The 54869-nt window shown below is 70.2% G+C and carries 56 protein-coding genes, 4 tRNA genes and 2 pseudogenes (2 of these 62 running past the window's edge); 26 read left to right on the top strand and 36 right to left on the bottom strand.

Going from position 1 to position 54869, the window contains the following annotated elements; all coding sequences use genetic code 11:
• From ACIA47_RS04720 to ACIA47_RS04700, 5 genes are all read right to left on the bottom strand, one after another.
• Positions 1 to 1073, bottom strand: partial view of a polysaccharide biosynthesis C-terminal domain-containing protein gene (locus tag ACIA47_RS04720; RefSeq protein ID WP_203117909.1) — the 5' portion only. Its footprint begins 289 nt before the window's first position; 1073 of the gene's 1362 nt are visible here — the first part of the coding sequence; its start codon is at positions 1071 to 1073; its stop codon lies beyond the left edge, outside the window.
• Positions 1070 to 2137: a glycosyltransferase gene (locus ACIA47_RS04715; RefSeq protein ID WP_203117911.1), complete on the bottom strand. Its 1068-nt coding sequence runs from the start codon at positions 2135 to 2137 to the stop codon at positions 1070 to 1072. The genes ACIA47_RS04720 and ACIA47_RS04715 overlap by 4 nt, the downstream gene beginning before the upstream one ends.
• A complete protein-coding gene (locus tag ACIA47_RS04710; RefSeq protein ID WP_396705520.1) occupies positions 2137 to 3102 on the bottom strand; it encodes a glycosyltransferase family 2 protein in 966 nt (321 codons plus the stop codon). Before ACIA47_RS04710 ends, ACIA47_RS04715 begins: the two co-directional genes overlap by 1 nt.
• 91 nt (positions 3103 to 3193) lie before the next feature.
• Entirely contained in the window at positions 3194 to 4591 is a 1398-nt protein-coding gene (locus tag ACIA47_RS04705; protein ID WP_396705518.1) for a sugar transferase, read from the bottom strand.
• A 375-nt stretch (positions 4592 to 4966) separates the two neighbouring features.
• Positions 4967 to 5869: an LCP family protein gene (locus ACIA47_RS04700; protein ID WP_238410400.1), complete on the bottom strand. Its 903-nt coding sequence runs from the start codon at positions 5867 to 5869 to the stop codon at positions 4967 to 4969.
• Between the two features lie 410 nt (positions 5870 to 6279).
• On the opposite strand from ACIA47_RS04700, the gene ACIA47_RS04695 reads away from it, so the two are divergent.
• The 3 genes from ACIA47_RS04695 (at position 6280) to ACIA47_RS04685 (ending at position 9037) form a co-directional block, all read left to right on the top strand.
• Positions 6280 to 7113, top strand: coding sequence for an O-methyltransferase (locus ACIA47_RS04695; RefSeq protein WP_396705515.1), 834 nt, complete (start codon positions 6280 to 6282; stop codon positions 7111 to 7113).
• A gap of 4 nt (positions 7114 to 7117) precedes the next feature.
• A complete protein-coding gene (locus tag ACIA47_RS04690; RefSeq protein WP_396705512.1) occupies positions 7118 to 7936 on the top strand; it encodes an MOSC domain-containing protein in 819 nt (272 codons plus the stop codon).
• A 111-nt stretch (positions 7937 to 8047) separates the two neighbouring features.
• Entirely contained in the window at positions 8048 to 9037 is a 990-nt protein-coding gene (locus ACIA47_RS04685) for an expansin EXLX1 family cellulose-binding protein (RefSeq protein ID WP_396705510.1), read from the top strand.
• Between the two features lie 4 nt (positions 9038 to 9041).
• Here ACIA47_RS04685 and ACIA47_RS04680 read toward each other — a convergent pair whose 3' ends face one another.
• The 4 genes from ACIA47_RS04680 to bcp form a co-directional block, all read right to left on the bottom strand.
• Positions 9042 to 9569, bottom strand: a complete 528-nt coding sequence (locus ACIA47_RS04680; protein WP_396705509.1) for a GNAT family N-acetyltransferase — start codon at positions 9567 to 9569, stop codon at positions 9042 to 9044.
• A gap of 109 nt (positions 9570 to 9678) precedes the next feature.
• Positions 9679 to 9752, bottom strand: a tRNA-Leu gene (locus ACIA47_RS04675).
• On the bottom strand, positions 9743 to 10339 hold the full coding sequence (locus ACIA47_RS04670) for an HNH endonuclease (RefSeq protein ID WP_203117921.1): 597 nt from the start codon (positions 10337 to 10339) through the stop codon (positions 9743 to 9745). Before ACIA47_RS04670 ends, ACIA47_RS04675 begins: the two co-directional genes overlap by 10 nt.
• A 29-nt stretch (positions 10340 to 10368) precedes the next feature.
• Positions 10369 to 10845, bottom strand: a complete 477-nt coding sequence (gene bcp / locus ACIA47_RS04665; RefSeq protein ID WP_203117924.1) for a thioredoxin-dependent thiol peroxidase — start codon at positions 10843 to 10845, stop codon at positions 10369 to 10371.
• A gap of 288 nt (positions 10846 to 11133) precedes the next feature.
• On the opposite strand from bcp, the gene ACIA47_RS04660 reads away from it, so the two are divergent.
• Genes ACIA47_RS04660 through ACIA47_RS04645 form a run of 4 tightly spaced genes read left to right on the top strand, consistent with a single transcriptional unit; the run spans position 11134 to position 13812 of the window.
• On the top strand, positions 11134 to 11850 hold the full coding sequence (locus ACIA47_RS04660; RefSeq protein ID WP_396705506.1) for an energy-coupling factor ABC transporter permease: 717 nt from the start codon (positions 11134 to 11136) through the stop codon (positions 11848 to 11850).
• Entirely contained in the window at positions 11847 to 12272 is a 426-nt protein-coding gene (locus ACIA47_RS04655) for a PDGLE domain-containing protein (RefSeq protein ID WP_203117927.1), read from the top strand. Before ACIA47_RS04660 ends, ACIA47_RS04655 begins: the two co-directional genes overlap by 4 nt.
• 14 nt (positions 12273 to 12286) lie before the next feature.
• The gene (cbiQ, locus tag ACIA47_RS04650; protein ID WP_396705504.1) at positions 12287 to 13057 is read left to right on the top strand and encodes a cobalt ECF transporter T component CbiQ; all 771 of its coding nucleotides are present in this window, start codon (positions 12287 to 12289) and stop codon (positions 13055 to 13057) included.
• Positions 13054 to 13812: an energy-coupling factor ABC transporter ATP-binding protein gene (locus ACIA47_RS04645; protein ID WP_396705502.1), complete on the top strand. Its 759-nt coding sequence runs from the start codon at positions 13054 to 13056 to the stop codon at positions 13810 to 13812. The genes cbiQ and ACIA47_RS04645 overlap by 4 nt, the downstream gene beginning before the upstream one ends.
• On the opposite strand, the gene ACIA47_RS04640 is transcribed toward ACIA47_RS04645, so the two are convergent.
• The 4 genes from ACIA47_RS04640 to ACIA47_RS04625 are packed head-to-tail and all read right to left on the bottom strand — an operon-like array spanning position 13796 to position 16761.
• Positions 13796 to 14908 (bottom strand): hypothetical protein, encoded by a 1113-nt coding sequence (locus ACIA47_RS04640; RefSeq protein WP_396705500.1) that lies wholly within the window; start codon positions 14906 to 14908, stop codon positions 13796 to 13798. The two genes, ACIA47_RS04645 and ACIA47_RS04640, sit on opposite strands and share 17 nt — an antisense overlap.
• On the bottom strand, positions 14905 to 15621 hold the full coding sequence (locus tag ACIA47_RS04635; RefSeq protein WP_396705498.1) for a DsbA family protein: 717 nt from the start codon (positions 15619 to 15621) through the stop codon (positions 14905 to 14907). The genes ACIA47_RS04640 and ACIA47_RS04635 overlap by 4 nt, the downstream gene beginning before the upstream one ends.
• Positions 15614 to 16138: a MauE/DoxX family redox-associated membrane protein gene (locus ACIA47_RS04630; protein WP_203117937.1), complete on the bottom strand. Its 525-nt coding sequence runs from the start codon at positions 16136 to 16138 to the stop codon at positions 15614 to 15616. Before ACIA47_RS04630 ends, ACIA47_RS04635 begins: the two co-directional genes overlap by 8 nt.
• A 32-nt stretch (positions 16139 to 16170) precedes the next feature.
• Positions 16171 to 16761, bottom strand: a complete 591-nt coding sequence (locus ACIA47_RS04625) for a sigma-70 family RNA polymerase sigma factor (RefSeq protein WP_396705496.1) — start codon at positions 16759 to 16761, stop codon at positions 16171 to 16173.
• A gap of 172 nt (positions 16762 to 16933) precedes the next feature.
• On the opposite strand from ACIA47_RS04625, the gene ACIA47_RS04620 reads away from it, so the two are divergent.
• From ACIA47_RS04620 to ACIA47_RS04610, 3 genes are all read left to right on the top strand, one after another.
• Positions 16934 to 18601, top strand: coding sequence for a copper resistance protein CopC (locus ACIA47_RS04620; protein ID WP_203117966.1), 1668 nt, complete (start codon positions 16934 to 16936; stop codon positions 18599 to 18601).
• A gap of 17 nt (positions 18602 to 18618) precedes the next feature.
• Positions 18619 to 19353, top strand: coding sequence for a YcnI family protein (locus ACIA47_RS04615; RefSeq protein WP_203117942.1), 735 nt, complete (start codon positions 18619 to 18621; stop codon positions 19351 to 19353).
• Between the two features lie 150 nt (positions 19354 to 19503).
• A complete protein-coding gene (locus ACIA47_RS04610) occupies positions 19504 to 20547 on the top strand; it encodes a hypothetical protein (RefSeq protein WP_396706366.1) in 1044 nt (347 codons plus the stop codon).
• Between the two features lie 95 nt (positions 20548 to 20642).
• Here the strand turns inward: ACIA47_RS04610 and ACIA47_RS04605 are convergent, their stop codons facing one another.
• Positions 20643 to 21926: a glycosyltransferase 87 family protein gene (locus tag ACIA47_RS04605; RefSeq protein WP_396705494.1), complete on the bottom strand. Its 1284-nt coding sequence runs from the start codon at positions 21924 to 21926 to the stop codon at positions 20643 to 20645.
• 72 nt (positions 21927 to 21998) lie between these two features.
• Between ACIA47_RS04605 and orn the strand changes: the two genes are divergently transcribed.
• Together orn and ACIA47_RS04595 are read left to right on the top strand one after the other, a co-directional pair.
• Positions 21999 to 22589 (top strand): oligoribonuclease, encoded by a 591-nt coding sequence (orn, locus tag ACIA47_RS04600; RefSeq protein WP_203117944.1) that lies wholly within the window; start codon positions 21999 to 22001, stop codon positions 22587 to 22589.
• A gap of 112 nt (positions 22590 to 22701) precedes the next feature.
• Positions 22702 to 22777, top strand: a tRNA-His gene (locus ACIA47_RS04595).
• 110 nt (positions 22778 to 22887) lie between these two features.
• Here ACIA47_RS04595 and ACIA47_RS04590 read toward each other — a convergent pair.
• Together ACIA47_RS04590 and ACIA47_RS04585 are read right to left on the bottom strand one after the other, a co-directional pair.
• On the bottom strand, positions 22888 to 24180 hold the full coding sequence (locus ACIA47_RS04590) for an Ig-like domain-containing protein (RefSeq protein ID WP_396705492.1): 1293 nt from the start codon (positions 24178 to 24180) through the stop codon (positions 22888 to 22890).
• 248 nt (positions 24181 to 24428) lie between these two features.
• Positions 24429 to 25691 (bottom strand): Ig-like domain-containing protein, encoded by a 1263-nt coding sequence (locus tag ACIA47_RS04585; RefSeq protein WP_203117946.1) that lies wholly within the window; start codon positions 25689 to 25691, stop codon positions 24429 to 24431.
• A 187-nt stretch (positions 25692 to 25878) separates the two neighbouring features.
• On the opposite strand from ACIA47_RS04585, the gene ACIA47_RS04580 reads away from it, so the two are divergent.
• A tRNA-Lys gene (locus ACIA47_RS04580) sits at positions 25879 to 25954 on the top strand.
• Between the two features lie 103 nt (positions 25955 to 26057).
• On the opposite strand, the gene ACIA47_RS04575 is transcribed toward ACIA47_RS04580, so the two are convergent.
• A complete protein-coding gene (locus tag ACIA47_RS04575) occupies positions 26058 to 26528 on the bottom strand; it encodes a TspO/MBR family protein (RefSeq protein WP_396705489.1) in 471 nt (156 codons plus the stop codon).
• 109 nt (positions 26529 to 26637) lie between these two features.
• On the opposite strand from ACIA47_RS04575, the gene ACIA47_RS04570 reads away from it, so the two are divergent.
• From ACIA47_RS04570 to ACIA47_RS04560, 3 genes are all read left to right on the top strand, one after another.
• Positions 26638 to 26946, top strand: a complete 309-nt coding sequence (locus ACIA47_RS04570) for a hypothetical protein (protein WP_396705487.1) — start codon at positions 26638 to 26640, stop codon at positions 26944 to 26946.
• Positions 26946 to 29606, top strand: a complete 2661-nt coding sequence (locus tag ACIA47_RS04565) for a DUF4132 domain-containing protein (protein WP_396705485.1) — start codon at positions 26946 to 26948, stop codon at positions 29604 to 29606. Before ACIA47_RS04570 ends, ACIA47_RS04565 begins: the two co-directional genes overlap by 1 nt.
• Positions 29607 to 29768: 162 nt before the next feature.
• Positions 29769 to 29844: transfer RNA gene (locus ACIA47_RS04560), tRNA-Lys, on the top strand.
• Between the two features lie 103 nt (positions 29845 to 29947).
• On the opposite strand, the gene ACIA47_RS04555 is transcribed toward ACIA47_RS04560, so the two are convergent.
• From ACIA47_RS04555 to ACIA47_RS04530, 6 genes are all read right to left on the bottom strand, one after another.
• Complete coding sequence (locus tag ACIA47_RS04555) at positions 29948 to 30292, bottom strand: YnfA family protein (RefSeq protein WP_396705483.1); 345 nt, start codon at positions 30290 to 30292, stop codon at positions 29948 to 29950.
• 34 nt (positions 30293 to 30326) lie between these two features.
• Positions 30327 to 30605: a hypothetical protein gene (locus ACIA47_RS04550; protein ID WP_203117950.1), complete on the bottom strand. Its 279-nt coding sequence runs from the start codon at positions 30603 to 30605 to the stop codon at positions 30327 to 30329.
• Complete coding sequence (locus ACIA47_RS04545) at positions 30589 to 31035, bottom strand: MerR family transcriptional regulator (protein ID WP_396705481.1); 447 nt, start codon at positions 31033 to 31035, stop codon at positions 30589 to 30591. Before ACIA47_RS04545 ends, ACIA47_RS04550 begins: the two co-directional genes overlap by 17 nt.
• On the bottom strand, positions 31032 to 31364 hold the full coding sequence (locus tag ACIA47_RS04540) for a hypothetical protein (protein ID WP_396705479.1): 333 nt from the start codon (positions 31362 to 31364) through the stop codon (positions 31032 to 31034). Before ACIA47_RS04540 ends, ACIA47_RS04545 begins: the two co-directional genes overlap by 4 nt.
• A 153-nt stretch (positions 31365 to 31517) precedes the next feature.
• Positions 31518 to 31988, bottom strand: coding sequence for a hypothetical protein (locus ACIA47_RS04535; RefSeq protein WP_396705477.1), 471 nt, complete (start codon positions 31986 to 31988; stop codon positions 31518 to 31520).
• Positions 31989 to 32030: 42 nt separating this feature from the next.
• Positions 32031 to 32633, bottom strand: coding sequence for a hypothetical protein (locus tag ACIA47_RS04530; protein ID WP_396705475.1), 603 nt, complete (start codon positions 32631 to 32633; stop codon positions 32031 to 32033).
• Here ACIA47_RS04530 and ACIA47_RS04525 point away from each other — a divergent pair.
• From ACIA47_RS04525 to ACIA47_RS04515, 3 genes and pseudogenes are all read left to right on the top strand, one after another.
• Positions 32620 to 32937 carry a DoxX family protein gene (locus ACIA47_RS04525; RefSeq protein ID WP_396705473.1) on the top strand — a complete coding sequence of 106 codons (318 nt, stop codon included), beginning with the start codon at positions 32620 to 32622 and terminating at the stop codon, positions 32935 to 32937. The genes ACIA47_RS04530 and ACIA47_RS04525 overlap by 14 nt on opposite strands.
• A 43-nt stretch (positions 32938 to 32980) precedes the next feature.
• Positions 32981 to 33079, top strand: a pseudogene (locus ACIA47_RS04520) (kinase); the annotation flags it as partial.
• Between the two features lie 255 nt (positions 33080 to 33334).
• Entirely contained in the window at positions 33335 to 36319 is a 2985-nt protein-coding gene (locus ACIA47_RS04515; RefSeq protein ID WP_396705471.1) for a glycoside hydrolase family 3 C-terminal domain-containing protein, read from the top strand.
• Between the two features lie 53 nt (positions 36320 to 36372).
• Here ACIA47_RS04515 and ACIA47_RS04510 read toward each other — a convergent pair whose 3' ends face one another.
• The 3 genes from ACIA47_RS04510 to ACIA47_RS04500 are packed head-to-tail and all read right to left on the bottom strand — an operon-like array spanning position 36373 to position 39886.
• Positions 36373 to 38469, bottom strand: coding sequence for a CotH kinase family protein (locus tag ACIA47_RS04510; protein ID WP_396706364.1), 2097 nt, complete (start codon positions 38467 to 38469; stop codon positions 36373 to 36375).
• Entirely contained in the window at positions 38466 to 39287 is an 822-nt protein-coding gene (locus ACIA47_RS04505; RefSeq protein WP_203122247.1) for a polyphosphate polymerase domain-containing protein, read from the bottom strand. The genes ACIA47_RS04510 and ACIA47_RS04505 overlap by 4 nt, the downstream gene beginning before the upstream one ends.
• Entirely contained in the window at positions 39284 to 39886 is a 603-nt protein-coding gene (locus ACIA47_RS04500) for a DUF4956 domain-containing protein (protein ID WP_091393400.1), read from the bottom strand. The genes ACIA47_RS04505 and ACIA47_RS04500 overlap by 4 nt, the downstream gene beginning before the upstream one ends.
• A gap of 757 nt (positions 39887 to 40643) precedes the next feature.
• Between ACIA47_RS04500 and ACIA47_RS04495 the strand changes: the two genes are divergently transcribed.
• The gene (locus tag ACIA47_RS04495) at positions 40644 to 43319 is read left to right on the top strand and encodes an RICIN domain-containing protein (protein ID WP_396705468.1); all 2676 of its coding nucleotides are present in this window, start codon (positions 40644 to 40646) and stop codon (positions 43317 to 43319) included.
• 128 nt (positions 43320 to 43447) lie between these two features.
• On the opposite strand, the gene ACIA47_RS04490 is transcribed toward ACIA47_RS04495, so the two are convergent.
• Positions 43448 to 43759: an amphi-Trp domain-containing protein gene (locus ACIA47_RS04490; RefSeq protein ID WP_396705466.1), complete on the bottom strand. Its 312-nt coding sequence runs from the start codon at positions 43757 to 43759 to the stop codon at positions 43448 to 43450.
• A 144-nt stretch (positions 43760 to 43903) separates the two neighbouring features.
• Here ACIA47_RS04490 and ACIA47_RS04485 point away from each other — a divergent pair, with 144 nt between their 5' ends.
• Positions 43904 to 44200, top strand: a complete 297-nt coding sequence (locus ACIA47_RS04485; RefSeq protein ID WP_203122254.1) for a DUF6582 domain-containing protein — start codon at positions 43904 to 43906, stop codon at positions 44198 to 44200.
• Positions 44201 to 44302: 102 nt separating this feature from the next.
• Here the strand turns inward: ACIA47_RS04485 and ACIA47_RS04480 are convergent, their stop codons facing one another.
• Complete coding sequence (locus tag ACIA47_RS04480) at positions 44303 to 44728, bottom strand: VOC family protein (protein ID WP_203122256.1); 426 nt, start codon at positions 44726 to 44728, stop codon at positions 44303 to 44305.
• Between the two features lie 165 nt (positions 44729 to 44893).
• Here ACIA47_RS04480 and ACIA47_RS04475 point away from each other — a divergent pair.
• Positions 44894 to 45070 (top strand): annotated as a pseudogene (locus ACIA47_RS04475) (trehalase-like domain-containing protein); the annotation flags it as partial.
• Between the two features lie 8 nt (positions 45071 to 45078).
• Here the strand turns inward: ACIA47_RS04475 and ACIA47_RS04470 are convergent.
• Positions 45079 to 45894 carry a DUF72 domain-containing protein gene (locus tag ACIA47_RS04470; RefSeq protein ID WP_396706362.1) on the bottom strand — a complete coding sequence of 272 codons (816 nt, stop codon included), beginning with the start codon at positions 45892 to 45894 and terminating at the stop codon, positions 45079 to 45081.
• Between the two features lie 123 nt (positions 45895 to 46017).
• Between ACIA47_RS04470 and ACIA47_RS04465 the strand changes: the two genes are divergently transcribed.
• Together ACIA47_RS04465 and ACIA47_RS04460 are read left to right on the top strand one after the other, a co-directional pair.
• Entirely contained in the window at positions 46018 to 47028 is a 1011-nt protein-coding gene (locus ACIA47_RS04465) for a glycosyltransferase (protein ID WP_396705464.1), read from the top strand.
• Positions 47029 to 47089: 61 nt separating this feature from the next.
• Entirely contained in the window at positions 47090 to 47818 is a 729-nt protein-coding gene (locus tag ACIA47_RS04460) for a Clp protease N-terminal domain-containing protein (protein ID WP_396705462.1), read from the top strand.
• 10 nt (positions 47819 to 47828) lie between these two features.
• Here the strand turns inward: ACIA47_RS04460 and ACIA47_RS04455 are convergent, their stop codons facing one another.
• Positions 47829 to 48347 carry a hypothetical protein gene (locus tag ACIA47_RS04455; protein WP_203122260.1) on the bottom strand — a complete coding sequence of 173 codons (519 nt, stop codon included), beginning with the start codon at positions 48345 to 48347 and terminating at the stop codon, positions 47829 to 47831.
• 145 nt (positions 48348 to 48492) lie between these two features.
• Entirely contained in the window at positions 48493 to 48687 is a 195-nt protein-coding gene (locus tag ACIA47_RS04450; RefSeq protein WP_112638482.1) for a DNA repair protein, read from the bottom strand.
• Positions 48688 to 48857: 170 nt separating this feature from the next.
• On the opposite strand from ACIA47_RS04450, the gene ACIA47_RS04445 reads away from it, so the two are divergent.
• On the top strand, positions 48858 to 49520 hold the full coding sequence (locus tag ACIA47_RS04445) for a GNAT family N-acetyltransferase (protein ID WP_396705459.1): 663 nt from the start codon (positions 48858 to 48860) through the stop codon (positions 49518 to 49520).
• A gap of 222 nt (positions 49521 to 49742) precedes the next feature.
• Here ACIA47_RS04445 and ACIA47_RS04440 read toward each other — a convergent pair whose 3' ends face one another.
• The 4 genes from ACIA47_RS04440 to ACIA47_RS04425 all read right to left on the bottom strand — a co-directional run bounded on the left by ACIA47_RS04440 (position 49743) and on the right by ACIA47_RS04425 (position 53040).
• A complete protein-coding gene (locus tag ACIA47_RS04440; RefSeq protein ID WP_112582130.1) occupies positions 49743 to 50441 on the bottom strand; it encodes a TetR/AcrR family transcriptional regulator in 699 nt (232 codons plus the stop codon).
• Entirely contained in the window at positions 50404 to 50898 is a 495-nt protein-coding gene (locus tag ACIA47_RS04435; protein ID WP_396705457.1) for a thiol-disulfide oxidoreductase DCC family protein, read from the bottom strand. The genes ACIA47_RS04440 and ACIA47_RS04435 overlap by 38 nt, the downstream gene beginning before the upstream one ends.
• Complete coding sequence (locus tag ACIA47_RS04430; RefSeq protein ID WP_396705455.1) at positions 50895 to 51449, bottom strand: hypothetical protein; 555 nt, start codon at positions 51447 to 51449, stop codon at positions 50895 to 50897. The genes ACIA47_RS04435 and ACIA47_RS04430 overlap by 4 nt, the downstream gene beginning before the upstream one ends.
• A gap of 136 nt (positions 51450 to 51585) precedes the next feature.
• On the bottom strand, positions 51586 to 53040 hold the full coding sequence (locus ACIA47_RS04425; protein WP_396705453.1) for a glycoside hydrolase family 3 N-terminal domain-containing protein: 1455 nt from the start codon (positions 53038 to 53040) through the stop codon (positions 51586 to 51588).
• Between the two features lie 169 nt (positions 53041 to 53209).
• Between ACIA47_RS04425 and ACIA47_RS04420 the strand changes: the two genes are divergently transcribed.
• A complete protein-coding gene (locus tag ACIA47_RS04420; protein ID WP_396705451.1) occupies positions 53210 to 54385 on the top strand; it encodes an ROK family protein in 1176 nt (391 codons plus the stop codon).
• Between the two features lie 126 nt (positions 54386 to 54511).
• Here the strand turns inward: ACIA47_RS04420 and ACIA47_RS04415 are convergent, their stop codons facing one another.
• Positions 54512 to 54869 carry the final stretch of an ABC transporter permease subunit gene (locus tag ACIA47_RS04415; RefSeq protein WP_396705449.1) on the bottom strand. 653 nt of this gene lie beyond the right edge of the window, so the window shows 358 of its 1011 coding nt (coding positions 654–1011); its start codon lies beyond the right edge, outside the window; the stop codon is at positions 54512 to 54514.

Below are 54869 nucleotides of genomic sequence, written 5' to 3'. Positions count from 1 at the left end.
GCGCTCAGGCCCTGCAGGGCAAGGGTCGCGGCCTCGTATTCGGGACCGAAGACCACTGGCATCATCCAGGCGAACGCGACGAGAAGGAGGGATGCCGGCACGCTGAACGCCAGGTAGCGCGGCAGCAGCTTGCGCGTGAGCCGCAGTGCGGCTCGAGGGCCGTTTCGCCCGGCCTCGAAGAAGTTGGGGTACGCGACAGCCGCCATCGACCGGGCGGGCGTGTACGCGAAGTCGACAACGCGGTACGCCGCGGCGTAGATGGCCGCGCTCTCCGTGGTCCCCAGCTTGGAGAGCATCACCTTGTCGAGATCGTTGTACACGGTCTGAGCGGACAGACCCACGGCGAACAGCATGCCGGTTCGCGCCTGCGCCAACGATCCCCGGACTTCCAGCGGAGTCCGACCTGCCCCTCGTAGGCCACCCAGAACCACTGCCACGCACACCACCGTTGACAGCAGCACCGAGGTCACGGCCCAGGCGTGCAGGGTGACCGGTCCGGCCGCCGCGGCCAGCGCGATGACCCCGACCAACCGGGCGACCTGCAGCAACGCGGGAATGACGGAGGCGAGCAGGATCCGGCCCCGGGCCTGGACGGAGGCGGCCACGGCCTCGATGAGGCGCCAGGCCACCAGATCGGCGAAGGCCAGACAGAAGAGGTCGATCAGGCTCGCCTGGGCACCCCAGATCAGCGCGCCCGCCGCAGCGACAAGCACTGTCGCACCAGCCCCGAAGACCACCGACAGCAGCAGCCCTCGGGCCAGGTGTCGGGCCCACTCGGCGGGCGCGTCGGCGTGACTCTGGAAGATCAGGCTCGGTGCCCCGGCCGACGCGAACGGCGAGATGACCGCCACCAAGGCCGTGATGCCGACGAAGAGGCCGTACGTGTCGATGGGCATTTCCCGCGCCAGCAGCACGAAGAGTGCTCCCTGGGCGAGAGTCCGCAGCAGGGTTCCCACGAAGAATCTGCCGGACTTGCGCAGGAAGGCGTCACCCCGGCGAGGCGCCCGGTGACGTGGTGATGCGCTGCGGTCCGGCTCGCCCACGAGGTCGACCGCTCCTTGGGCGAGGGTCATCGTCGTACCGCCTGCACCCATTGTCGGCTGATCCCGGCCGGATCGAAGGCGACCGAGCGGGCGTGCCAGGCCTTCTCGAACTCGACGGGCCCGGGCCGCCCGAAACCCGTCAGGTGCCTGATCGCCTCGGCGAGGGCGGTCGAGGTCGGGGCCGTCGTCAGCACGCCCGGTACCAGGTCCGGCACCATCTCGTCGACGGCGGACACCGGCATCGCGGCGACGGGCAGTCCCACTTCGGCCGCCTCCACGAGGCTGAAACCGAAGGTCTCCGCCAGCGACGGGTGAACGAGCAGGTCGGCGTCGGCCAGCAACCCGCGGACGTCGGGGATCCGGCCGAGGAAGGTCACCCGATCCGCCAGGCCGCGCTCGCGCGCCCGGGTCTCCAGCAGTGTCCGCTCCTCGCCGTCTCCGGCAAGCGTCAGGTGGTAGGCGGTGGGTAGTTCCGCGAGGGCGTCGATCGCGCACAGGTGGTTCTTCAGGGGGCGGAGTGCGCCGGTGGTGACCAGCCGGATCCGCGCCGGGTCGGCGATCGGCCGGGGCGGGACGAACGGCGCGGTCGGCACCGGATTGGGGATCGTGACGACGCGTGACCCGGAGTGGAGATTGCGCACCGTCCGGGCCACCCCGTCGGACACGGCCACGACGAGCCGTGGCCGGAGAGCACCGAACCCGGACGCGCGGGCGAGCATCCGCACCCGACGGTCGGCCCTCATTCGCTCGGGCAGCAGCGAGTGCTCCCAGGCGATGAACGTCCGAGATGAGCCAGCCAGAGCCGCCCCGACGGGCACGCTGCCCCACAAACCGCTGGCGACGACCTCCACGTCCGGCGGCAGGCTCCGCAACCGGCGGCGCAGCGGGGGGACAGCTTCCACCAGGCGGGTGAGCCGCGACCCGAGGTCCAGGGTGTCGACACGGAGATCGTCGAGCCCCTGCGGGACTCCCCGGGACAGTACGGTCGCGGACACCTCCACGCCGTGACGTGCGAGCCCACGCATCACCAGGACTGCGGCGCGCTCCATGCCGTAGTACGGCTCGAGCTGCGGCAGTACGAAGTGCAGACGCATCAGTGTGGCCGTTCGGTATCAAGCGGTCGAGTGGGGCTGCTGGGGGCCTTCGACTTGCGCATGGCGACCCGCTCCAGGGTCGACCGGGGTACGAGCCCGAGCGCCGCCAGCACCGCGTTCCGGGCGGACGGAGGTGAGTTGCGACGGATCGCCCGCACCATCTCCCGCACGCCCTCCCGGTCCCGGGCCTGGAGAGCGTAGCGGAGGGTCTGGGCCGCGATGAAGTCCGAGAAGGTCCCCGGCGCCCACACTCCCTCCCAGCGCTGCGCCCAGTGCCACGAGGTACGCCAGTCGGCGCCGGCCGAGATCGACCCGGGGCTGCCCACCGTGTAGACGGCCGTCGCCTCCTCCACCTGGACGATCTTCACCCGAGGCAGCCGGGCGACCCTGACCAGCCAGTCCCAGTCCTGGTGTCGGGGGAGCGTCTCGTCCCAGCGGCACTCGGTCGCCAACTCGTACGTGGTCAGGAGCGTCGACGTGGGCAGCGACTGCCGGCCGATGCCGAGGTGACGGCGGCGGAACAGGTAGTCCTCGGGCAGCATGCCGTCGGGGATCACCTCGGCGGGGGCCGGTGCCGGCAGCGGCTCGGCGCCGTCCTTGCGTTGCAGGATCCGGGATGACACGACGGGGCGGAACCCGGCCGCCGCGACCCGCTCGAGCGCGGGCACCTGTGCCGCCAGCTTCGTCGGCAGCCAGGTGTCGTCGTCGTCGAGGAACGCGACGTGGCTGCCCGGGATGGCGTGGGTGACTCCGAGGTTGCGGGCGTACGACCCGCGCCGGCCGCCGCCGGTGCAGACCACCCGGTCGATGTGCTGTCCCAGGTTCCGCACCGTCTGCGGCACCTCCGGGGTGTCGCAGACGACCACGATGTGCACGGATGCGCCCCGCTGGGAGCGGGCGGACAGCACCGCGTCGGCGATGCTGGGGCGGCCCGTGGTGGGGATCACGACGGATACGTTCGGCATTGCGTTCTCCATGCGTTGGGGGTACGACCGGCACACGGCCGCCGGGCACGGCCGTTGGCCGTACCCGGCGGTGTGCCGGTGCGTGGGCGGATCAGCGACCGCCGGCGCGGAACACCTCGGTCACCGTACGGAGCACCACTTTGACGTCGAGCCAGAGGGACCAGTTCTCGATGTAGAAGTTGTCGAAGCGGGCCCGGTCGGAGATCGGGGTGTCGCCGCGCAACCCGCTGACCTGCGCCAAGCCGGTGAGCCCGACCGGGACGCGGTGGCGCATCGCGTACTGGGGGTATTCGGCCGAGAACTTCTCGACGAAGTAGGGACGCTCGGGTCGGGGGCCGACCACGCTCATGTCGCCACGGAGGATGTTCCAGAGCTGCGGGAGCTCGTCGAGGGAGGTCCGGCGCATGATCCGACCGATCGGCCCCACCCGCCGGTCGTTGGCGATGGACCAGTTGGTCTGCGACTCGTGCTCGTCGACGGGGCGCATGGACCGGAACTTGATGATGTTGAAAGGTCGGCCGTGCCGACCGATGCGCTCCTGGTAGAAGAAGATGCCGGGGCCGCCGTCAATGAGCGTGGCGACCGCGCAGATGAGGAGCACCGGGCTCAGTAGGAGCAGCGCCACCGAGGCGAAGGCGATGTCCGAGGCGCGCTTGAGCGCGGACTGCGGGCCGGAGAGGGTGATGTCGCCGATGCTGACGACCGGGACCGCGCCGATGTGGTCGCCGTGCGAACGGGACCCCCAGAGAGGGGTGGCCGCCCACAGGTCGCACTCTGCCGTGCGTGGCCGTGCCAGGATCTCCATGAGGGAGGTCTCGGAGCAGTTCGCGTCCGCGACGATCACCACGTCGCACTCGCGCAGCCGTACGAGGCTGTCGAGGTCGTCGAGGGATCCGATCAGCGGCAGCGCCGACAGGCCGTCCGGGGTGTCGACACAACCCACGAAGCGCAGGCCGTACTGGGGGTAGCGGCGCAGGAGCCGGGCGAGTTCCACGGCGGTGGGGCCACTGCCGACGATGATGGTGTTGTGCTCGACCCACCGACGCTTGCGGGCGAGGATGGCGAATTCGCGGGTGACAGCCCGCCCGAGGATGACCAGCCCTGCCGACGCGGCGACACCGCGGGTGAAGCTGAAGACGTACTCGGCGGATTCGTGGCGCATCGCCGCGACGATGGCGACCGCGGACGCCGCGGCCAACAGACGCCCGCAGAGGCTCGGCACCTCGTCGAGGAAGCTCACGTGCCGTCGTGCCCGGTAGAGGCCGCCGCTGGCGAAGACGATCACGGTCAGGACCGTCATGGCCAGGGTGCCGCGCCAGTACTGTTGAGTGACCAGCAGCGGCGTCAGCAGTGCCAGGACGTCGACCGGCGCGGTCATCATCCAGGCCCGCAGCCACCGGGTCCGGGTCGAGGCGCGCGAGCCGGCGTAGGGCAGGACAGCGGTCGTGTCCAGGCCGGCGCGAGGCTCGTGCTTTTCAGGCGCAGCCACAGGCGCAGGCGCAGGCGCCGGCGGGGCCGAGCGCCGGTCGGCGGGCGACGGCAAGGCCGGAGTCTGGTGACCGGAAGTCTGGTGACCGGGAGGCTGGTAGCCGGATGTCTGATAACCGGGAGGCTGGTAGCCGGCCGGCTGGTAACCGGGGAACTGGTAGGCGGGAGGGCGACTCCCGCCAAGGCTCCCCTCGTCGTCCCCCTCACCGTCGCCCTGGGCATCGGTGGCGTTGCCGTCGCGGTCATCGGGCGGTGCCGGCCGGTGCCACATGGCGGGCTGATTGGACATTGTGGACCTCCCCGTGAGGGCCGGCTGACCTGGCCGGTCCGTAACTCGAGACAAGGCGGCGGCTGGCAACAGCCACCGGCCCGGGTGTTACTTGGCGCTGGCGAGAATCTCGGTGACGGAGTCCCGGCGCACGGCATCGTAGAAGGTCTTTGCCTTCTCGGTGTTCGCGAAGACGACGCTCTCGCTGCCCACTCGACCGGTGCCCTTCGTCGGGCTGGTGACGAAGGTGAGGTTACGGCCGCGAAGGCTCCGCAGGTCTGTCGCCATGCTGACGAGCGACATGTTCTCGTCCACCGACACGGCGCTCGACGTCGCCTTGACGAAGGAGTTGAGCCGCCCGGGATTGGTGACGATGCCGCCGGACACGGCCTTGTCGAGGATGGCCTTGATGACCTGCTGCTGGTGACGGATGCGGGCGAAGTCACCGTCGGCGAACTGTTTGCGCTGGCGGGAGTAGTCCAGGGCCGTCTCACCGTCCATCCGCTGCACTCCCTGTTCGAACTTCCGGAACGGCGGGTGGATCGACGTGAACGACTTCTCGGCGTTGATGTCGACGCCGTCCAAGGCGTCGATGATTTCCTTGAAGCCAGCGAAGTCGACAATCATAACGTGGTCGATTCGCACCGTGGTGAACGATTCGACTGTTTGCACCATCAGCGGAATGCCACCCCAGGCGTACGCTGCGTTGATCTTCGCGTCGCGGCCGCCGTGCCCCCCGTTCTTCGCCTTCGGCACGTTCACCCAGGTGTCTCGAGGGATCGAGACGAGTTGCGCGCTGGACCGGTCCTTCGGGATGTGCGCGACGATGATGGTGTCGGTGCGCGAGCCACCCGTGCTCTCCGGGTCGCGGGAATCGCTCCCCAGGATCAGGATGTTCATCGCGCCGTTGGCCAACGCCTGCGGCCGCCCCTCCTCGGGAACGTCGGCGAAGGCATCCACCCGGTCGATGTCCTTCTCGACGGAGCGGAGATAGAGGGCGCCACCGATCATGCTGCCGCCGCCCAGGATCGCCGCGACTACCAGGCAGATGACGAGGACGCGACGCCAGCGAGGGCCACGACGTCGCCGCTTGCCCCCGGCCGGGACATCCTCCTGCGGATCGACTGCGTGTGGGTCGAAGAATTCGGTGTCGGCATCGGTGTACCGCTGAGCACCAGACATGCCGGCGATGCTACTGATTGCGAGTGCCTGTCGTGCACCCTCGTCCTTTCGGGCATCGCATGCCTGCCGACCGGTGCGGCGAACCCGGCCCTGCGTTCGGACGGACTGCCGGTAACGCCGGCCCGGGAGCGCTTTCCAGGCCCTATTCTGCTGCCCCGGCGGGAGGACGGAAACAACGTGGCCATCGGCTTTCGCGATGACCCTCCCGCTGCCGCCCGAACCCTGCTACAACGGCACCCGTGGATCGAATCAAGCTCCGACGGGCCGTCGCGCGTACCCCACTCGCCCCGATTGCCGCCTTTCCCAAGAGGCTTCGCACGATCGCGCGGCACGACGCGAAGGTGCTGCGCCGCTCGGCGCGCTGGCTGCTGACCTCCCGCGAGCACCACAACTACACGTACGACCTCACCTCGTTGAGCCGCAACCACCTCGCCTGGTTCGTCAGCGTGGTCTGCGACATCCCGATCAAACAGGTACGGGCGTACCTCGGCGAGATCGAGTCGGACGACGGCCTGCGCCAGCACCTCCTGGCGGCGATCGCCGCCTCCGACCGGCGCGGCCTCGCCGACAAGGAGATCCGCTACGCCCGACGGATCGGCTGGTACGCCATCGTCCGTGCCACCCGCCCCACCCACGTCGTCGAAACCGGTGTCGACAAGGGACTCGGCAGCGTCGTCCTGGCGTCCGCCCTGCTGCGCAACGCGCAGGAGGGGCACCCGGGCCGGGTCACCTCCCTGGACATCAACCCCGAGGCCGGCTACCTCGCCCGGGTCGCGCCGTGGTCGGAGGTCGTCGACCTGGTGATCGGCGACTCGATCGCCTCGATCGGCGCGCTGGACCGCCCGGTCGACCTGTTCCTGCACGACAGCGACCACAGCCGCGCCCACGAGAAGCGTGAGTTCGACGCCGTGGAGCCCAAGCTCGCCCCCGGCGCGATCCTGCTCACCGACAACGTCACCAGCACCAACGTGCTCGCCGAACACGCCGAACGCACCGGCCGGCGGTTCCTCGCCTACCGGGAGAGCCCGGCCAACCACTGGTACCCGGGCGACGGCATCGGCGTGGCATGGTAGCCGGGTGCGGCTGACCTCGATTCACACGTACCCCATCAAGGGTTGTCACCGGCTCGACCACGACGGCGCGTTCGTGCACCCCTGGGGCTTGGCCGGCGATCGGCGCTGGATGGTCGTGGACGCCGACGGAGTCGGCGTCACCCAGCGGGAAACGACCCGGCTCGTCGCCCTGCGCGCCGCCGTGCGCCCCGGGGGTCTGTCGCTGCGCGCCGACGGGCAACCCGACCTCGACGTGCCCGAGCCGACCGGCGGCGAACCGGTCGCGGTCCGTACCTTTCGCAGCCGCACCTTCCCGGTCCCCGCGCTGCCGGCCGGCCAAGCAGCCGACGACTGGCTCGGCGCCCTGCTCGGCCGACCGGTCCGACTGGTCTGGCTGGCCCAGCCGACCCGCCACCTGGCCGCCGGGACCCGCGAACACGACACCGGTGACCAGGTCAGTTTCGCCGACGTCTATCCGGTGCTGCTGGCGAACGCCGCCTCCCTCGGCGCCCTCAACGACTGGCTGGCCGAGGCGGGCAAGGAACCGGTGCCGATGACCCGGTTCCGACCCAACCTGGTCGTGGGCGGTGCGCCGGCCTGGGCCGAGGACGACTGGGTGGGTCGGCCGCTGCGCATCGGCGACCGGATGTTCCAGGCCGCCGGGCCGTGCGACCGCTGCGTGGTGACCACCACCGACCAGGAGACCGGGGTACGCACCAAGGAGCCGCTGCGCACCCTCGGGCGGCACCGCAACGTCAAGCAGAAACTCCTCTTCGGACTGAGCCTGGTGCCGCTCGACAGCGGACCCCTGGCGGTGGACGCCCCGATCGTCATCGCACCCTGACCGGACCGCCGATCAGCAATCGGCACCCCGCGGTCACCGTCCGTCGATGCTGTCTTAGCTTTGGCTTAGCCCGCTTGTCGGTACCCGACCGGGTCCGGCAGCATCGCCGTCGTGACGGACGGAAGCGCTGTCGACATCAACATCGACCTGGACCATCCTCCAGAGGACCGGCCCGCGCCGTCGTCCGGTGCGAAGCCCTGGCTGGTCGCCACCGGCGTCACTGTCCTCGCGGCGACGCTCGGGCTCACCCTCACCCTGCGCTCCGGCTCCACCCCGGCCTGCGCCGCCGGCCGGCCGGCGGCCGCCGCGCCGCCCACCGGCAACGCCACGCACACCGGCAAGGCCACCTTCTACGACTCCAAGGGTGCCGGCGGCAACTGCTCGAACCCGGCCGCCCCGGCCAACCGGCTCTACGTCGCGCTCGGTCCGACGGAATACTCCGCCGGTGCCGCCTGCGGCGGATTCCTCGACGTCGTCGGCCCCAAGGGCACCGTCCGGGTGCTCATCATGGACCAGTGCCCGGAGTGCGAGCCCGGCCACCTCGACCTGTCCCGCGAGGCGTTCGCCCGGATCGCCGACCCGGTCCAGGGCCTCGTTCCGGTCACCTACCGCGCGGTGGTCAACCCGCCGCTGCCCGGACCACTCACCTTCCGGATCAAGGAGGGAGCGTCGCAGTGGTGGTTCGCCGTCCGGGTCGGCAACCACGGCAACCCGCTGCGGTCAGTCGAGGTCCGGCAGCGTGACAGCGACCCCTGGCAGTCGGCCGCCCGGCAGGACTACAACTACTGGCTGATCGCCTCCGGCGCCGGGCCGGGCCCGTTCAACGTCCGGGTCACCGACGTGTACGGCAACCGGGTCACCGTCGGCGGCATTCGGATGGCCCCGGGCCAGGTGCAGAACAGCACGGTCCGGATGTACGCACCCGGTACCGGGGCCGCCACACGCCGTCCGTCCGCGTCGACCCGACCGCCGAGCAGCCGACCCGCCGTCACGCCGACGCCGACTCGTCGCTCGGTCGAGGTGGCGAGGGCGAGCGCTGCGGCCACCGACGCGCCGACCACCAGCTCGGCCCGGGCCAACGCCCGGTGGTGCGAGGGCTGACCGCTCAGTCGGCCACCGTCAGATCGAGCCACATCAGAATCTCGTCCCGGTCGTCATCCGGGGCTACCCGCAACGCGCCCGGCAGCCGGCCGATCTCCCGGTAGCCGAGGCGACCGTAGAACTTGTCCAACCCCAGCCCGTCGCGCACCGTGACGTGCAGCGCCTCGTGGCCCAAGGCCCTGCCCAGCCGGGCGGCCTCCATCATCAGCGCCGAGCCGTAGCCGGCGCCCTGGGTGTCCGGATGGACCATCACCCGCTTCACCACACACCAGTGCGCAGTGAGCGGAAAACGGTTGTCACTGAAGATCAGCATTGCCGCCAGCCGGTCCCCGGAGTAGCCGACCAGCAGCCGGTCCGGTCCGTCCGCGATGCCGGCGAAAGTCGGATCGGCGGTGACGTGCACGTCGGTGGCGGTGACCGGTGGCACGAAGCCGACCGCCCCGCCGGCGTTGCTGACGTCCACCCAGAGGTCGACGATCTCGGCACGCAGCCGCGGGGTCAGGTCAGGATCAAGGACGAAGCGCAGACTCACGCTCGCCATCCTGACCCAACGACCAGGGCCACGACCCGCCACAGTGACGCGCCCGACAACCGATCCTGGCTCCGACCGAGCCAGGATCCGTCGCCACTCAATGGCGATGTGGGGCCGACGGGATTCGAACCCGCACTGGTGCGGACCTAAACCGCATGCCTCCTGCCGTTGGGCTACGGCCCCTTGAAGCTGTACTCCACCAGCGTCCACGGCCACTCCAGCCGACGCGGCAGTCGCCTGCCTATCGGGAAGCCGGTCGGAGTAACCGCATCAGGATCGTAGACCACCTCGGGCTCCACAAGTGCAGGCCGTCGCTGACCAGCGTATGTGGAGGTCTGGCTGTGGCAATTAGGGCAGAGTAGGCGAAGGTTGCGCGGCCGGTTGTCGAGGAAATCGCCATTGATGTGGTCCACGTGCAGGGTCAATCTCGCACCTTGCCACGTTGACCCAATGCCGCACACCTCGCACGTCTCGGGCAGACCGATGGTCGCCAGGGCGCGTTTGAGGCGGACCCCTGGGATTCGGCGGGAACCGGCCGGCAGCACTACCAGCAACTCTGTGGGGGACATGCGCCGCCAACGCACGCCTCGATTGTGTGCCTGGCCAGTGAAGTGCGACGTGTCGATGCCGAACCGTTTGAGCTGCCGGCTGATGTGCGCGTGTGAGCCACCGCTGACGCGTACGCCGAGCAACCGCATCACCTCGGTGATGTTGCGGGCGACGGCGGCAGCGGCGGCCAGCGCTTCGGGCGTGTACTTGTATCGAGCCACTGACGGACCGTAGCGATCCGGTATGACAGTCAGTCCAGGCCGAGGTCGCGGCGGAGCTTGGCGACGTGCCCGGTGGCCTTGACGTTGTAGAGCGCCCGCTCGACCTTGCCGTCGGCGTCGATCACGAACGTCGAGCGGATCACGCCGGTGACGGTCTTGCCGTAGAGCTGCTTCTCGCCGTACGCGCCGTAGGCGGTCAGCACCGACTTGTCCGGGTCAGACACCAGAGCGAAGGTGATGGCGTCGCGCTCGCGGAACTTCGCCAGCTTCTCCGGCTTGTCCGGGGAGATGCCGACGACCTCGTAGCCGGCGGCCTGGAGTGAGGCGAGCGAGTCGCGGAAGTCGCAGGCCTGCTTGGTGCAGCCGGGGGTCATCGCGGCCGGGTAGGCGTACAGGACGACCTTGCGACCTCGCAGGTCGGCGAGGGAGAGCTGGTCGCCGGTGTCGGTGCGGAGGGTGAACTCGGGCGCGGGGTCACCGGGGGAGAGGCGGTCGGGCGAGGTCATGGCCCCGACCCTACCGCCGTGCCGGCGAGCGCCGCCGCCGGCGCGACGCGTCGGCGTGTGGGGGTACGGCGCGTCAAGGTCAACTCGTGGCTCTGCAACCGCAGCATCCGCGAGCTGCGGACACCCCGGTATCAAGGAAACCGAGTCGATCACCAGAAGAGGGCCGGCGGGGCCTGACCTGGAGTGATCAAGCCCATGCGTTGTTGCCAGAGTCTGGCAACAACGATGGTTGGGAAATAGGCTGACCCACGCCGGCCCGGTCGGGCCCGCTGACGCGTGGGAGGTCGCGTGGAGACACTGGCGATGCACATCTCGAACGGGATCATCGACGGTCCCGTGGCAGCGATCTTCGCTGCGCTCGCTCTTGCCGCGCTCACCGCCTGCGTTCTGCGCGGCCGGCGCGACCTGGACGACCGGCTGGCCCCGATGGCCGGCCTGGTGGCGGCGTTCATCTTCGCCGTCCAGATGCTCAACTTCCCGATCTTCACGGCCGGTGTCAGTGGTCACCTGCTCGGCGGCGCGCTCGCCGCCATGCTGGTCGGCCCGTGGGTCGGCGCGCTCTGCGTGGCCGTGGTGCTGGTCGTACAGGCACTGATCTTCGGCGACGGCGGCGTGGCCATGCTCGGCCTCAACATCACGAACATGGCGTTGCTGGGCACCGCCGCGGCGTACGCGCTGATCGCGCTGCTGTTGCGGGTGTTGCCCCGCACGCGGGCCGGTCTGGCCGTTACCGCGTTCGTCGCCGCGACGATCAGCGTGGTGGTGGCGTCGCAGGGCTTCGTCCTGGAGTACTGGCTGGGTGGCACCACCGACCTGGGCAACAACCTGGGTGGCCTGGCCGGCACGATGGCCGGCGTCCACCTGCTGATCGGCATCGGTGAGGGCCTGATCACCGCGACCACCGTGCTCACCGTCGCGAAGGTACGCCCCGACCTGGTGTACGCGCTGCGTTCCCTGCGCGCGCCCGCCACCCCCGCCGTCCCGGTTTCCGGAGGTGTCCGATGAAAAACCGCTCCTGGGCCTTCCTGGCCGGTGGCCTGCTGGTCGCCCTGCTGCTCGCCGGCGTGGTGAGCAACTACGCCTCCTCACACCCGGATGGGCTGGACTCGTCCCTGCTCAAGGGCTGCACCGTCGACGCCGACGACAACATCGTCGGGGGGAGCTGCCCGGCCCAGCAGGCCCGTGACCACGAGTTGGCCGACAGCCCGCTCGCCGACTACGGCGTACGGGGTGTGCGCAACAGCTTCGTCTCCACCGGCCTCTCCGGGGTTCTCGGGGTGCTGGTCACCTTCGCGATCGGGGCCGGCGGGTTCTGGCTGCTGCGCCGTCGAGGAGGCACGCCGACCGACGGTGACGCGGCGACGCCCACCGAGGGCGACTCCGCGACGTCCGGCGACGTCCGGCGCCGCGCCGACGCGGCCAGCTGAGCGGGGGTCCGCGGATGGGGGCCGGTCACGGGCACGTGCTGTACCGCGAGTCCGACTCGCCGGTGCACCGGCTCCCGCCCGAGGTCAAGATCGTGGCGATGGTGGTCTTCACCCTCGCCGTGGTGGCCACCCCGCGCGAGGCGTTCTGGGCCTTCGGCGCGTACGTAGTGCTGGTGGCGGCGGTGGCGGCGCTGGCCCGGGTGGGGCCACGGTGGTTGCTCAGCCGAGCGTTGATCGAGCTGCCGTTCGTGGTGTTCGCCGTCGCCCTGCCGTTCCTGGGCAGCGGCGAGCGGGTCGAGGTGCTGGGCCTGCGGCTGTCCGAGGACGGGCTGCACGGCGCGTGGAACATCCTGGCGAAGGGCACCCTGGGGGTGCTCGTGTCGCTGCTGCTTGCCGCGACCACCACCACCCGGGACCTGATCGTGGGGTTGGACCGGCTGCACTGCCCGCAGGTGCTCACCCAGATCGCCACCTTCATGCTGCGCTACCTCGACGTGCTGGTCGGTGAGGCGCGGCGGATGCGGGTGGCCCGGATCTCCCGGGGCGACGACCCGCGCTTCCTGTGGCAGCTGCGCGGCTTCGCCGCCGGGATCGGGGCGTTGTTCCTGCGCGCCTTCGAGCGTGGCGAGCGGGTCTATCTGGCGATGCTGTCCCGGGGTTACACCGGGCGGATGCCCGCCGTGTGGCAGGGCGAGGGTGCGGCGAGCGCCGGTCAGTGGCTGGTCGCGGCGACCGTGCCGGTGTTGGCGGCCTCCATCGCCGCCACCGCCGTCGTGCTGTCATGATCGGTGTCGTGCAGACCGCTGTCTCGCTGGACGTTCGGGGCGTTCGTTACGCGTACCCGGACGGGCACGTCGCCCTTCAGGGGGTCGACCTGAACGTGCCGCGGGGCGACCGGGTGGCGCTGCTCGGGCCCAACGGCGCCGGCAAGACCACGCTGGTGCTGCACCTCAACGGCATCCTCACCCCGACCGAGGGCAGCGTGAGCGTCGGCGGGCTGACTGTCACCCCGGATCGGGCCACCCTGGCCGAGGTGCGCCGCCGGGTGGGCATCGTCTTCCAGGACCCGGACGATCAGTTGTTCCTGCCCACGGTGGCGGAGGACGTGGCGTTCGGGCCGGCGAACCTGGGTCTGCGGGGGGCCGGGTTGGCCGCCCGGGTGGACGAGGCGCTCGCCGCGGTGGGGATGAGTGAGCACCGGGAACGGGCCCCGCAGCACCTGTCGTTCGGGCAGCGCCGCCGGGTGGCGGTGGCCACAGTGCTCGCCATGCACCCGGAGATCCTGGTGCTCGACGAGCCGTCGTCGAACCTGGACCCGGCGGCCCGACGGGAGCTCGCTGAGATCCTGCGCGGCCTGCCGGTGACCCTGCTGATGGTCACGCACGACCTGCCGTACGCGGCGGAGCTGTGCGAGCGCTCGGTGATCCTGGACAACGGCCGGATCGTCGCTGACGCCCCCACCAACACGCTGCTCAACGATGCTTCCCTGCTGGCAAGGCACCGCTTGGAGCTTCCCTACGGGTTCACCCCGCGGCCGTAGACCCACTCTCGGCGGTCTCGACCCGTGGTGCCGCGGCGGCGGTGCGGGAGGTGGCGTGCAGGCGCAGGATGCCGGCGGCTGTCGCGCCGGCGCCGGTGATCAGGAAGAGCGCCACCATCACCCGGGCGGCCGTGGCTGACCAGGGCACCGGGGCGATGGCGCTGGCGAACACGGCGGCGTTCGACGCTCCGGCGAAGAGCGCCAGGCAGGCCCCGGCCAGCGCGACCACGAAGTCGGCGGCCGGGCGGCGGCTCAGCGCGTACCAACCGGCGGCGATCGCGCCGAGGCCGGTGAACAGGGACCAGATCTGCCCGGAGAGCAGCCCGACCAGCACCCCGCCCACACCCTGGGCGCCGGCGTCCAACTCCCGTCCCACCGGGTATCCGACGGCCAGCACGCCGCCGACGATCAGCAACACGCCGAGCGCGGACAGCGCGCGACCGCCGGCCGGGGCGGCGGCGGTGAACAGGCCGAGCGCGCCCACCGCGAGCAGCCCAACGATGGTCGCGGCCCACCAGGTGTACGCGTCCGGCGGCGGCACCCAGTCCAGCGTGCCGCCGATCACCATTGGGTCGGTGCCGTCGCGCAGCGGGATGGTCCAGTCCCGGACCCGATGCTCGCGGTCCGGTGCGGCGCGTACCGCGGCCGGTGGTGCCGACTCCTGCCACAGCGCGCGCTGGTCGTGCCAGCGGGCGGTGGTGCCGTCGTCGATCCGTTGCCAGGAGGGTGCGGCGGCCGGGTCCGCCTCGGGCGGGAGCGCGGTGTTCCCGGCGATGGTGCGGTTCAGGTACGTGGCGGGGGAGTGGCTGTTCTCGAAGACCCCGTCCGGGCCGACGCGCAGGTACGGCTCGCCGGAGTAGCCGATCACCTCGATGGTGCGGCCGGTGCGGTTGGTCAGTTCCAGTCGGGCGCCCGCCTCGATGACGCGTACCTCAAGCCCTGGCCGCGCCGGTGCGACCCCGGTGGTCCGGGTGCGGTAGTCGGTGCCGTCCGGTGCGTCCGCGCCGTGCGCGGCGGCGGGCGCCGCGCTGATCACTGTCATCAGGCCGGCTGCGGCGGCGACCAGGCCGGCGCGGCCCAGCAGGGTACGGCTCACTTGCCGGCCGCCGACACGGCTGCGGTGAGAGCGTCCGGGGTGGGGTTCTCGACGGGTTGACCGTTGACCTTGACGGTTGGCGTGCCGGTGACGTTGCTCTGGCTGGCGTCCTCGGTGACGTGTTCGGTCCAACTCTTGTACGTGCCGTCCTTGACGCAGCTGCCGAAGGAGCCCCGGTCGAGGCCCACGCTGGTGCCGATGTCGATGAGCTGGTCGTCGGTGAGCCCGGCGCTGCCCTCCGGCGGCTGCTGGGCGAAGAGCGCCTTGGCGTACTCGTGGTACTTGCCGCCCGCCGCCGCGCAGCCGGAGGCGGCCGAGGAGCGGGTGGAGTAGTCGGTGGTGGAGAAACGGTTGAGGTACGCGACCGGGTGGTAGACCACCTTTGCCTTGTTCTCGGCCGCCAACTGTTCGAGCGTGGACCCGCTGGTCTGCTCGAACTGCTTGCAGGCCGGGCAGAGGAAGTCCTCGTAGACGTCGACGGTGACCGGGCCGCCGCCGGTGACGATGCCGGTGCCCTCCGCGTTGGCGCCGGGTGGGGTGGTGAAGGTGTCGGAGCGCTGGTTGGACCAGACGGCCCAGCCGATGACGCCGGCGATGACCAGGACGACGACCGCGGCGGCGGAGACCCAGATCGTGCGGCGGCGGCGCCGCTCGCGGGCCAACTGCTCGCGGACCACCCGGGCGGCGTCCCGCTGCCCCTTGCGACTACTCATCCTCGTCCTCCACAACGGGTTCGCCGGACACCCACCCGTCCACCGATACCGGCGTACGTGGCCAGATCAGCAGAAATCCGGCCAGAACCAAGAATCCCAGGTCCCGGAGGATCTCCGGGAGGTAACTGGGTGCCTGCCCCGCGGCCAGCTGCCCGCCGCTGCCGAAGCAGCCGCAGTCGATGGCCAGCCCACGCGCCCAGGCCGAGGCGATCCCCGCGATGAAGACCACCAGCAGCGCGGCGGACACCCCGGCGACGAGCCGGGTGGCCAGCCCGAGCAGCAGCAGCACGCCCAACGCCAGCTCGACGAAGGGCAGCGCCGCGCCGATCACGGTTGCCACGTCGTACGGCATCACCTGGTACGCGTTGACCGCCCGCCCGGAGGCGGCGAGATCGCTGACCTTCGACGCGCCGGCGACCAGCCAGACGGCGGCGAGGCCGAGTCGGGCCGCGACGCCGAGCCACGGGCGGACCACTGGCCAACGGTGGCCCCGGGTGGAAGGTGCTGTCACGCTCATTTGTCGTCCCGTCCGCGCCGGAAGTTCCGCGTTCAGCCGGCCAGGGCGTCGCCGACCGCCTCGACCAGGTCGTCTCGGGCCCGGGCGACCCGGGACCGGATGGTGCCCACCGGCACCCCTTCGACGGCGGCGGCCTCGGCGTACGACAGGCCGAGCAGTTGGGTGAGCACGAACGCGGAGCGCCGCTCGGGGCCGAGGCGACGGACCAGGTCGGCGGCGCCGAACTGGCCGGCCGGGTCCGGGTGCGGTCGGTCGGTGTACGCGTTCGCCGCCAGGCGCTCGTCGAGCCGCCGCCGCCTGACGACAGTGCGCAGGTGGTCGGCGCAGGCCCGCCGGGCGATGCCGAGCAGCCAGGTGCGGGCGCTGGAGCGACCCTCGAAGGCGGGCAGTGCCCGGAAAGCCCGCAGGTAGGTCTCCTGGGCCAGGTCGTCGGCGCTGTCCGGGTCGACCAGGGCGGCGGCGAACCGCCAGACCTCGGCCTGGGTCAGCCGGACGAACGCCGCCTGGGCGGTGGGGTCACCGTCGCGGGCGGTCAGCGCCCACTCGGTTGCCGGGTCCCGGGCGACCTCCTCGACCGGCTCTGCCGGACCGGCGGCACCGGAGTCACGCGGGACAGGGATCACGACACACAAGGTTACGCGGCAGCCGGCGGCGCGTCAGGGTCGTTCGGCCCCTGGATGGTCTGCGCCACGTCGGGAACTATTCCCCGACCCGGGCCGACTACCAGTTCATGACGTGCGACCACAGAAGCGACCACTCCCCTCGGGTCGCCGAATGGGACACCCATCGGCGACCATGGCCGGCATGACTGTCGCCCCCCGCCGCTGGGCCGCTCGGCTGGCCGCAGCCGCCGGCCTCCTGGTCACCGTCGTCGCCCTGTTGATCGCGCCAGCCACCTCCGCGAGCGCCCACGCGGTGCTGGAGAGCAGCAGTCCGGCCGCCGCATCCATCGTGCCGAGCGGGCCGTCCGAGGTGGTCCTCACGTTCAGTGAGTCGGTACGCAAGGTGCCCGGCAAGATCCGCGTGATCGCGCCGGACGGTTCTCGGGCCGACCGGGGTGAACCGTCGTTCAGCGGTGGTGTGGTGACCATTCCGGTGGACCCGGGCGGCGCTCGCGGCACCTATCTGGTCAGCTTCCGGGTGATCTCCGCCGACAGTCACCCGGTCTCCGGGGCGTTCACCTACTCGGTCGGCGCACCCTCGACCCCACCCGTCGACTCCGGCACGGACAGTCGCGCCAACCCGGTGGTGGGCACGGCGGTGAAGGTGGCCCGGTTCCTCGGCTACGCGGGCCTGGTGCTGCTGGTCGGGCCGGCGCTGGTGCTCGCCGCGCTCTGGCCGCGACGGCTCTCCCGGCGGGGGCCGACCCGGCTGGCCTGGACCGGCCTCGGTCTGGTTGCCTTCGCCACCCTCGCCGACCTGTGGTTGCAGGTGCCCTACACGGCCGGCGGTGGTCTCCTCGACGTCACCGGCGAGGGGTTCGGCAGCGTGTTCGGCAGCGCCTTCGGCGCCGCCCACCTGGTCCGACTCGGCCTGCTGGCGGCGTCCGTCTTCCTGCTCCGTCCGCTGCTGGCCCGGCCCGCCGGCCGCGCGGACGCGATCATCCTGGCCGTGCTCGGCGGCGCCGCCCTGCTGACCTGGCCACTGGCCGGGCACCCGGCGGCCTCCCCGGCGCCGGCGGTCTCCGTGGTGGTCGACGCGGTGCACCTGGGCAGCATGGCGGTCTGGCTGGGCGGTCTGCTCATGCTCGCCGTCTTCCTGCTGCGCCAGGCCGACGAGCGGGAGTTGGGCGCGATCCTGCCGATCTGGTCTCGCTGGGCGGCGCTCGCCGTCTCGGCGCTGCTGCTGGCCGGCACCGTCCAGGCGCTGATCGAGGTGGCCACCCCGCAGGCGCTCGTCGACACCACGTACGGGCGCTTGCTGCTCGCCAAGATCGGCTTGTTCGCGCTGGTCATCGCCGTGGCCGCATACTCCCGGAAGTTGGTGCGTAGTCGCGTCGCGGCGCAACGCCCGGTGCCGGTGCGCCGGGCGGTCCTGGTGGAGTTGGCCGTCACCGTGGTGGTGCTGGCCGTGTCCGCCACGCTCGTGCAGACCACGCCAGCGCGTACCGCCGCGGCCGGCCCGTCCGCCGGGGCCGAGGCCGGCCTCTTCAGCACCAGGCTCTCCAGCCCGCTCCTGACCGTCGAGGTCGAGGTGAGCCCGGCCGAGCGGGGCAACAACTCGGTGCACCTGTACGCGTACGACAAGGCCAACCAGCCACTGCTGGTCGCGGAGTGGAAGGCGACCGTCGCGCTGCCCTCGGCCGGCATCGAGCCGATCGAGGTGCCGTTGCTCCGGTTGACGGACAGTCACGCCTACGGCGACATCAGCCTGCCGACCCCCGGCGAGTGGCAACTGAAGATCACCGCCCGAACGACAGACATCGACCAGGCCACGGTGACCGCCACCGTGCCCATCCGTTAGAGAGGTTCGCGAAACCCATGACCCGACTCCGGCGTACCGCAACCGCCGCTGCCGCCCTGGCGTTCGCCGCCGCCGCCACCGCTGTGCTCGGCTTCGCCGGACCGGCGTCCGCACACGTCACGGTGAACCCGAAGGAGGCGACCCAGGGTGGCTACGCCCGGGTGGCGTTCCGGGTGCCCAACGAGAGCGACACCGCGTCGACCATCAAGCTGGAGGTGGTGCTGCCGGAGAACGCCCCGGTCGGCTCGGTGTCGACGATGCCGGTGCCGGGCTGGACGGTCACCACGGAGAAGCGCAAGGTGGACCCGCCGATCGAGGTGCACGGCAGTCAGCTCACCGAAGCGGTCTCCAAGATCACCTGGACGGCCTCCGGTGACGCGGGGGTGAAGCCGGGTCAGTTCCAGGAGTTCCCCGTCTCGATGGGGCCGCTGCCGCAGGTCGACTCGATGGTCTTCAAGACCCTGCAGACCTACTCGGACGGCAACATTTCGCGGTGGATCGACGACCCGGCGCCGGGTGCCGAGGAGCCGGAGCACCCGGCTCCGGTGCTCACCCTGGCGGCCGCCGCGGCACCGTCGGGTTCGGCCACGCCGACCGCAGCCGTGGCCTCGCCCGACGACGATGACGACGACGACGGCAACGGGCTCGCGGTCGGCCTCGGTGTGGCCGGTCTCGTCGCCGGTCTGGCCGGCCTGGCGCTGGGCGGGCTGGCGTTCGCGCGTACCCGCCGGGAGCCGGTCGCCAAGGCCTGACCCCTGTTCCACCCGCTGGCCCGCCGGATCATCCGGCGGGCCAGCGCGCTTTCCGGAGCCGATGCCGACGGTGCCGTGGATATCCCCTGATCAGACGGCGTACGTCGGTAAGGTCGGCCGGGTATCTGGCTACGGAGGGGGACGGTGCGGATGCGGTTCGTGCGGATGATCGCCGGAGTGCTGCTGTTGGTCGTGGGAATTCCGGCGCTGTTCGCCGGTGGCGGGCTGTGGCTGGTGATCCGACACGCCGACCCCGGCGGGTCCTTCACCGCCCGTTTTGAAACGGTCCGCACGCCCGGTCACGCGATCGTCGTCACCGACCTCGACCGGTTGCTACGCCAGGAGGCGCCCTTCGCGCGTACCGCGCAGACCCGACTGCGCCTGGACGCCCGCACCACGGGCGGGCCGGCCTTCGTCGGATTGGCGCCCACCGCCGAGGTGCGTGGCTGGCTGGAGGCGGTGCCGCACGCCACGGTCCGCCGGGTGGCGCTGGCCCGCGGTCCGCTGCCGGTCCGGCTCGATCCGGCCGGGCCGGCCGCCGACACCCCGGGTGCCGCGACGGCCGACGGGCCGGTCACACCGCTGGGCCGGCCCTTCTGGGTACGCGAGGGAATCGGCTCGCTGGAGTGGAGCGCGGACGACCTCGCCGGCGAACCCATGAGCCTGGTGGTGATGCGCCCCGACGGCGAGGCCGACCTGGCACTGGACCTGCGCGCGGAGTTGCGGGCCGGGTGGACCGGCCCGGCCACCTGGGGTCTGCTGACCGTCGGTGTGCTGCTGGTGGTGTGCGCGGCGCTGCTCCTGCTGCGGCCGCTACGGCCACGCGAGGTGATCTTCGTGGTCGAGCCGGATCAGGTGCCGGTGCTCGCCGGTCGGCTCGGGGTCACCTCGCTGAGTGGCCTGGGCCTCCGGCAACCCGATCCGACCTCGCCGTTGCCGGCACGACAACTCGCCCCGGTCGGCTCCGGAGCCCCGGGACCCGCCCGGTCGGCGATCGGCGCGGCCCGCGCGGCCACCCTCGCCGACCTGGACGAACCGGTCCGGCTGCCCCGCCCGCCGGAGGTGACGCTGAGTCTCGCCTGGCCCCCGGCCGACGTGGACGAGCCCACGGCCCGGCCGGTGACGGCCGCACCGGGTGACGACCCGGCCCGTGGGGCCCTGTCGGGTGACGACCCGGCCCGTGGCGGTGGGTGAGACGGCGAGTGGCCCTCCGCGCTGCCGACGCGGAGGGCCACTCTCACCGGGGGATCGGTGCTACCCGAGCGACGCTTGAGGTAGATGAGGACAGGTTAGCGCCGAACATGGTTACTCGGGAGGTCTGTCCAATTGGTGCGATTTTCCGCACCGAGCCCCGAGCGCACCGGCAACGCCACCAGCAGCAGCAGGCCGAGCAGCACGTAGGTGTTCTGCACGATGAAGTCCACCGGGTCGTGAGTGCGGACCGGTCCCGCGCCCCAGGCCTGGAACGTCACCACGCCGTAGATGGTCACGGCGGTGATGCCCAGCGCGAGCCCGGCCAGCCACCGACGTCGGCGTGCCTCGTCGGGGCGGTTGGCGCTCAACGCCGCGTCGGCGAGCAGCACCACCGCCGGCACGAACCAGTAGATGTGGTGGGTCCAGGTGATCGGGCTCGCCAGGGAACCGACCAACCCGGTCAACGTCAGGCCCGTCAACGGGTCACCGGCCCGCGCCGCGCGGGCGGCCCGCCACAGCCCGTAGCCGGCGACCGCGGCGACCAGCAGCAGCCAGAGCAGCCGGTCCGGCTTCTCCGGCTCGGTGAACCGGCTGAGCAGGCCGAACAGCGACTGGTTGCCGACGATGTCCGTGCGTCCCACCCGCTCGGTGGTCCACAGCTCGTGCGTCCAGAACCGCCACGAGTCACGTGGGGCGATCGCCGCCGCGAGCAGAGTCGCCGCCGCCGCGGTCGCGCTCGCCACCGCCGCGGCCCGCCACCGCCGGGTGGCCAGCAGGTACACGATGAAGATGCCGGGAAAGAGCTTGAGCGCCGTCGCCAGCCCCACGCCCACCCCGGCCCAGCGTCGCGCCTGCGGTACCGCGAACAGCAGGTCGGCCAGGATCAGCACGACCAGCAGCATGTTGATCTGGCCGAAGGTGATCGTCTCGCGGATGCTCTCCACCGCCAGCACCAGCAGGACGGCGGCGATCAGGGTGAACGTTCGGGGCAGGTTGTGTCGGGCGATCACCGGCGTCACCAGCCACCGGGTGGTCAGCACCACGGCCAGCACGGTCAGCGCCGTGAAGATCGCCACGGTCGCGCCGAGCCGCAGCAGACCGAACGGCCACAGCAGCAACGCGCTGAATGGTGGGTAGGTGAAGTACAACTCGCCCTGCACCCGGTCGGGCTGGACGTAGTCGTAGAGCGGGTGGCCGACGCGCCACCAGTCCATCGCGGACATGTAGATCTTGAGATCGAAGAAGTTGTGCACGAGGCCGGGCAGGTACAGCGCTGGCAGCACAGCGCCGAGGGCCACCACCGCGACCAGACGACGGACCGTACGGCCGCCGGGATCGTCTTCGGTGACGGCGGGCGGTGCGACGGGTTCTGCTGGCACCCCGAAACCCTAGCGGTCCAGTCCGCCGAGAGCGCGCAGCCGCAGCGCGTGGGCTGCGCGTAGGCTGTCCCGGTGGCTGATCTCCTCGTCTGGATCGACTGTGAGATGACTGGGTTGGACCTCGGCAGAGACAAACTGATCGAGGTTGCGGCACTGGTCACCGATCCCGACCTCAACGTGCTGGGTGACGGTGTCGACGTGGTCATCCACGCCGACGAGGCGGCACTGGAGGGGATGCCGGAGATCGTCCAGACGATGCACGCCAAGTCCGGCCTCACCGAAGAGGTGCGCCGTTCGGTGGTCACCCTCGCCGAAGCCGAAGACCTGGTCCTGGAGTACGTCCGCACCTTCGTCAAGGATCCGCGTACGGCTCCGCTCTGCGGCAACTCGATCGCCACCGACCGGGGCTTCATAGCCCGGGACATGCCCCGCCTCGACGCGCACCTGCACTACCGCATGATCGACGTGTCGTCGATCAAGGAACTCTGCCGCCGCTGGTATCCCCGGGTGTACTTCGGTCAGCCGCAGAAGGGTCTCGCGCACCGGGCGCTGGCCGACATCCGGGAGAGCATCCGGGAGTTGGAGTACTACCGGCGCACCGTCTTCGTTCCGCTGCCCGGCCCGGATGTCGAGACCGCCAAGGCCATCGCCGCCGAACTCTGAACGCGCCGGCTCGTCCCGGGGAGCAGGGAACCCGCTGGACGAGGTGCGTCGCGGTGTGGCTATTATTGGTCCGCACCCCGCCCGGAGCGATCGACCGGGCGACGGCGGCATGGTGGCTGTAGCTCAGTTGGCAGAGCACCGGGTTGTGGTCCCGGTTGTCGTGGGTTCAATTCCCATCAGTCACCCCACTGGTTTGACTGCTCAGGCCCCCTCCTCGGAGGGGGCCTGAGTCGTTGTGGGGGCGAAACAGGGGAGCACGCGAAAGCCCCCTCCGAGGAGGGGGCTTTCGTCGGCTGGCTCAGGCGGTCGGCGTGGGGGACGGGGTGACCGTCCCGCCCGGCGTCGGGGTGGTGGCGTCCGGGTCGGCCGGAGGCTCGTACGGAAGGGCGCTGCCCTTGACGTACTCGTCCCAGCTCATGTTCCAGTCGGTCCAGCCGTTGCCGTTCTGCAGCTTGCGCTCGGTGCCCTTGACCGTGATCGGGTCGCCGATCTGGGTGTTCTTGAAGAGCCAGTCGCCGTTGGCCATCGACACGTTCACGCAACCGTGTGACACGTTCACGCTGCCCTGCTGGCCCTCGGACCAGGGTGCCGCGTGGATGAACTCGCCGCCCCAGGTGAGGCGCTGGGCGAAGTCAATCTTGGTGCGGTAGCCCTCCTCCGGGCCCAGCTCTTCGAACGTGTCGAAGACAGTCTTGCGCAGCTTCTCGATCACGACCATGGTGCCGCTGGACGACGGGGTGCTCTTCTTACCCAGGCTGACCGGGATGGTCTTGATCACAGAGCCGTTGCGGGTCACCGTCATCCGCTTGGTCTTGTTGTCCACCGTCATGATCACCGACGCGCCGATCTTGACGTCCACCGAGAGGTCGGCGCGGCCGTACCAACCCGCGCCCATCGGCAGGCCACCCGCCTGCACCCGGTAGGACACCTTGCTGTCGGGCTTCCAGAACTCCTTCGGCCGGTACCGGATCTCGGTGGGGCTGACCCAGTGCCAGATCCCCTCCTGCGCCGGGGTCGACGTGACTGTCATCCGGCGCTGCACGTCGTCGCGGTAGTCCTCCGGGATGGCCCGGCTGAACTTCACGATCAGCGGCATGCCCACCCCGACCACCTGGTTGTCACCGAGGAAGCTGCTCACCCGAACCTGATTGCCGGGCTTGGCCATTGTGGTGAAGGTGCTCGTCGCGGTGGCGGGACGTCCGTCGTCGCCCTTGGCGGTCACGGTGGCCGTGTAGCTCGTGCCGTAGGCCAGCGCGCCGGTCGGCAGCCACGACTTGCCGTCCTTGGCGAGCGCGCCCTCGACCGCCTTGCCGGCGGCGTCCTTCAGCTCGACCGCGGTCTCCACGGCATCCTTCGTGGTGAAGGTGATGCCGGTGGACGCCGGCACGTCCTTGGCGTCAGCCGCCGGCTCACTGATCGTCGCCGCGGCCTTCGGTGCCGGGTTCTCACCGCCGCCGTGCCACGAGGACGGCTTGCCGCCGTCGCCGTCGGTGCAGGCCGAGGTGAAGGCCAGCGCCACGGCGAGAAGCCCTGCCGCGAACACGCGGCGTCGCCCACCGGGCCTGATCAGCTGGTCCTGGCTAGCTCGCATGAATTCCCTCACAGTTGTGGTCGCTGCCCCATCGTCTCTTACTGACGCGCCAGAGCCGGCCCCGGTTGCCGAGGGTGAACCGAAACACGCCATCAATAGTGCCCGAATCCTGCTACTATCCGGCGTTTCGTGAGTCTGGTTCGTCTCCGTACCCGGAGTGCGGGGGTCGCCGCGCTGTCATCGAGTGGCGGGAGTGCAAGGGTACGCCGACCCGGCCAACGGCCGGGCCGGCGCAACAGGTCGACGGTTCAGACCGCCGGGCCGGCCCCACCACTGGGCACCGGCAACGCGCTGCCCTTGATGAACTCCGACCAGCTCACGCTCCACGCCGTCCAACCGTTACCGGCGGCGATCCTGCGCTCGGTGCCCTTGATCGTGATCGGGTCACCGATCCGGGTCTTGTCGAACAACCACCTGGCGTTCGCCATCGACACGTTCACGCATCCGTGCGAGACGTTCTGCCGCCCCTGCACGTGCTCCGACCAGGGCGCGGCGTGGATGTACTCGCCACCCCAGGTGAGCCGCTGGGCGAACTGGATGTCGGTCACGTAGCGGTTGGCCGGATCCGGGTCGTCGCGGGTGTCGAAGACCGTGGCTTCCTTCTTCTCCATCACCACCATCGTGCCGCTCGACGACGGTGTGCTCTTCTTGCCCAGGCTCACCGGAATGGTGCGCACCGGCGCGCCGTTCTCGTACACCGTCATCTTCTTGTTGGCGTTGTCGACCTTCATCTCGAACGACCGGCCGATCTTGGCGGTGGCCTTGCGGTCGACGTCGCCGTACCTGCCGTTGCTCAGCGGCACCCCCGCCAGGGCGATCCGCACGGTGATGGTGGTGCCCGGCTTCCAGTACTCCGGGGCCCGGTAGTAGGCCTGCGTGCCATTGCTGACCCAGTGCCACGCGCCCGGCTGCGGCGGGTCGGTCCGGACGAACATCCGCTTCTGCACCGCCGCCCGGTCCTTCTTCGGGATGCCCGGGTGGAACTCGGTGACCACCGGCATGGCCACCCCGTAACTCTTGTCGTCGAAGAGGTACAGGCCCGAACCGATTGTCGACTTCGGCTTGGCCATCGTGGTGAAGCTGCTGGTGCCCTGGCTGCTCGTGCCGTCCGACGCGCTCGCCGTCACGGTGGCCGTGTAGCGGGTGCCCCACTTCAGCGGAGCGGACGGCACCCAGGCCGAGCCATCGGTGCGCAGCTTGCCCTCGATCGAGCCACCGCCGTCCGCCGTCAGGGTGACGGCGGACACCTTCCCGCCGTCCGGGAGTTTCGCGCTGATCTCCGTGCTCACCGGCCGGTTCTTCGTGCCGTTGGCCGGGCTCAGCGTGAGCGGCGGCCCGCTCGGAGTGCTTGGCGTCGAAGGTGCGGCTGAGCCGGGGGTGGCGCTCACGTCCGAGGACGCCCCGCCAACGAATTCCGGCTTCTTCTCGCCGCCGCCGCATCCGGTCAGTGCCAGCGACGCCGCCAGAGTCAGGGCGCCCACCACCGCCCCGGCTCGCGTGAACCGTGCCATGCCCACCTCTGTTCTCGCGTACCTGGCGGACATCGTGCCGCATCACCACCGCAACCCACGCCCCGACCTTGGCGGCGGTGGTCGGTTTGGGGCTTTTTGCCGGCAAAGCTCGACCGAAGGGGGGACCCGGGTAACCGAATTGGAGCGCGCCTTCCGGGGGTGCTAATGTTCTCTCCGTTGCCGACGAGCGCCGCTAGCTCAACTGGCAGAGCAGCGGACTCTTAATCCGCGGGTTCGGGGTTCGAGTCCCTGGCGGCGCACCAACGATCAAGGTCCTGACCTGGTGGTTAACACCGGGTCGGGGCCTTTTTTGTGTCTTCAGTACGGTAACTGGCGGACACCCGCGGTAGGAGATGATCTTCCGGCTCAACGGTTGGTGTTGAGGCGGACGATGGTGCCGTTGAGAGCGGTCGCGAAGAGCGTCCACGCGGCGTACGGGGCCAGTGCGACGGCCGCGACGCGGTCGGCCCGTGAGGCTCGACGGAGCAGCACGAGGTTGGAGGCGTTGAGCGCGGCGATTTCGGCCAGCGCGATGGTGGGTCTCTGGGCCTTGAAGAACAGCGCGCTCCAACCGAAGTTGAGGGCCAGGTTGAGCCCGTAGGCGCGGGTGAACGCGGCGTGATCGGTTCCGTTGGTGCGGTCCAGCACGCGGGCGCCGGCCACCGCGATCAGGGCGTACAGCGGCGTCCATGCCAGCGGGAACGCCACGGGCGGGGGTTGCCAGGTCGGCTTGCGTAGGCGTTGGTACCAGCGTGAGGAGGCGTCGGTGACCGTCGCCCCGGCGGCGGCTGTCACGGTGACCGCTGCCGCGGTCTTGGCCAGGGTTGGTAGTCGCATGCCGTTCGGCTACCCGGCCTGCGACGGATCAATCGCGCCCCGTTCACCGGTCGGCGGGCGGTGGAACGAGAGCGAAGCGCTGTCGCAGTGCTCAGTTAGCCTCTGCGCCATGCCGATGATCACGATCGCCGATGAGGTGCCCGGAGCACCGACCGGTTCTGAGTGGACGATGGACATCTTCGAGGAGGAGGTACGCCTCGGTGAGCTGATTCGACGGCGGGTCTTTCTGGAGGTCGCGGAGTCCGGGGGGCAGGTCGATCCGGAGGAGCGGACCCGGGCGACTCTCGAGGCGTTCGGCCGCAACGGTTTCGTCGTGCTGGTCGACGACCGGCAGGTGACGGCCCTGGACGACAAGGTCCACCTGCACGCGGGGTCCCGGATCACGTTCCTCAAGCTCGTTCCGCTGGTGGGTGGCTGATGGACACGTACGACCCGGAGCAGGCGCTGCACGACGTGATCACCACCGTCAGGGGGTGGTGCGAGCGGGGCGGTGACACCCTCAACGAGATCGACCGGCGGGACTTCGTGGATCGGGTGGCCATGGTGTGTGGCTGGGCCCCGGACGGCACCGGGCCGGCGCTGCTCGCCGCGCTCAACGACCCGAGCGGCCCGTACGAGCTGGCTTCGCCGCAGATCGAGCTGTTGCCGGAGGCTACGCGGCGGGCTGAGTTGCTCGCTGTGGCCGTGGCGGACCTGGCCGGCGGCGACGCGGATCACGACCGCCGTGCCGCCGCGGCGATGACGGCTGTCGAAAATTTGCCGAGGCGTCCGTACAGCAATGAAACTCCATGGGATCGCGCCCGCCGCGAGATGTGGACCCGGGCCGAGCAACTCCTGGCCGGGCAACCGGTGCAGGTCCGGCAGCGGGTGTTCGACGCGCTGACGGTGCCCGGGCAGGACAGCGACGGGCGGGTCACGCTGGTCCGTGTCCTGCTCTCCGGCGGCGGGCTCGACGGTGCCGCCTGGCTGGGCCGGCTGGGCGGCCAGACCTGGCTGGGATTCGGGGGCTGGAGCGGGCGGCTCAAGCGCTTCACCTGGGAGTCCCTCCAGGCGGAGGACCGTGCGGGGCGTTCACACCCGGCGGCGCTGGCCGCTTGGCGCCGGACGCGCGTCGAGCACAACGTGCGCGACCTGGGCGACGAGGCCGAGACGATGTGGCCGATCCCCAACGTCGGAGAACAGTGGGCCGACCGCGCCATCGCGGACATCGAGGCGATGCCGCCGGAGCGTCGATCCGCGTGGCACGCACTGCTCGCCCACTGCCCACTCGGCGCGGACAAGGCCAAGCCGACGGCCGGCTGGCAGAAGAGTGCCCGACTCCTACTCGACGCGGTCGGCGGCGACGAGTTCGCCGCCCGGCTCGATGACTGGCTCCCGCTGGTGGGTCAGGCGCGCAGCCTGCCACTGAGGATGACCACGTGTTGTAACGACCACATCGCAGATGTCCCACCGCGGATGCTCGACCGCTACAACGTCGGCCTGCTGTGGGGCCTGATCTGGCTGCGGGTGATGGTGCCGCCGTCGGAGGAGACCCTGCGTAGCCTCGGCCAGATCGCGGAACGCGCCGCCCGCAAGATTCCCGGCCACGGTCCGGCGAGCCCGAAACTGGCGAATGTCGCGGTCGCGGCGCTCGTCGACACCGATCATCCCGCCGCCCTCGCGCAACTGGCGCGGCTGGCGTCGCGGCTGACCTACAAGAGCACGCTGCGCATCGTCGAAAAGGGCCTGACCAAGCACGCCGAGGCGCTCGGCATCGGCCGGGAGGACGTCGAGGAGATGGCACTGCCCGGCTTCGGGCTGCCGCTCGCGGACAAGCTGGGTGACAGCTCGTACGAGGTCGAGGTGCGCGGGGTCGATGCCGTAGTGGTGTGGCGCAACGCCGACGGCAAGGTGGTCAAGGCTCCTCCGGCGCAGGTGCGCAAGGACCACAGCGAGGAGTTGAAGGAGCTGAAGGCCACAGTCGCGGACGTCGGTGCCACGCTGATCGGGACCCGTGACCGCCTTGAGGGGCTGCTGCGGCGCAACCGTGCCTGGACCGTCGAGCAGTGGCGGGAGCGGTTCCTGGACCACCCGCTGGCCCGGACCCTGGCCCGACGGCTGATCTGGACCGTCGACGGCGTCGCCTGCTGCTGGGGCGGCGACGCCCTGCGGACCGTGGACGGCACGGTGTTCGAGCCCGCCGGCGACGCCACGGTACGGCTGTGGCACCCGGTCGACGATCCGGCGGCGGTCCCGGCGTGGCGGGACTTCCTGGCCCGGCACACGATCACCCAGCCGTTCAAGCAGGCGCACCGCGAGCAGTACCTGCTGACCGACGCGGAGCGTGCCACCGGCACGTACTCCAACCGGTTCGCGGCGCACATCGTGCGCCAGCACCGTCTCAACGCGCTGCTGTCCCGGCGCGGCTGGTCGCACGTTCGACACCGCAACGACGGCGCGAGCTACCAGGACCCCTGGCTGGCCCTTCCGGACTGGGAACTGCGCCCCGTGCTGCACATCGCCGGCATCGAAGATCAGGGCGACGACCTGATGTTCGACACGATGGGGACCGACCAACTGGTGTTCCTCCGAGGGGAACGCACGCCGGTGCCGCTGGAGGAGATTCCGGCGGTCGTGCTGAGCGAGGTGATGCGCGACGTCGACCTGTTCGTGGCCGCGGCCGGGGTGGGCAACGACCCGAACTGGTACGACGGCGGTCCCCACGGCCGGTACCGCGACTACTGGTCACAGAGCAGCTTCGGCGACCTCACCCCGACCGCCAGGACTCGCCGGGAGGTGCTGGCCGAGCTGATTCCCCGGCTGGCGATCGCCAACCGGTGCACGTTCACCGACCGGTTCCTCGAAGTACGGGGTGACCTGCACACGTACCGCATCCACTGCGGCTCGGGCAACATCCTGATCGCCCCGGACGACCGGTACCTGTGCATCATTCCCGACTCGGCGAAGGCGAAGGAGCCGGAGATGTTCCTGCCGTTCGAGGGCGACAGCCGGCTCGGCGAAATCATCAGCAAGGCGTTGTTGTTGGCCGCCGACAAGAAGATCAAGGATCCGGTGATCCTGCACCAGTTGGCACTGTGACGACGTGCTGCTGGTTGTCGGTGACCGTTGCCTCGCCAGTGGGGTCCCTGCTGCCGCGGCTGCCGGACGAGAGGTCTCGCAGGGTGCGGGTCGAACTCCGTCGACCCGCACCGCTACGGCGCGTCCCGGGACCGTGCTAACGTCTCGTCCCGTTGCCGACGAGCGCCGCTAGCTCAACTGGCAGAGCAGCGGACTCTTAATCCGCGGGTTCGGGGTTCGAGTCCCTGGCGGCGCACCAACGATCAAGGCCTTGACCTGGTGGTTCCAGTGAGGATCAGCTTCCCGAACTGACCCGGATGGCCGTCAACGCCCTGAGCCTCAGGCCACCGTCTTCGTGGCGATCAGGAGCCGCCTGCCGAACGCGGCGCGTACATGATCAAGGCGACGCCGATCAGGCAGATGCCGGCGCCGATGACGTCCCACCGGTCGGGCCGGAACTTGTCGACGATCACGCCCCAGGCGAGGGATCCGGCGACGAACACGCCGCCGTAGGCGGCGAGGATGCGCCCGAAGTTCGGGTCGGGCTGGAAGGTGGCGACGAATCCGTACGTGCCGAGGGCGATGACTCCGGCGGCGATCCACCACAGGCCGCGGTGCTCGCGCCAGCCCTGCCAGATCAGCCACGCCCCGCCGATCTCGAACAGGGCGGCGACGGTGAACAGCAGGATCGAGCGGACGACGGTCATCCGTGGACCGTACCGATGCGCCCGCGGCCCTCGATCATGCCGGTGACCTGGTCGAGCATCCGCAGCCGCTCCCGCCGGCGCAGCTGCCGCGGTGAGAGCGGCGGATCGCCCACCACCAGGCACCGCTGGCGAGGGCGGCGAGAGTCACCGTGATGCCGGGCAGCCATGCGCCGGCGGCGGCCCAGCCGGCTCCGGACAGCACGCCGGCGGTCAGCAGCAGCGGGATGGCGCAGCACGCCGCGCAGGCCAGTCCGGCTAGGCCGGTCAGGCTGGTGGGGAGCGTGGGGCGGGCGCGGTCAGCGAGGGTCGGCATCGCAGGAACCTCCTGGAGCGATGGTGGCGAAGGGGATAGGGCAGCAAGGCTGGCCGGCGCACTCGACGAGGTCGTCGCAGCCGGCTTCCACTGCGGCGCGCAGTGTGCCGGCGATGACCTGAAGGTCGGTGATCTTCGCCTCGACCTCGGCGAGCTTTGCCTGGGCGCGGACCCGCAGGCCGGCGTCGGGGTGGCGACCGTGACGGTGCTGCCCCGCGTCGAGCAGGTCGGCCACCTCGTCGAGGCTGAACCCGAGCCGCTGCGCCGCCTTGATCACTCTCAGCACGGTGACCGCTTCGGCGGGGTAGAGGCGGTGCCCGCCCAGGGTTCGGTCTGGTTCGGCGAGCAGTCCGCGGCGTTCGTAATAGCGCAGCGTCTGCGGGTTCACCCCGGCCGCGGCGGCGACCTGGCCGCTGCGCAATCCGCTCATGTCGTCATCCCGGCGGCGGCTCGCAGGGCGAGCGCGTCCAGGACATCGACGTGCGCGGCCGGCACTTGCACGTCGAGGTGCAGCGTGCCGGTGTCAGCGGCGATGGTGAACGAGAAGAACGAGCAGCAGGCGCTTTCCCGGCCGGTCAGGTCCCGGGCGGCCGCCTCGGCGGTCGGGTCGAGACGCCACAGCAGTTCGGTGGGGGACAGCCGCTGCTGCGCCACCAGAGCGGTGGCGAACAGGTCGTCGAATTCGGCCAGCCGCAGCGGTCGTTGCCCGCTCGGCAAGGTGCACGACTCGGGCACCCAGGTCTGGGAGTCAGTGGTCATACCCACGACGGTAAGTCTGTACCGAAGTACCGGATGCAAGCCCAACGTTCCGCAAGCTTGCCGACCGGTCACCACAGTTCAGGGCCACCGATGCCGGGGGGATCAGGCGCGTCGTGCAGTAGCGCGACGCGGCAGGTGCCGCCAGCGCCAGAGCTAGCGGGGGGCCCTGTCACCGGTGGGTCGCGGGTGCCGGAACGCGCTCAGCAGTGCGGTGACGAGAGCAGCCACCAGCAGGATGCGCACCACGTTGAACAGCACCGTGTCGCCGGTGGAGTGGGGCGGGAAGATGTCCTTGGCGAGCCAGCCGACGCCGATCCCCAGCCCCAGGCAGACGTGCATCGTGGCCCGCAGGCGCGGGAGGGGCTGGGGGCGGCCGAAGATCCGGGGCACCGTCGTGCCGCCACGGCTCCGACCGATCAGCACAGCGGCGAACGCCAGGTTGGCTGCTGCGGCGATGACGGCAAGGACCAGGTCCACGGAGTCCATGGCGCCAGAGGCTATCGCACCGATGCCCACGGTGAGGATCAGCGGAATGCCGGCGCCCAGAGGCACCGGCACCGCTTGTGTCAGTTGGCGTGAGTCAGGCCGGGTGGTGATGCGCAACCCGGTCAGGGTGTCGTTCATCCATGGCACCCGCTCGCGGTGCAGACCGGCGGTCATCTGGCATTACCGATCTTGGCGTCGGTCGGCATGTTCACCGGAATCTGGTACCGCCCGAACAGGTTCGCGGACAACACGTCGTCCGAGTCGAGGGCGTTGGGCAGACCCAACCGGGTGTACGCCTGGAGCAGCCGCGCCGCCGTGTTCACCCTGCTCGGGCGTCGTCTGGCTGTTGCAGCTGAAGAACTCGCAGTAGACCTGGTAGAACTGCTCGTCCGGCCAGGTGTGGTCGGCGGTGCGGGGGTTCTGCCAGGCCGCGGATGAGTTCAGCCGGAACCGGCTGTGCATCTGCAACCGCAGTTTGCCGTAGTGGCGGATCACTCCGCTCCCGTTGCCCGTCGTCCGGGTGTGGACCCAGCTCGGCGTGTAGCAGTGGCCGACCTCGGGCAACTCCCGTACGCCCGCCGGTGGCTCGTCGAGGCGTGGGGTGTACGCGTACTGGAGTGCCCGCACCATGTTCGACATCAGGTCGTAGCGAACGTTGCTGGGCCGGTCGATCTGCCTGCTGCTCTCGCAGGAGGGCATCGTCGCCTCGTCGGCCTTCGCCGGCGCCGGGGCGAGCGGCTTGTCGGTCTCCCAGAACAGGTCGTAGTTCTTGGGCGTCTTCACCGGCGTCGCCGCCGTCACCTACCTGATCGGCCACGACTACCCGAAGGCGCAGGCGGACATGAAGCGTGTGCCGCGCTCGTGGGTGCCGCGGTTGGGCTTGGCGCTGGCCGCAGGCTCGTTGGGGCTGCTGGCCGGCTTCGCCGTACCGCTGCTGGGCACTCTCGCCGCCGCCGGGCTGGTGCTGTACTTCATCGGCGCGCTCATCGCGCACCTGCGCGTCGGCTCCCGGCAGCTGGTGGGATGGGCCGTAGCCTTCGTCACCGTGGTGGCCGCACTGACCGTGAATGTGCTCTACCACTGGTGAACTGTCAGCTCCGACGCGAGGGGGCGCCGTGGGCGTCCGCGTCGCACCAGCATTGATCGGGCAGACCGTCCGGTTCGCGCTCGACCACGGCTACCACGTGGTTCTGGAGGAAATCCTGAAGCCCAGCTCGTCGCGCGGCCTCAGCAACAGGTCGACGATGGCGGTGCCGGTCTGACTGTCGAGGTTGCCGGCGGGGGCCAGTAGGCAAGCGGTATTGCCGAGTCATTGTCGTCCATCTATAGTTCGCGGACCACAACAATCATGGCCGTGGTGACGCGGCCGAATCGTCGAAGCGCTTCGACGATTCGTCGTTCAGGCCCGTCAGCCGGGTGTCGAGCCTGGTCACGTCGGTCTGGGCGCCCGCTGGGCGTCTGTCGTACGACATGAGGAGAACCGCATGCGGAACTGGCGCCTTCGGCGCGGAATCACCGTGCTCGCGCTTGCCCTGCTAGCCCTACCGGCCGTTCCCGGCACCGCGCTCGCCGAACCCACCTACCCGTTCCGAGATCCCCACCTACCCGTGAACGTCCGGGTCGACGACCTGCTCGGCCGCCTCACCCAGGACGAGAAGATCTCCTGGCTGCACCAGTACCAGCCGGCCATTCCCCGGCTGGGCATCGGCCTGTTCAAGACCGGCACCGAGGCGCTGCACGGGGTTGCCTGGTCCACCGACATCGACAACAACGGCGCGGTGGTCAAGGCTCGCGGCACCGCCTTCCCCCAGCCGGTGGGCATGGCCAGCACCTGGAACACCGACCTGATCCGGCAGGTCGGTTCGGCCGTCGGCGACGAGGCGCGCGGCTACCACGCGCAGAACCCCCGGGTCTGGGGGCTCAACCTCTGGGCGCCGGTGGTCAACCTGCTGCGCGACCCCCGGTGGGGCCGCAACGAGGAGGGCTACTCCGAGGACCCGCTGCTCACCGGGGCCATCTCGACCGCGTACGGGTCGGGAATGACCGGCGGTGACCCGAACCACCTGAAGAGCGCACCGACCCTCAAGCACTACCTGGCCTACAACAACGAGGTCCGGCGGGACGTGACCTCCTCGAACGTGCCGCCTCGGGTGCTCAACGAGTACGACCGCGCCGCCTTCAAACCGGCCATCGCCGCCGACGCGGCGACCGGGATGATGGCCGCGTACAACCTGGTCAACGGGCGTCCGGCCACCGTGGACCCGGACCTGGCCACTGTTGTCCGCGGCTGGACCGACCAGACCCTGATGAACGTCACGGACGCCTGGGCGCCGAACAACCTGGTCGCCTCCCAGCAGTACTACCCCACCCAGGCCGAGGCGAACGCGGCGATCATCAAGGCCGGACTCAGCAGCTTCATCACCGACGACACGAACGCGCAGCCCACCATCACCGCTATCAAACACGCCCTCGCCACCGGCCTGCTCACCGAGGCGGACATCGACGCCCGCATCCGCGAGATTCTGACCGTCCGGTTCCGGCTGGGTGAGTTCGACCCGGGCGGCGGCCGGTACGGCGGCATCACCCCGGACGTCATCAACAGCCCCGAACACCAGCGACTGGCCCGGCAGGCCGCCGGCGAGGCGATGGTGCTGCTGAAGAACGAGCGGCAGGCGCTACCGCTGAACCCGGCCCGGACCCGCAAGGTGGCGGTGCTCGGCCCGCTGGCCGACACCCTCTACTCCGACTGGTACGGCGGCGACCTGCCGTACCAGGTGACGGCGCTCGGCGGCATCCGCGAACGGCTGGGCAGCTCGGCCAGTGTGAGCGGGCTCGACGGGGCGGACCGGATCGCGCTGAAGGACGTGTCGACCGGCCGGTATGTCTCGGCCACCGGCACCACCGACGCCAACCCGGTCCTCGGGACCGGCGCCACCCCGGCGCTCGTCGCCCAGTTCGACGTTGTCGACTGGGGGCAGGATGTGGTGACGCTGCGCAACGCCGCCAACGGCCGCTACCTCGGCTACAACTGGGGGCCGTTCGTCACCCGCGACGAACAACCGAACGGCTGGTACGTCCAGCAGCAGTTCAAGCTGGAGCCGCAGGCCGACGGCACAGTGGTGCTGCGCTACGCCGGCTATGAGACCAAGGAGAGCTGGTTCGGCGCCGACACGTACGTGACCATCGGCGACGACGGAGCCCTCAAGCTCGGCGCATCGACCCCGGCCGCCGCGACCCACTTCAGTCGCGAGGTGATCAGCAGCGGAATCGACAGGGCCGTGGCAGCAGCCAAGGCCGCCGACACCGCCGTGCTGGTGGTCGGCAGCAACCCGTTCATCAACGGCCGCGAGGCGCACGACCGGACCTCCACGGCGCTGAGTGCCGGCCAGGAGGCGCTGGTCAAGGCCGTGGCCACTGCCAACCCGCGGACCGTGCTCGTGCTCCAGACCAGCTACCCGGTCACCATCCGATGGGAGCAGGAGCACGTACCGGCCATCGTCTGGACCACCCACGCGGGAGCGGAGACCGGTCACGCCGTCGCCGACGTCCTCTTCGGCGACCGCAACCCGTCCGGCCGGCTCACCCAGACCTGGTACCGCTCGGACTCGCAACTACCGCCAGACCTGCTGGAGTACGACATCATCTCGTCCCGGCAGACCTATCTGTACAGCCGCGCGAAGCCGCTCTACCCGTTCGGCCACGGGTTGTCGTACACCCGCTTCCGTTACGGCCAACTGCGTGCCGGTGCGCAGTCGGTAGCCGCCGACGGCACCATCACGGCCAGCGTCGACGTGACGAACGTCGGCAGCCGGGCCGGGACCGAGGTCGTTCAGCTCTACACCCACCAGCGCACCTCGCGGGACACCACCCCGATCCGCCAGCTCAAGGCGTTCCAACAGGTGAAACTCGCGCCCGGGCAGACCCGTACGGTGACCCTGCGCCTGCCCGCCGCCGACCTGGCGCACTGGGACGTCACCCGCAGCAAGTGGGTGGTCGAGTCGTCAGTCCACGACCTGATGGTCGGGGCGTCCGTCGAGGACATCCGGGCCCGCGCCGCCGTCCGCGTCCGCGGGGAGACCATCCCGGCCCGCGACCTGTCCCGGCCCACCAGGGCGGAGAACTTCGACAGGTACGCGGGGGTCCGGCTCGTTGACGAGACGAAACCCAGCGGTACGGCTGTCGGTGCCACCGCCGCCGGTCAATGGATCTCCTTTGACGGTTCCGCGCTGCGTGCCGGCGCGCGCACCTTCACCGCGAAGGTCGCCAAGGCCGGTGCGGGCGCCGGCACGATCCAGATCCGGATGGGGTCGCCCACCGGCCGGCTGCTCGGCACGGCCACGGTGCCCAGCACCGGCGACGACTACCGCTACGTCAGCACCAGCACCGAGTTGACCCGGGCCGTCGGCACCCACGACGTGTACCTGGTGTTCGACTCCCCGCTGCGGCTGGCGGAGTTCTCCATCAGGTGACCGAGGCCCGGGGCCGGGTCGATCGTCGACCCGGCCCCGGGCCCGTTGGCTGGTCAACTCGCCGTGCAGGTCAACGTCGGTGTGCTGGGCGTGCCGGTGGACGAGCCGAGGAATCCGAACGCGGTGCTGGCGCCGGCACCGAGTGCCCCGTTGTAGGCGACGTTGCGGGCGGTGACCGCCGAGCCCTGGCTCGTGACTGTCGCGTTCCAGGCCTGGGCGATGCTCTGGCCACCGGCGAAGGTCCACGTCACGGTCCAGTTGGTGATCGCCGAGGTTCCCGCGGTGACCCGTACCTCGCCCTGGAAGCCGCCGGTCCACTGGCTGGTCACCGCGTACGTCGCGGTGCAGCCGGCCGCCGGCGGCGGGGTGGTGGGCGGGGGTGTGGTGGGTGGTGGGGTGGTGGGTGGTGGTGTGGTGACGGACCCGCCCCAGCCGGCGGTGGAATCCAGCCAGGCGGCGCGTCGCAGCATCCAGTCCCGCATGACCTGGACCTGCCCCTGCCAGGTGGGCGAGGTTGGAGTGCGGAAGAAGCTGACGGTCGGCGACGTCAGGTTGGGCCAGCGTTGGAAGTTGCGCTGGGCCGCGTTGGTCAGCGGGGTCGCGAGAGCGTTGATCCGGGTCTGGAGCGCGGCGTCGGAGAGCAGGCCCCGTCGCAGCGTCTGCCAGCGCGCTCGGGCCTGGTTGACGAACGCGGGGTCGCGCAGCAACTGGGCGAACCAGTCGTTGGCCGACGGTTGCCGGGTCTGCTGGTGCTGCCAGCCCGACACCTGGTCGTTGGCGAAGAATCCACCGACGCCGAAGCTGAGGTCGAAGTCCCACAGCGGACCCGCGAAGATCTTGCTGTCCCGGTCCTTGTAGAAGTGCGAGCTGCGGACGTAGGCGTCCATCTCCCGGCTCAGCTCGTTGACGATCATGAGGTCGATGAACGAGTCGACGTCGATGTACTTGCGGTATCCGGTGGTCGGGTCGGCGAAGTTCGACGAGTGCAGCACGTCGTTGAACTCCTGGAGGTGACCGCGCAGCCAGTCCCGTTGCTGCGGTTGCAGGGGCGACGGGTCGGCGACCTCAAGGTAGTTCCAACAGGTGGCCGCCGGCCCGGTGCACGGCAACGTGGGCTCCTCGGCCGCCATCCACTCGAACTTCCAGATGTACCCGCCCTGGATCTTCGGCAGTGTCACATCGTCGGAGTCCAACTGCTTGAGGTCGAGGCGGTCCTTGGAGTTCTTGATCGTCTCCATGAACATGTAGACGCCCATGTAGTCGCCGGCACCCACCGGACCGGCGTCCGTGTTGAGGTAGAACTCGGCGAACCTGTAGCGCGGAGCCGGCAGCCCCATCTCGCGTCCGAGGTCGTAGACGAGCGCCTCACGGATCAGCGCCTTGTCGGGGAACGGACCGCGCAACACCCAGTCGGAGTCGGCGGGCATGCCCAGCACCGGGTGGTCGGCGTCGTCGTTCTCGTTGTCCCAGAACTCGACGCGGAACGGCGTCTTCTCGAATGTCGCCGACGAGTTGCCGCGCAGCCGGAATCCCGCTCGGGTGCTGAGCGTCGGGGCGGCCGCCAACGATGTGGTGCCGCCGCCCGTCGGTTCGAAGATCATTGTGGTGGCGTCGAAGTACTCACGGTCTGGCCGGCCGGCACCGTACGAGTCGATCAGTACCACCGGCAGGTCGTGTGCGGTGGTGACGTTCTGGGCGGCGTACATGGCGGTCCCGGGCGCACCCGTCGGCGTCTGGCCGACGAACGCCTGTGCCCGCAACTGGGTGGTGCGGGTGAAGCGCAGCGCCGAGCCCGAATAGAGCGGCGACTGGGCGGTGGGCGGCTGCCCGTTGGTGGTGTAGCGGATCTGGGCACCGCTGACCGTGCTGCTCAGCGTCACCGCCACCTCCCCCTGGAAGGTGCCGCTGGGCACCGAGAAGGTGATGTCGCCGACCAGGTCGTCTGCCGCGGCCGGTGCGACGGCGGCATCGGCGGCCGGGGTGCCGGCGAGGAGTTCGGTGACCGGTTGGGCGGCCTGGGCGGCGGCGACGGGTTCGGCGCCGGCCGGTGGCGAAGACACCACGAGGAGGCCTGCGACGAACACGGCGGTGGCGGCGATCCCGGCGGCACGAAGGGCCGCTACCGGAAGACCGGTGTTGCGGGTGGTCATGCGCACGATGCCTCCTGTTCTGATCGGGTGGGAACGGGCAACTCCAGGAGCGCCGAGGACGGGTCGGCGCGGAAATGGCGGCGTAGCGTCCGTCGCCACGGCACATCTGGAAGGTCCAGGCGGAGAGCCGCGAGACCGGTGGCGTACTTCGAGATGCGTACGGGCCGGGTCCCGCGCTGCCACAGCGCACGGTCGACCAGCGAAGGGGCCGAGCTGGTCTTGGTCTCGACCACGGCGATGCCGGGCAGTCGCAGGGTTTGGTCGTCGTCCTGCCAGGTGAGCCCGGTGTCGATGGTGACCCGGCTCGCGGTTGCGGGCAGCAGCAGAGTGGAGCGACGGTAGCTGGTGACCAGCACCGGCTCCAGCGGGCTGCCGGTTAGGTTGGACAGGATCGACTCCCGGTCGAGCACATCGTTGACGAACCCGCGCCCGGACCGGACGGTGCGGCGGTCCTCGGCGAGATACGGCAGTCGGTGTTTGGTGACCCGTCCGCGTGCGCCGCTGATCTTCACTTCCAGCCAGCACTGCGCGGAGTCGAGGTAGGTCCGGGTCCGTACCTTGAAGCGCCTGCGCCGCCGGTACGCGGCGCAGTGGTAGCTGGCCAGGCAGGGCGTGTCGAAGTACACGGACTCGTACCGGAAGCTGCGCTCACCATCGATGTCCAGCACCCGGGCGTACGGGGTGAGCTGGTCCAGCAGATGCGGCAACTCGTCCACCGTGATGACGTACTTGCGGTCCACCCTGCACTGCAGCGCTGCCCGGTCAATCACCTCGGCGAGTGCGATCGGCGCCAGCGTCGCCAGCGGTGGCGCGCTCATCGGAGCGCTCCAGCCCGTACCGACTTGCTGGTGCCGGCCGCCGCGCTGCGCCGGGCGACCGAATATCGGACGTCGACCACTGTGGTCTCGTTGACCATGTCGAGCCGCTGGACGATGGCGTTGTGCACCCGGGCGTTGAGAAGTTGCTCCAGCTGGGCGACGAGAGCGACGTGATCGGTGACGGCGGAGTCGAGCACCATGATCTGGTGCCGGTAGTGCCGGAGCAGCCTTCGGTGATCGCCGACGAACATCACCGCGACGATGAGTGCCATCAGGCCTCCGCTGAGCCAGACCGAGGTGGTGCTGAGTGCGCCGAGAATCCCCAGTGCGAGAGCGGAGAAGTAGTACGCGACCTCGTGCTGATCGAGCTCCGTCGACCGGAGTCGGATGATGGAGAGCACTCCGAACAGCGCCAGCCCGAGCCCGAGCCCGGCCCCGACGTCACTGGCGCTCAGCGCGCTCGCCACCGCGAGGACGCCGACGTTGACCCCCAGATAGGCGACGACCAGGTCGCGCCGGCGGTGCCGGGGGAAGTAGAGCCCGAAGACGAGCAGCGCCACCGCGCAGATGTCGATCGCGAACAGGACGAGCTGCGACATCGCTGGGGTTCCTCCTGGTTCACGCCGGAGCGGACCGACGCCAGGCCGCCGTCGCTGCGTGGCGACCTGCGGAAGGTGGCCGGACCTCCGGGCTACTTTTCGGTAAACTTTCGGTATTTTGCTGGTGACTGTAAGCAGAACATTAACGCAAGTCAATGTGTGATCCGTGCGCACATACGGGTCGCTGGGCCGGCTGGCGAGGGTGCGGTGCGCCTGACGTGGGCAGGCCCGGGGTGCCACCTCGGCTCGTGAGGCAGCCGAAAATTTCGGAGTCTTTCGGGCGTCACGGCGTCTCGATGGTGTCCCGACGAACCGCGCGGGCGAACCGCCTGGCGGAGGTCGCGCGGGGGGATCGCGTGGGGCTTTGTGGCGGGAGCTGTTCGAGAGGACCGGCTGTCGGTGATGTCGTAGACGATTCAGCTCCAAACGGACCTCGACGGCGGAGCCCGTGTCGTCGCTGCGGATTCGTCGGACGACGTCGGCGGGGGTGAGAGGCCAGCATGGTTGATCTGCCCGATCCGGGGGCATTTCTGTATAGACGCCCTCCAATTGCCGGTTGCATTGGTCAGACGTGTGACCTACGCTCCCAGTAAGAATTTCGGGGCGGTTAACAAAGAGTGCGGTCGGGGCGACGGAAGTCCCCGCCGGCCCTTAGTGGCGTCGCTGTTTCTTACTCGTCGCTCGATACGCACTTTGGGCACCACATCGACGACCAGTGAGAGGAACAGACGTGAAGTCAGCCATATCCACCGCTCGAATGTCAGTGTTGGCGGTGGCGGCGCTTGTCGCCGCCACACTGCCGGCAGTGCTGACAAACCAACTACCGGCCTCGGCCGCAGTCCAGGCGACCTACTATGTCGCCCCGGACGGTAACGACGCCAACCCGGGCAGCCTGCAGTCGCCATTCCGGACTTTGCAACGTGCCCGGGACGTCGTTCGTACGGTGAACACGAACATGACCGGCGACGTGAACGTCTATCTCCGTGGCGGAACCTATCCGGTGAGCAGCACTGTCGAATTCGGGCCGAGCGACTCCGGCACCAACGGATTCCGGGTCAGCTACGCGGCCTACCCCGATGAGAAGCCAGTCCTCGACGGCGGCGTCCAGGTGACCGGGTGGAGCCAGCACAGCGGCAACATCTGGAAGGCGCCGCTCGACCGCGCCAACAAGCTGCGGGCGCTCTACGTCAATGACAAGCGCGCGTACATGGCGTCGAAGACGATCAGCTCGGCGGGCTGTTACGGGACGTACAACATCACGGCCAACCAGGCCTCGTGGGCCTGGGAGTCGGGGTCGCAGTGCGACGGCGCCAAGTACAGCCTGAACGACTTCCCCGCCGTCCCGCGCAACCAGGACGACATCGAGATCGAGACGGGTACGACCTGGACCACTGCCATCGTGGGGGTTCGCCAGGTGACCACGAGTTCCGACGGCGCGAACCGGGTCGCCCTCTTCCAGCAACCTGGCGCCGCCATCGCGCAGGGCGCGTTCAACGGCAACGCCCAGGTCGGCGGCACCCACAAACTCATGAACGCGTACGAGTTCCTGGACGCGCCCGGTGAGTTCTATTTCGACAAGGGCACCAAGACGGTCTACTACTACAAGGCCAGCGCCGAGAACATGTCGACCGCGACGGTCTACGCGCCGAACAACGTCACCACAGTGCTCCGGGTCGCCGGCACCTCGACGACCAGCCATGCCCGCAACATCACCTTCTCCGGTCTGACGGTGCGGCACTCGGACTGGAACCTGTTCAACGTCGCCGGTTCGTCCTTCAAGCAGGCGCAGCAGGGCAATCTCGGAGCGCAGGTGTACGCGAAGGGCAACTTCCACGTCTACTACTACCGCAACGTGGATGTCACCCCCGGCATCATCCAGATCCAGAACGCCGACGGCCTCCTGCTGCAACGCAACCGGATCGAGCACACCGGCGCCGACGGAATCAACATGGTCAACGACGTGCAGGGCACCCAGTTGATCGGGAACACCACCAACGACATCGCCGGGTCCGCCATCACCGTCGGCCATCCCCAGCACGTCTACATCGGGGACGGCACGTCGACCAACCGGGAGAAGTACTCCGCGTCGGTCGAGGGGCTGCCGAAGAACATCGACATCAAGAACAACTACCTCTACGACAGCGCGGTCCTGTTCAACGGGCACAGCCCCATCTCGGCGTACTTCGCCGACACCCTCAGCATCCAGCGCAACCGGATCGAGAAGGCCCCGTGGTCGGGCATCACGCTCGGCTGGGGCTGGTGGAACTTCGACGGGTCGTCGGGCTCGATCGTGCCGAACCGACCGACCACGACGGCGAGAAACAACACCATCAGCTACAACCACATCATCGACACGGTGCAGCGTCTGAGCGACACGGCTCCCATCTACACGCTCGGCAGCCAGCCCGGAACCACCATCACCAACAATTATCTCCAGGGCGTCCCGTCAGGGCACAAGTACGGACTGCACCCGGACGAGGGATCGGCGTTCATCACGTTCCGCGACAACGTGCTGAGTATCGACAAGAACGTCACCTGGATGATCAACTCAGACGACTTCGGGCGGAAGCACGATCTGAGCATCACGCAGATCTACGGCCCGATCAACAAGGTCTCGAACAAGAACCTGCCGAACAGCACCGTCAACGACATCCTCGTCTCCTCCGACTATGTCTGGCCGGCGGCGGCCTATGGCATCGCCGCGAATTCCGGCCTTGAGGACGCGTACCGGGACATCATTCCGGCGAGCAATTTCTCCGCACCGAACTATGTGCTGCCGGCCAGCACCTTCGTCGCCAGTGCCACCGCGTCGATCCCGATCCGGAGCATCGGCGACGCCACCAAGTCGGTCTGGTTGGCTCCGTCCGGCACGACCACCTTCACCGCCGGGGCGACGATGACCAGGGCCGCCGGCACCGCCACGTCCATCGCCGTGCCGGCCACCCAGGGCGAGTACCGGCTCTACGTCGTCGACGCACAGGGCAACCGGTCGGCCGAGTCGACCTCGATCGTCCGGCAGCAGCAGGGCGGTGGCAGCGGTACGGGCAACGGGCAACTCGTGGGTGGTCAGTCCGGTCGCTGTGTCGAGGTGCCCAACTCGTCGACCACCAACGGCACTCAGACGCAACTCTGGGACTGCTCCACCGGCACCAACCAGCGGTGGACCCAGACCGCCAGCAAGCAGCTGACCGTGTACGGCAACAAGTGCCTGGACGCCTCCGGGGCCGGCACGGCCAACGGCACCGCGGTCATCATCTGGGACTGCCACGGCGGGCTCAACCAGCAGTGGAATGTCAACACCAACGGCACCATCACGAACGCCCAGTCCGGGCTCTGCCTCGACGCCAATGGCGCCGCCACCGCCAACGGCACCAAAGTCATCCTCTGGTCCTGCAACGGCGGCACGAACCAGCAGTGGACGCTGCGTAGCTGACCGATCGGACTCCGGGGCCAGGCCGACACGGGCCTGGCCCCGGCTACGTCTGACAACCGTAGTTGCCGCAGGTGTGATGCCCCTGAACGCAGATCTTGGTGGTGCCCGGGTCAGCGCTGCCGGCGTCGCTAGCTGGCGGCCTCCGGCGTGGCCTCGGTCGCCTGGGCGGCCTCGTCGTCCTTTGAGGGCTCCCCCTCGTTCGCCACCTTGACGCGCGCGGGCTCGGTCCAGGAGAACTCGATCTCGACGGTCACCTCGGTCTCGCTCTCCCGTTCGATCTCCAGCTCGCAGCGCACCGTGTCCGCGACGGTCACCGCGCCCGCCGCGCCGTAGAAGAGCCGCCCATCGGACTCCAGCTGGTGGGCCAGCTGACGCAGCCAGGCTGCCAGGTCGGAGCGTGACACCGTACGGGCGTCCTCGTAGATATCCATGTCGGCCATGCTCGCACTCCACATAGGACGGTGTACGAAGGGCTTCATCGTCGCGCTGCCCTGCCGACATGATATGGATCTTGTCGGTGGCGGTGGTCCGGAAAATGTCGGCTTCGGAGGTGCCGTCGGACAGTGTGCGGGTAATGCTGGGCGATGACGTCGACCTGGAAGCCCCACGAGAAGCACGGCGGCCTGTCGGACAAGGACAAGCGTGAGCTGCCGGAGAGCGTCTTCGCGTTCCCTGAGAAACGCAAGGAACCGATGACCGATGCCGGCCACGTCCGCAACGCCATCGCCCGGTTCGACCAGGTGCAGGGCGTCACCGACAAGGACCGCGACCTGGCCTTCCAGAACATTCTCGCCGCCGCCAAGCACTACGGTGTCGACGTCGCCGAGACGAACTGGCGCCAACTCGGCAAACTCCCGCACACGCCGAACCCCGCCCACTGACCGGACACCCACACCAGTCGGCCCACTCGCCGGATAGGTTCGCCTTCGCCGGGTAAGCGGCGGATGCCCGCCACGCGGTCGGGAGAATCGAGCGCGTCCAGATCAGGGCGCCTTCAGCGCGGCGAGGACGTCGAGGTAGTGCGGGTTTTTCATGACGCCCAGCACATTGCCGAACGGGTCGACGACCGCCGCGGTGATGAACCCCTCGTCGCCGTGCGGAGTGATCGGCTGGTACTCCGTGGCACCCATCGTCAACAGCCGCTCCACGGTGGCGTCGAGATCGTCGACGCACCAGTGCATCACCACCCCGCCCGGTCCGGTCGCCGCGCCGGCTGGCGCGTACCTGCGGTCGATGATGCCCAGTTCGGCCTGGTAGTCCCCGATGCGAAACTCCGTGTAGGCCGGGCGTCCGTCGGGGCCGGGGCGCATGAAGTACGCCTCGACGCCGAGGAAGTCCGCGTACCACGCGGTGGCTGCCGTCACGTCGTCCGCCCAGATGTTCAGTGTGGCAAATCCTCGCAGGCTCATGAGGTGTCCTCTCGTCGATGTCGTTGGTGGTGACGCTATCGACGGTTGCGGAAGCTCTGCTTCCGCAATGAGCGGCGGGTCTCGACCGTGTCGGGCGGCGGACCGCATTTCTCGTCGGTTCCCGGGTAGTCGCCGCCATTGCCAGTACGAGTGGCGGGGGACAGCGTGGACAGCTACCCGGCAGTCGAGGACCACGGTCTGATCGGTGATCTACAGACCGCCGCCCTGATCAGCACGAACGGCACTGTCGACTGGTTCTGCGCGCCCCGCTTCGACTCGCCGAGCATCTTCGGCGCGCTGCTGGACCGCCGCAACGGCGGCCACTCGACCAGCAGCGCTGACCGTTCACGTCAGAACAGCGTCAACGGCTCGACCGGGATCGGCTCGGGCAACGCGTCGAGCCCGGGTACGCGTGCTCGTACCTCGTCGTGGAACCGGCGGGCGAGCGCCGGCGCGTCGGCGTTGTCCGGGGTGTGGATGAACATCGTCGGCGACCGTCCCTCGCGGAGCCAGGTGGCTGTCACGTCGACCCAGCGCTGCCACCCCCCGACAGTGCGCGTCGAGTCGTCGCGACCGAGGTAGCGGACGATCGGCCGGTCGGTCAGCGCGACGGACCGGAGCGGCACGCGGGGCTTCCTGGTCCAGGCGTCCCGCTCCGCGTCGCTGGTCGGCGGGCTCGCGAAGAAGGCGGTCGTGTCGAAGGGGATCCATTCAACGCGGGCGGCGGCGAGGGTCGCCCCGAGCAGCCGGGTCGCGCGGGGGTCGCTGAAGAACGCGGGATGGCGGACCTCCACCGCGTACCGGTGGGACTGCGGAAGCTGCTCCAGGAAACGGCCCAGGGCCGGGACGTCGGCGGGAGCGAACGAGCCGGGCAGTTGGATCCAGAGGGCGTGGGCGCGCGGGCCGAGCGGTTCGATGGTGTTCAGAAAGACGCGCAGCGGTTCGTCGACGTTGGTGAGCCGGCGTTCGTGCGTGATGACCTTGGGTAGTTTGAGGACGAACCGGAAGTCGGGATCCGTCTGGGCGGCCCACGAGGCCACGGTGTCCCGGGCGGGTGTCGCGTAGAACGTGGTGTTGCCCTCCACGGCGTCGCACCAACTGGCGTAGTGCCGCAGGCGCTCGGTGGGCGGCAGCCGGTGGCCCGGCCACGACCGGTGACTCCACATCGCGCACCCCACGTGCAGACGCATGACCGCCCTTCCCACCGGTGACCGCGCTCGACCGGAGCCCACCGTATACGGACCGCCGGACGCGCCGGACCCACGGTGCGGACGGTAGGGTCCGACGCCATGCGCGTGCTGTTCGCCAGTCTTGCGTCCGTCGGTCACACCTATCCGCTGATCCCGCTGGCGATCGCCGCCCGGGAGGCCGGGCACGAGGTCCACTTCGCCGCCGGTCCTGAAGTGCACGCACCGCTCGCCGCGCACGGCCTGCGGCCGTTCCGGCCCGGCGACGCCTTCTACGAGGTGTACGCCGAGGATCTCGCACCGGAGCTGGCGCGGCTGCGGCCCGACCTGGTGGTGCACGAGTGGGGGCTGCCGGGGGCGGCCGTGGCGGCTCACCGGGCCGGGATCCCGGGCCTGTGGCACGGGTTCGGCCGGATGTTTCCCGAGGGCATCGGCCTGGAACTGCCCACCAGGAACGCCGAGGTCGTGGGTCGGCCGCACCTGGACATCTGGCCGCCCTCGCTGCAGGACAAGGACTTCCTCGCCACCGAACGTCGGATCGAGCTGCGACCGGTCGCCTTCTCCACACGGGCCCCGCTGCCCGAACGGGTGAGCCGTCGAATGTCCCGACCGTTGATCTATCTGACCCTCGGCACCGCGTTCGGCACGCCGGAGCTGCTGCGCACCGCCATCGCCGGCCTGGCGGCGCTGAACGCCGACGTGGTGGTCGCGGCGGGCCGGGTGCCCCTGGAACAACTGGGCGAGATCCCTGACCACGTCAGCGTGCACCCGTGGGTGTCGCAGGCGGAGCTGCTGCCGCTCGTCGACCTGGTGGTGCACCACGGCGGTAGCGGCACCACCCTCGGCGCGCTCGCGGCTGGCGTACCGCAGTTGCTGCTGCCGCAGGGCGCCGACCAGTTCGCCAACGCCGACACGCTCGCCGCCGCCGGTGTCGCCCTGCGGCTCCTTCCCGCCGAGGTGGACGCGAGCGCCATCGCCGAGCAGGCCCACCGTCTGCTGCCGCAGCACGCCAACGTCGAGCAGCGCGACGCGGCCCGCGCTCTCGCCGAGGAGGTCGCCGCCATGCCCTCGCCAGCGGCCGTCGCTCGACTCCTGCCGGAGTACGCCGCCTGAGCCGAGCTGAAGTCGTCAACTCAGGGTTGACGTGATGGATGCGTCAACCTATGGTTGACGCATGACAGATCCTCTCCAGATCGGTAACACCGTCAAGCTCGACGACCTGATCCAGGCGATCAAGACGGCGCACACCGACGCGCTCGACCAACTCACCGACGCGGTCATCGCCGCCGATCACCTCGGCGAGGTCGCCGATCACCTGATCGGGCACTTCGTCGACCAGGCCCGGCGCTCGGGCGCCTCCTGGACCGACATCGGCCGCAGCATGGGGGTCAGCAAGCAGGCCGCCCAGAAGCGCTTCGTGCCGAAGGCGACCGACGCAGCCGCGCTGGACCCCAACGCCGGCTTCGGCCGGTTCACCCCGCGCGCCCGCAACGTGGTGATGGCTTCGCAGGAGGAGGCCCGCGCCAGCGGCAACGCCGAGATCGGCCCCGAGCACCTGGTGCTGGGCCTGCTGGCCGAGCCGGAAGGGCTGGCCGCCAGGGTGATGGCTGGTCGCGGTGCCACCCCCGAGGCGGTGCGGGAGGCGGTGGGTGCCGTCCTCCCACCACGGGCCGAGCAGGTTCCGGACCTCATCCCGTACGACGCGCGCGGCAAGAAGGCGCTGGAGCTGACCTTCCGAGAGGCGCTGCGCCTCGGGCACAACTACATCGGCACCGAGCACATCCTGCTCGCCCTGCTGGAGCAGGAGGACGGCGCCGGCGTGCTCACCAACCTCGGCCTGGACAAGGCGACGGTCGAGGCCGACCTGGCCGCCGCCCTCGCCGCCGCCGTCGGAAAGAAGTGAGAACCCGGGGTCAGGACGCCTCAGGAAAGCCGTAACGCAGGGCGTGCTCCGGATCGGCCGGGTCGATCTGGCGTACGCCCGCGTCGGCGAGGCGCTTGTTGACCTCGTCGAGTTGCTCGCGCACCAGACGGGCCTCCTCCTCGGTCACCCGGCCCCGGTGTGGCTTGCCGGCGTGCTCCAGCGTGCCGTAGTCGATTTTCTCGGTGGTCTTGCGGGCCTTGGGTGGGCGGACCCGCTCGGCCGTCTTCAGCAGCTGCGCCATCGGCACGTCGGTGGCCATCGCGTCGAACTCGCTGGCGGTCAACACCACCCGGCGGGGCTCGCCGCCACCGTGCCGGTCGTGAATCTCCACCACCGCCACGTCCAGCGCGGCATCGTCGATGTTCTCCACCTCGCCCGGGGTGGCGTCCAACTGCACGGGCCCGGCGACCAGGTCCGGGTGCTCCAGCACGACGACGCGGACCACCTCGTCGTCCTGCTGCAGAACCGTGCCGGTGAAGTCGGAGACGTGGATCGTCTTCTTGCCCATGCGCGGAGCTTCTCCTGTCGTAGGCCGGGATGGCGGACCACAAGAAATTACCCGACAGGTGTGCGAAAGCCGCCGCTGGACCTCCTCCGGTGTGTCGCCCCGAACGTCAGGGGCTGCCCTTCGGTGCCACCCAACCGGTGGTGCTTCAGTGGGTGTTCAGGCGGTGTCGACTGGAGCTGCCGACGGACAGCTTGTTCAGGCCGGCCCACGACAGGGAGTCGCCGCCGATTGTCCGCGGGTTCCGGTAGCGCGGCTGGGGTGGATTGCCTCCGACGGCCTCCGCCGCCTGCCAGAGTCGCTCGGGGTCCTGCTGGTAGTGGTCGCTCGGCTGAATCGGCATGCGTTCACCGTCCCAAACAAAGGTGTCCAGGTATGGAAATACATATGACGGTCGATTCGCACGCCCGGTTCCCGCACCCCCTTCCCACTCGGCCCTGACGTATCCTGCGCCCGGCCCTGCGGTCCGGCGTACGGTGATCCACGACGGGTCGGGGTGACGGGGAGGTGCGCATGCTCGACCGGCGGCTGCACCTGCACCTGGCCACCTGGCTCGGCCAGTGGCCGGCCGGGCCGGGGTTGCACGTGGTCGCTTCGCAGCGGCGGACCGCACCGGCCTGGGATGGCCGGCTGCGCCCCGCGCTCGCCGTGGACTCCGGGCAGAGTGCCGTGCTCTCCGTGGCGCCGGACCGAGCGGCGGCGATCCGCGAGTTGATTCGCCGTACGCCGACCCGGCTGCTCGCCGCGCTGCCGGAGGCCGTCGGCCGGCCCGAATTCTGCGTACACGACGGCCCCTTCCGGTGGACCGTGGCACCCGCGCCGCTGCCCGACGTGGGGGAGTGGACCGAGCCGACCGCCACCGGGCTGCCGCCGTGGCTGCGACTCTTCGACCGGCCGGTGCTGGTGGTCCGTGACCCGGACGGCGCCTATTTGGCCGGTGCCGGGATCAAGCGGCACGACGCGTACGGGCACGAGTTGGCCGTCGGCACCGTGCCGGCCGCTCAGGGGCGCGGCCTCGCCCGCCGACTGGTGGCCCAGGCGGCACGGCGGGTGCTCGACGAGGGGGCGGTCCCCACCTATCTGCACGAGCGGGACAATCACGCCTCGGCCCGGGTCGCCGACGCGGCGGGTTTCCCGGACCGGGGCTGGCGCGCGTACGGGGTCTATCCGCGCTGAGCGGGCATTGGGCGCGGACCGTGGATCCCGGGCCGGATCCACGGTCCGCAACCTCCCCCCAGGCCCCGGTTCCGGGTGTAACGGCCGCCGCCAAGGGCGAGCCGCTACGTGTCGATCACGCTACGTATCTAACCGGCTCGGGGCAAGGCTGAAGCTGTCGGTTCGGAGTGTCGAAAAGCGGACTTGACCTGCTTCTTCGCCGATCGAGGGGTGTCGGCCGGGTCAGTGACGGAGCGTGCGAATCAGGTCGAGCACCTGTCGGGTCACCGGCCGCAGGACCCGGAGCCGGGACAGCGCCACGAGCCGATCGATCAGCGGTACGGCCCCGTCAATGAGCTGGCGGGTCTTGGTCTGGCCCGGCGATCGGTCGTGCACCCAGTAGAGGATCACGCCCATGTACGCGAGCCAGAGCAGCTCGGGCAGCTGTGGGCGCAGCTCGGCGTCGACCTTGGCCGTCGAGCCGGTCAACACCTCGCCGAAAAGGTCGATGGCCGCCTGTCGGGGGCCGGAGGATTCCGCGGAGAAGGGGCTCAGCGGGGAGGTGGGCTCCGCCGCCGTCTTGAAGAAGGTCGCCGCGAATCCGTGCGAGGGCGTCAACACGTCGATCCCCGCGTGCAGCACTCCGGCGAGCCGGGGACCGAACGCCTCCTCCCGATCGAGCACGGGCTGCGCGGCGGCCCGGTGCTCGACCTGGGACTGGGCGTAGAACTCCTGAATCAGGTGGTCCTTGGAGCCGAAGTAGTAGTAGGCGTTGCCGACCGCCACGCCGGCCTCCTGCGCGATCGCCCGCATGGTGGTCTGGGCGTATCCGCGTTCGCGGAACAGCCGCATCGCGGTGTCCCGGATCAGCTGCCGGGTCTGCTCGCCTCGGGCGGTGGCTGGATCACCCGCAGTGGTCGTCTGCGCAGGCTGCTCGGTCATCGGGGTCACCGTATCCCGCCGGTTCGTCGGTCGGTGCGGCCCACGGGTCGCGGATCCGCTCCCGGATCGCCGACGCGGCGGCCACCGTCTGCCGGGCGAGGGGCAGCAGATGCGGTCGGGCCAGCCGCTCGGCCGTGGACCGATGGTCGGTCAGCGCCCAGAGGCAGGCGAACCAGGCGCCGTCGCCCGCGTACACCTCGCCGGTGTCGGCGATCACGGTGAGGTCGCGCAGCGTCGCATCGTGGTCCAGGCCGGGGAAGCGCCGCCGGGCCTCGGCGGACCCGGCCGGCACGAACTCCAAGGGTACGAGCTGGGCGCGGGACGACAACCAGCGGCGGGCGGCGCGGCAGAGTGGGCAGGCCGCGTCGAACAGGACGGTGAACCCCCGGATCCCACCGCCGGAGTGAGCGGTGGGATCCGGGAGCCGACCGACGCCGTCGGTCGGGGGCACGGTCATCGGGTTGGTGGGTTGTTCGTCGGGCCGACGCCCGGCTGCGGACCAGTCGGCTGGGGTCCGGCCGGGTGCGCGCCGGTCGGCTGCGGTCCGCCCGGGTACGCACCGACCAATTGCGATCCGGCTGGGGTGGACGGCATGGGGAGTCGGCCGATCGGGGCGAGCGGGGGGTGGGTGGCGAGCTGACGGAGTCGGTTTCGGCGGTAGCGGCCGAGCGCGAAGACGTTGAAGAAGTGCAGCGCGCCGAGCACCAGCAGCACCAAGCCGATCTTGAGAGACAGTTCCTCCATGGCCTGGCTGGTCGAATCGATTGGGCCGGAGTGCTTCATCGCCACCGTGACGTAGCCGAGATTGAGCAGGTAGAAGCCGACCACCAGGAGGCGGTTGACCGCCCGGGCGAGCCGTTCCTCGGCGAACACCTCCTCCAGGAATACCTGCCCGTTGCGGGACAGCGCTCGGGCCACCCAGATGGTCAGGCCGACGCTGACCGCGAGGTAGATCACGTACATCCAGACCTTGATGTCCATGTGGACGCCCTTCTTGAACGTGTTCAACTACCGACGTCATCAGACTAGGGCCGGTGTTGAACATGTTCAAGAAGTGGCGTCCAGTGACTGTGGACACTCTGGGGCGCGCTGAAGGCGCGGCATCCGGCCGAGCGTTTCACCCCCGGCCGGAGAACGCCGTGACTCAGCCGGCCAGGCCGAGCACCTCGGCCGCCGCGCGACCGTTGGCGTGGCTCGCGCCGTAGGTGGTGACGAAGGCGCGGACGCCCGCGGGCCGCCACTGTGCCGGCCAACCCATCTCCACCACTGTCACCGGGTGCTGGGCCGCCAGGTCGACGATCAGCTCCGGGCCGCCGGGCAGCCGGTGCAGGTGTCGTCCGACCAGGACGATGGGACGGTCGCCCGCCAATCCACGCAGCGTGGCCGGTTCGGTCTCGGCGGCGATCACCCGGATCTCCGGCACCCCGTCCAGGTGCGGACCGAGGCCCCACGGCACTCGACCCTCGGCGATCGTCGACTCCGTGTGCAGTTGCACCACCAGGGGCTGGTCCAGGCCGGTGAGCAGGCCATCCACCTGGACCGCTCGGCGCGCCGCCGCGTACCCCAGCTCGGGGTCACCGATGGCCGGCGACCCGCTGGCGGCCCGGGTCCAGGCAGCGAGATCGGCGGCGCGGCCGGCCGCCTCCTCGACCCGCGCCCGCGCGAGGCGGCCGTCGGCGAGCGCGTCGACGATCTCGGCGGCCACCCGTTCGACCAGTTCGGCGTCGACCTTCGCGCCGATGCAGAGCAGGTCGGCACCCGCGCTCAGGGCCCGGACCGCAGCCGGCCCGACCCCGCCGGCGGCCACCGCGGCACCCTTCATCTCCAGCGCGTCGGTGATGACGGTGCCGGTGAAGCCGTACTCGGTGCGCAGCAGGTCGACAAGGACGGCCCGGCTGAAGGTGGCCGGGTCGGCGCCGGTGAGCGCCGGCACCCGGATGTGCGCGGTCATCACGGCCCGCGCCCCGGCGGCGACGATGGCCGCGAACGGCGGTAGGTCCCGCTGGCGGAGCAGGCCCAGCGGAGCGTCCACCGTGGGCAGTTCGTGATGGGAGTCGGTGACTGTGGCGCCGTGCCCGGGGAAGTGCTTGGCGCAGGCGGCCACGCCGGCGGCCTGCAACCCGGCCACGGCGGCGGCCGAGTGGGCGGCCACCCGCACCGGATCCGCGCCGAAGGACCGGGTGCCGATCACCGGGTTGTCGTCGGCGGTGTTGACGTCGACGGTGGGGGCGAGGTTGACGGTGATGCCGAGCGCGGCCAGTTCGGCGCCGATCGACTGGTAGACCCGTCGGGTGAGCGCCACGTCGCCGATCGCACCGAGGGCGGCGTTGCCGGGGTACGGGCTGCCGGTGGCGTGCGCCAGCCGGGTCACGTCGCCACCCTCCTCGTCGATCGCGATCAGCGCGTCCGGTCGACCGGCGCGCAGCGCTGCGGTGCTCGCCGCCAGCTGCGCGGGGTCGTGCACGTTGGTGCCGAACAGGGTGTGCCCGGCCAGCCCGTCGGCCAGCAGGTCGACCGCCCAGTCGGGCGGGACCGGTCCCGGGTACGCGGCCAGCAGCGTGCCCAGCGCCAGCCGGCGCAGTCCTGGATCCAACCCCACGTGATCTTCCCCCTTCGGTGCCCCGCGGGTACGAAACGTCGTACCGGTGGTGGTCCTGGCCCTGCCGACTCGGCGGAGCGTCCCACCGCCGGGTGGCCGTTACGCTACGGCTACCCGTTCGCAGGTCGGTTTACAGTTAGCAAAGTTTACTAAAACTAGAGGACGTGTCATGAGTGCGACCCGGCTGCCCGGCACCCCCCGCCTGTTGCGGGCGCTCAACGACCGTGCCGCGCTGGAACTGCTCATCGAGCGCGGCCCACTGACCCGGGCCCGAATCGGCGAGCTGACCGGGCTGTCGAAGGTCACCGCCTCGCAACTGGTCGAGCGGCTGGAGGAGCGCGGCCTCGTCGCGCGGGTCGGCGAGCAGGCCGGCGGGCGGGGGCCGAACGCCCAGCTCTACGCCGTCCGCCCGGGCAGCGCGCACGTCGTCGGCGTGGACGTCGGGCCGGACCGGGTGGTGGCCGCCTGCGCCGACATCACCGGTGCGGTCATCGGCCGGGTGGAGCAGTCGACCCGGGACACCGACGACCCGGTGGGCGTGGTGCACAACGCCGTAGTGCAGGCGGCGAGCAGCGCCCAGGCGCAGCTGAGCACCGTACGACGGATCGTGCTCGGTACGCCGGGCCTGGTCGACCCCGGCACCGGCGACATCACCTTCGCCTTCAACCTGCCCCGCTGGCACAGCGGTCTGCTCGCCGCGTTGCGGGACGACCTGCACACACCGGTGGTCTTCGAGAACGACGTCAACCTGGCCGCGGTGGCCGAGGCGCAGTCCGGCGCAGCGCAGGGGCTGTCGGACTTCGTGCTGGTCTGGGTGGGCGCCGGCGTCGGTCTGGCGATCATGCTGGGCGGGCGGTTGCACCACGGCAGCAGCGGCGCGGCCGGCGAGATCGGCTACCTGCCGGTGCCCGGCGCGCCCATTCCGCGCGACGTCTCCCGTCGCGCCAAGCCGGCCTTCCAGCAGCTGATCGGTGCGGACTCGGTGCGCGCTGTGGCCCGCGAGCACGGCTACCCGGACGCCGACGCCGCCGAGGCGGTCCGCGCGGCCGTCGCGGCCGGCGCCGACGGCGGCCCGATGCTCGACGAACTGGCCCGTCGGCTCGCGCTCGGCGTGGCCAGCACCTGCGTGGTGCTGGACCCACCGCTGGTAGTGCTCGCCGGCGAGGTCGGCCAGGCCGGTGGCGCGGCGCTCGCCGACCGGGTGCAGCAGGAGGTCGCGGCGATCACCCTGGTTCAGCCGCGAGTGGTGCCGACCGGGCTGACCGAGGAGCCGATCCTGCACGGCGCGCTGCGCACCGCCCTCGACGCGGTACGCGACGAGGTGTTTGGCTCCACCGTCGGCTGAGCTCGCTGCGGCGGTCATGTGAAGGAATATTTCACCGCGTCTCGGTGAGTCGCAAGCCCTTGCCGCGTACCGGCCTGCCCCGGTCCGTCGGGCCGCCCATCCCGCGACGGGCGGCCCGGTGCAGCCTCAGATCAGGTCGCGGCGGCGGAACACGGCGAACGCCACCACGGTCAGCCCGCCGGTCAACCCGACCAGCACCAGCAGCGCCGGCGCCCAGGTCAGGCTGTAGAGGCCCGAGCAGTAGCCGGTGCCCGCCGTGCCGGCACAGAGCTGCGGGTCGAAGAACCGTGATTCGCCGCTGAGCCACGCCCCGATGTAGCTGGACAGCATCAGTTGGTCCGACCGTCGGACGTCGATGATCTCCAACACCAGACGGCCGCCCAACTCCCACACCACCGCGTACGCCGCCACCGCCCCCAGCGCCGCAGAGGTGTGCCGACCCAGCGTGGCGATCGCGAAGCCCACGGCCGAGGCCAGCAGCACC

Source organism: Micromonospora sp. NPDC051227, assembly GCF_044455385.1.
Classification (GTDB): domain Bacteria; phylum Actinomycetota; class Actinomycetes; order Mycobacteriales; family Micromonosporaceae; genus Micromonospora.
Note: the sequence above shows the minus strand (reverse complement) of the source record. Positions and strands in the feature narration are given on the sequence as shown.

Excerpts from the sequence above, each read along its gene's own strand:
- ACIA47_RS04715 (WP_203117911.1), bottom strand. The coding sequence starts at position 2,137 with ATGCGTCTGCACTTCGTACTGCCGCAGCTCGAGCCGTACTACGGCATG.
- ACIA47_RS04710 (WP_396705520.1), bottom strand. The coding sequence starts at position 3,102 with ATGCCGAACGTATCCGTCGTGATCCCCACCACGGGCCGCCCCAGCATC.
- ACIA47_RS04700 (WP_238410400.1), bottom strand. The coding sequence starts at position 5,869 with ATGATCGGTGGCGCCCTCTATCTCCGCTCCGTCGAGAAGGACATCGAC.
- bcp (WP_203117924.1), bottom strand. The coding sequence starts at position 10,845 with ATGACCTCGCCCGACCGCCTCTCCCCCGGTGACCCCGCGCCCGAGTTC.
- ACIA47_RS04655 (WP_203117927.1), top strand. The coding sequence starts at position 11,847 with ATGAAAAACCGCTCCTGGGCCTTCCTGGCCGGTGGCCTGCTGGTCGCC.
- cbiQ (WP_396705504.1), top strand. The coding sequence starts at position 12,287 with ATGGGGGCCGGTCACGGGCACGTGCTGTACCGCGAGTCCGACTCGCCG.
- ACIA47_RS04645 (WP_396705502.1), top strand. The coding sequence starts at position 13,054 with ATGATCGGTGTCGTGCAGACCGCTGTCTCGCTGGACGTTCGGGGCGTT.
- ACIA47_RS04635 (WP_396705498.1), bottom strand. The coding sequence starts at position 15,621 with ATGAGTAGTCGCAAGGGGCAGCGGGACGCCGCCCGGGTGGTCCGCGAG.
- ACIA47_RS04630 (WP_203117937.1), bottom strand. The coding sequence starts at position 16,138 with ATGAGCGTGACAGCACCTTCCACCCGGGGCCACCGTTGGCCAGTGGTC.
- ACIA47_RS04620 (WP_203117966.1), top strand. The coding sequence starts at position 16,934 with ATGGCCGGCATGACTGTCGCCCCCCGCCGCTGGGCCGCTCGGCTGGCC.
- ACIA47_RS04615 (WP_203117942.1), top strand. The coding sequence starts at position 18,619 with ATGACCCGACTCCGGCGTACCGCAACCGCCGCTGCCGCCCTGGCGTTC.
- ACIA47_RS04610 (WP_396706366.1), top strand. The coding sequence starts at position 19,504 with ATGCGGTTCGTGCGGATGATCGCCGGAGTGCTGCTGTTGGTCGTGGGA.
- ACIA47_RS04590 (WP_396705492.1), bottom strand. The coding sequence starts at position 24,180 with ATGCGAGCTAGCCAGGACCAGCTGATCAGGCCCGGTGGGCGACGCCGC.
- ACIA47_RS04585 (WP_203117946.1), bottom strand. The coding sequence starts at position 25,691 with ATGGCACGGTTCACGCGAGCCGGGGCGGTGGTGGGCGCCCTGACTCTG.
- ACIA47_RS04575 (WP_396705489.1), bottom strand. The coding sequence starts at position 26,528 with ATGCGACTACCAACCCTGGCCAAGACCGCGGCAGCGGTCACCGTGACA.
- ACIA47_RS04570 (WP_396705487.1), top strand. The coding sequence starts at position 26,638 with ATGCCGATGATCACGATCGCCGATGAGGTGCCCGGAGCACCGACCGGT.
- ACIA47_RS04565 (WP_396705485.1), top strand. The coding sequence starts at position 26,946 with ATGGACACGTACGACCCGGAGCAGGCGCTGCACGACGTGATCACCACC.
- ACIA47_RS04555 (WP_396705483.1), bottom strand. The coding sequence starts at position 30,292 with ATGACCGTCGTCCGCTCGATCCTGCTGTTCACCGTCGCCGCCCTGTTC.
- ACIA47_RS04550 (WP_203117950.1), bottom strand. The coding sequence starts at position 30,605 with ATGCCGACCCTCGCTGACCGCGCCCGCCCCACGCTCCCCACCAGCCTG.
- ACIA47_RS04545 (WP_396705481.1), bottom strand. The coding sequence starts at position 31,035 with ATGAGCGGATTGCGCAGCGGCCAGGTCGCCGCCGCGGCCGGGGTGAAC.
- ACIA47_RS04540 (WP_396705479.1), bottom strand. The coding sequence starts at position 31,364 with ATGACCACTGACTCCCAGACCTGGGTGCCCGAGTCGTGCACCTTGCCG.
- ACIA47_RS04535 (WP_396705477.1), bottom strand. The coding sequence starts at position 31,988 with ATGAACGACACCCTGACCGGGTTGCGCATCACCACCCGGCCTGACTCA.
- ACIA47_RS04515 (WP_396705471.1), top strand. The coding sequence starts at position 33,335 with ATGCGGAACTGGCGCCTTCGGCGCGGAATCACCGTGCTCGCGCTTGCC.
- ACIA47_RS04510 (WP_396706364.1), bottom strand. The coding sequence starts at position 38,469 with ATGACCACCCGCAACACCGGTCTTCCGGTAGCGGCCCTTCGTGCCGCC.
- ACIA47_RS04505 (WP_203122247.1), bottom strand. The coding sequence starts at position 39,287 with ATGAGCGCGCCACCGCTGGCGACGCTGGCGCCGATCGCACTCGCCGAG.
- ACIA47_RS04500 (WP_091393400.1), bottom strand. The coding sequence starts at position 39,886 with ATGTCGCAGCTCGTCCTGTTCGCGATCGACATCTGCGCGGTGGCGCTG.
- ACIA47_RS04495 (WP_396705468.1), top strand. The coding sequence starts at position 40,644 with ATGTCAGTGTTGGCGGTGGCGGCGCTTGTCGCCGCCACACTGCCGGCA.
- ACIA47_RS04490 (WP_396705466.1), bottom strand. The coding sequence starts at position 43,759 with ATGGCCGACATGGATATCTACGAGGACGCCCGTACGGTGTCACGCTCC.
- ACIA47_RS04485 (WP_203122254.1), top strand. The coding sequence starts at position 43,904 with ATGACGTCGACCTGGAAGCCCCACGAGAAGCACGGCGGCCTGTCGGAC.
- ACIA47_RS04480 (WP_203122256.1), bottom strand. The coding sequence starts at position 44,728 with ATGAGCCTGCGAGGATTTGCCACACTGAACATCTGGGCGGACGACGTG.
- ACIA47_RS04470 (WP_396706362.1), bottom strand. The coding sequence starts at position 45,894 with ATGTGGAGTCACCGGTCGTGGCCGGGCCACCGGCTGCCGCCCACCGAG.
- ACIA47_RS04465 (WP_396705464.1), top strand. The coding sequence starts at position 46,018 with ATGCGCGTGCTGTTCGCCAGTCTTGCGTCCGTCGGTCACACCTATCCG.
- ACIA47_RS04460 (WP_396705462.1), top strand. The coding sequence starts at position 47,090 with ATGACAGATCCTCTCCAGATCGGTAACACCGTCAAGCTCGACGACCTG.
- ACIA47_RS04455 (WP_203122260.1), bottom strand. The coding sequence starts at position 48,347 with ATGGGCAAGAAGACGATCCACGTCTCCGACTTCACCGGCACGGTTCTG.
- ACIA47_RS04450 (WP_112638482.1), bottom strand. The coding sequence starts at position 48,687 with ATGCCGATTCAGCCGAGCGACCACTACCAGCAGGACCCCGAGCGACTC.
- ACIA47_RS04445 (WP_396705459.1), top strand. The coding sequence starts at position 48,858 with ATGCTCGACCGGCGGCTGCACCTGCACCTGGCCACCTGGCTCGGCCAG.
- ACIA47_RS04440 (WP_112582130.1), bottom strand. The coding sequence starts at position 50,441 with ATGACCGAGCAGCCTGCGCAGACGACCACTGCGGGTGATCCAGCCACC.
- ACIA47_RS04435 (WP_396705457.1), bottom strand. The coding sequence starts at position 50,898 with ATGACCGTGCCCCCGACCGACGGCGTCGGTCGGCTCCCGGATCCCACC.
- ACIA47_RS04420 (WP_396705451.1), top strand. The coding sequence starts at position 53,210 with ATGAGTGCGACCCGGCTGCCCGGCACCCCCCGCCTGTTGCGGGCGCTC.